The organism is Paenirhodobacter sp., from assembly GCF_041916475.1.
Taxonomy (GTDB): domain Bacteria; phylum Pseudomonadota; class Alphaproteobacteria; order Rhodobacterales; family Rhodobacteraceae; genus Rhodobacter.
In genome coordinates, this window is sequence record NZ_JAYRZN010000029.1 from 1 (window position 1) to 51276 (window position 51276).

The following is a 51276-nucleotide window of genomic DNA, read 5'->3' on the forward strand; positions in this document are numbered from 1 at the left end:
ACCCCCAATTTCATAAAAAATCCAAAATCTAAGCAGAGAAGAGCGTAATTCACTGAAAATAAAAGAAAACTATATCGCCCCAGCCGCAAGACGTCAGACTTCCAGCCCCAGAGCGCGCGCTTTGCGATAGAATGTGGCCCGGCCGATACCCAGATCTCGCGCCGCAGCCGAGACATTCCCGCCCGCCCGCGCGAGCGCGCGGGCCATCTCCGCCCGTTGCGCCGCCTCAAGCCCCCCTGCCCGGCGGCCGCGGTCGAAAAGGTCGTCTGCCGGCAGGCGCCCGATCTGCGCCTCCTCGATCCCGAGCTGCTTGCGCGCGGCCCGCGTGGCGCCGATCACCAGGTCATCGCGATCCAGCGCGAGAAGCATCACCCCCTGGGGCACACTGTCCTCGCCACCGGCCGCCAGGATCCGCGCGCCCTCAAAACTGGCCCGGAACAGATCGGCCTCGATCCGCTGCGCCGCATCCTGAACCGTCAGCGACACCAGCCGCGCATATCCCTCTGTCATATCGGAGCGCACCGAGCTCACGTCGATCACGCCCGCAAGCTCCCCCGCCGCCCCGAACACCGGCGAGCCCATGCAGACGAGCCCGGTATTGGTCGCGCGGAAATGCTGATCGCGCCAAACCGTCACCGCCCGCCCCTCGGCCAGGCAGGTTCCAATGCCATTCGTCCCCTCGATCCCCTCGGACCAGTCCGAACCGGGCGCCAGATTGGACGCGTGGAAATCCTTACGGTCGCCATCGCGCACGCGCTCATCCAGCACGGTGCCATCCGGATCCGACAACAGCACCGTACAGCCCGCCTCGCAGGCCGCCCGCGCCAGCCGGTCCAGCACCGGCGTCGCGATCCGCAACAAAAGCCCCGCCGCCTCGCGCCGCGCATGCATTTCGGGCGCCGAAATCCGTTCGATCGGACGCGGCTTCGATGGATCCAACTTATGATGAATAAGAGACCGCCGCCAGCTCGCGGCAAATCCGGCCCGCCCGACCGCGGTAGACGCGACGACGGACTGAACGATCTTCGCATGGTCGCGCGAGGCGCCAACAGGCAATGGCATGACGAAAAGCCTCCCCTCTTTCCGGTGCCGCACCAGGAAAGATAGCCCGAATGCCGCCAGTGTAAACAGGGCATCCGGGCAGGGGGATACGACTTAGGTCTCAGGGTCCTCCGAGACCCCGTCCTCGTGGCGTTTGCCACGGAACCCCGTCGCCACGACGAACTTCTCGGAGCTGTCCTTGCGCGAGGCCGGCGGCTTCACATTGACCACCTTGGAGAAATTCTTCTTCAGGATGGTCAGCAGCTCCTGCTCCGCGCCGCCCGCCAGAACCTTGGCGACGAAGGTGCCCCCCTCCTCCAGCACGTCGAAGGCGAAATAGGCCGCGTGTTCGCACAGGGTGATGATCCGCAGGTGGTCCACCTGCTGATTCCCCGAAGCCGAAGCCGCCATGTCGGACATGACCACATCGGCCTTGCCGCCGAGCCAGCCCTTCACCTTGTCGTCGGCATCATCCTCCAGGAAATCCAGCTGATGGATCTCCGCCCCGGCGATCGGCGCGACCTCCTGCAGGTCCACCCCAAGCACGGTGCCCACCTTCTTGCCGGACTTCTCGCCAAGCGCATTCACCCGTTGCACCGCCACCTGGCACCAGCCGCCTGGCGCACAGCCAAGGTCCACCACCCGCGCCCCGGGCACCAGAAACCGGTACTTGTCATCCAGCTCCAGGATCTTGAAGGCCGCCCGCCCGCGATAGCCCTCCTTCTTGGCCCGCAGCACATAGGGGTCGTTCAGCTGCCGCTCCAGCCAGAGGGTGGAGCTCAGCTTGCGGCCCTTGGCGGTCTTCACCCGCACCCGCAGCTCGCGCTGGCCCCGCCCCGACGTATTGCCGCCCGTGCTGCTTCCCGGTGTTTTCGCCATCAGATCGGTCCCATCTCTTCGAGCACGCCATCGGCGGCCATCTGTGCATATAGCAGGCCTTCGCGCAGCCCCCGGTCCGCCACCGACATCGCATCGGTCGGCCAGACCCGCATCAGCGCCTGCAGAATCGCCGCGCCGGACATGATAAGCGTGTGCCGGTCGCGCCCGATGCGCGGATCCGCACGCCGCCCCTCGGGCCCGAGCGACAGGAAGCTGCGGATCACCGTGTCGATCTGCGACGAAGACATCGTCAGCCCATCGACCCGGGTCCGGTCATAGCGGCGCAGCCCGAGGTGGCAGGCCGCCACCGTCGTCACCGTGCCCGAGGTGCCGATGATCTGGAACCCCTCGCGCGGCGCGCCGCAGCTGTAGGTGGAGAAATTCGCGAGCTTCTCCTCGAAGTACCACGACATCAGCGCGAACCGCGCGGCATCGTCCTCCACATCGGCGAAATGGTCCTTCAGCGTCGCGACGCCAAGCGGCACCGAGATCCAGTCCACCACCCGCGCGCCGGGCACCGTGCCTTCGGGCTGGCTCAGCCCCTCGGAGATGCGCATGATCGCCCGCGCGCGCTCGCAGGGCTCCACCCCGGCCACATCAATCCACACAAGCTCGGTGGATCCGCCGCCGATATCGACAATCAGCACCTGCTCCGCCTGCCGCGACACCAGCGGCGCACAGGAGATCACCGCCAGCCGCGCCTCCTCCTCCGCCGGGATGATCTCCAGCGGCAGGCCGGTTTCGCGCCGCACATAGCGGATGAAGTCGCGCGCATTGCCCGCCCTGCGGCAGGCCTCCGTCGCCACCAGCCGCATCCGCTTCACGCCATGGGTCTCGATCTTGCGCCGGCAGATCTGCAGCGCCTGCACCGTGCGCGCCATGGAGCTGCGCGACAGCCGACCCGAGGCCTCAAGCCCCTGCCCCAGCTGGACAGCCTTGGAGAAACTGTCCACGACCTGGAACTGATCGCCCTTGGGTCGGGCAATCAGCATCCGGCAACTGTTCGTGCCAAGGTCCAGCGCAGCATAAAGCTCGCCGGACTCGGCGGGTTTGGTCGCGGGGTGCTCTACCGCTTTCGGGAACGCGCCCGCAGACCGGGGACGCCTGGGCGCCATGATCACGCCCTCCGATTTCAAGTTACCTCCAACCTATCCATTCCCCCCCGCCCGTTCAAGACGGCATCGCTCGACACATGTGCGCGGGCGCGCTACTGCTGTGCCAAAGGGAGGTGTCGATGCTGATTATCGCAGGGGTTCTGGCGGGGGTGGTTCTGGGTGTGCGCCAGGCGCGCGCGCGCGGCGGGGACCGGCGCGACCAGGCGCAGCACGCGGCGGTCCAGGGGATCATCCTGGGCCTGTGTGGCCTGCTGCTGACCATCATCCTCAACAGGATGGGCTGAGGTGTTCCGGCCCTTCTTCGACGCCCTGCGCCGCGCTGGCGTGCCGGTTTCGCTGCGCGAATATCTGGGCTTCCTCGAAGGGCTGTCGAAGGGGCTCTGTACCTACGATACCGAGGGTTTCTATTATTTCGCCCGCGCCGCGATGGTGAAGGACGAGCGCCATCTGGACCGCTTCGACCGCGCCTTCGCCGAGTGCTTCGCGGGCGTGGACGCGATCCCGCCCGAAGCCGTTCTGGAGGCGCTGGAGCTGCCCGAGGACTGGCTGCGCAAGATGGCGGAGCGCCACCTCAGCGAGGAAGAAAAAGCCGCGATCGAGGCCCTGGGCGGCTTCGACAAGCTGATGGAAACCCTGCGCCAGCGGCTGGAGGAGCAGAAGGGGCGTCACCAGGGTGGAAACAAATGGATCGGCACGGCCGGTACATCGCCCTTCGGCGCCTATGGCTACAACCCCGAGGGCATCCGCATCGGCCAGGAGGAATCGCGCCACAAACGCGCGGTGAAGGTCTGGGACCGGCGCGACTTCCGCGACCTCGACGACAGCATCGAGCTCGGCACCCGCAACATCAAGGTCGCGCTGAAGCGGCTGCGGCAATGGGCGCGGCAAGGGGCCGAGGAAGAGCTCGACCTGCCTGGCACCATCCGCGCCTCCGCCGAGGCGGGCTATATCGACGTGAAAACCCGCCCCGAGCGGCACAATGCGGTGAAGGTGGTGCTGTTTCTCGATATCGGCGGCTCGATGGATGCCCATGTGAAGATGGTGGAGGAGCTGTTCTCCGCCGCCCGGGCCGAGTTCAAGCATCTGGAGCACTACTATTTCCACAACTGCCTCTACGAGGGGGTGTGGAAATCCGCACAGCGCCGGTGGGAGGAGGTCACCCCCACCTGGGAGGTGCTGCACCGCTTCGGGCCGGACTATAAATGCATCTTCGTCGGCGATGCGGCGATGTCGCCCTATGAGGTCACCCATCCGGGCGGCGCGAATGAGCATTGGAACCCCGAGCCCGGGTCGCTCTGGCTCGCGCGGGCGCGTGAGCAATGGCCCGCCAATGTCTGGCTGAACCCGGAGCCGGAATCGCGCTGGCCCTATACCCAGTCGATCGGGATCATCCGCGAGATCTTCGAGGACCGGATGTTCCCGCTGACCCTCGAGGGCATCACCCGGGCGATGAAGGCGCTCTAGCTTGACAGGGACCCCGCCCGCCCCCAGATCCAGCGCATGATCCTGCGCCTGCTCCCTCTGCTGCTCGCCATCGGCTACGGCCTCGTGCTGTGGAGCTTTTCCGCGCGCAACCTGAAGCGCCAGCTCGACAGCCGCTCGCGCCGCCTGCGCGACAGCCACCTGCAGCCCATTCTCGACCGTCTCGCCGCCGCGATGGGCGTGGCCGAAGTGCCCGTGCATGTCTACGAGGTCTCTCCGGTCAATGGCCTCGCCGCCCCCGATGGCCGCGTGTTCCTGACCGAAGGGTTCATGCGGCTCTACCGCGATGGCCGTGTCAGCGCCGAGGAAATCGCCTCGGTGGTGGCCCATGAGCTCGGCCATGTCGCCCATGGCCATGCCCGGCGCCGGATGATCGACTTCACCGGGCAGAACGCGCTGCGCGCGGTGCTGGTGCCTGTACTCGGGCGGCTCGTGCCCTTCGCCGGCGTTTGGCTCGCGGGCCTCATCTCCACCGCGCTCGCCGCCCGGCTCAGCCAGCGCGACGAATTCGAGGCCGATGAATTCGCCTCTGCGCTGCTGATCAAGGCAGGCTTCGGCACCGGGCCGCAGATCTCGCTGTTCGAAAAGCTCGACCGCCTCACCGGCAGCCCCGGCGCCGCGGCCCCCGCCTGGCTGCTCACCCATCCCGCGGCCGAGGCCCGCATCCGCGCCATCCGCAGCAACGAGGCCCGCTGGCGCTGAGCCCAGGGCCGGCACATCTTTACCACGATCGGGTTTCCTGCATAGGTTGTCGGAGCACCGAGGACAGGATGACCCCAGCACAGCCGCAATCCGTACGCCGCCGCCGGGTGTTCTACATTCCGGGCTACGATCCGTTCCACCCCCGCCGGTACCGCGAGCTCTACCGCAGGCAGGGCGCCCTTCAGGCCGAAATCTCGGGCTTTCGCCTCGCCCTGAGCCCGGGGCGCGGCGGGCGCAGCTGGACGGTGATCTCGACCCAGGACAACACCGAGACCCGGACCGAGTTCAAGGTCCTGGCCTGGTCCGATATCGACCGCGCGTCGATGGGCGGTACGATTCCCGCCACCTATGCGCAGATGGTCCATACCGCCTGGATCTATCTCAGCACCGGCGCCCTGTTCCGGCTGATGCAGCTGCGCAAGGGGCCGATTCTGGTCGCGCTCTATCCGGTCGTGGTCCTGCTGCTTCAGGCCGCGGCAGCCCTCGGGCTGGGCTGGCTGGGGATGCGGGCCGCCGCGGCCGCCCTGCCCGGCGCGCCCTCTGCGGCATGGCTGGCGCCGGGCCTCGGTGCCGCCGCCGCCGTCGCGCTCCTGCAGCTGTTTCGCCACAACGACCGCTGGTTCTTCGCCTATTACCTGATGCACGATTATGCCTTCAGCAGCCGCTGGCGGGGCGCCTATCCGCCGGAGCTGGACCGCCGGATCGCAGAATTCGGCAGCCGGATCGAGGCCGCCCTCACCGAGGACTGGGACGAGGTTCTGGTCGTGGGCCATTCCTCCGGGGCGCATCTGGCCGTCTCGCTCCTTGCCCGGCTGATTCGCGACGGCCGCGCCAATGGCCCCGCAGCGCTCGGCCTGCTCACCCTCGGCCAGGCGATGCCGATGATCAGCTTCCTGCCCGAAGCCCGCGCGCTGCGCGCCGATCTCGCGCTGATGGCGGGCCAGAGCCGCGCCTTCTGGCTCGATGTCTCCGCGCCCGGCGATGGCTGCGCCTTCGCGCTGTGCGATCCGGCCGCGGTCTCGGGCGTGGCGCCGCCCCATGCGCGCGGCCCGCTGATCCTCTCCGCGGCCTTCAGCAAGACCATCGCCCCCGAGCGCTGGCGCAAATTGCGCCGCCATGTCTTCCGCCTGCATTTCCAGTATCTCTGCGCCTTCGAGCACCCCGGCAGCTACGACTATTCCCGCATCACCGCCGGGCCGCTGCGGCTGGCCGACCGGTTCGCAGGCCAGGCTCCGTCGCGCAGCCGCATCACCCGTGTGGCCAGCCGCCACACCGCACGATGACCCCGCCCAAACCCGCCGCCCGCGCGGAGCGCGCGGGCTTTCTGCGCCGCGCCGCCCTGTTTCCCCGCGATATCCTCTCCGCCCTGCCCGCCCGGCTCTATCACGCCTGGATGGCCGAATACCGCACGCCGTTCTTCCCCTCCTTCCTGTGCAACGATCCGGATCTGGTGGAGCTCGTGCTGCGCCGCCGCCCCGAGGATTTCCCCAAATCCGGCCGCCTGCGCGCGGGTCTGGCGCCGCTCCTGCGCAACAGCGTTTTCGTCACCAATGGCGCCACCTGGGCGCGGCAGCGCCGGATCATCGACCCGGCCTTCGAAGGCGGCCGCCTGCCCCAGACCTTCCCGGCACTCTGGGCCGCGGGCGAGGCCTGCCTGAGCCGGCTGCATGCCTGCGCCGGGCCGGAGCCGGTGGACATGGAGCAAGAGACCGCCCATGCCGCGGCGGATGTCATCTTCCGCACCCTGTTCTCGGTCCCGATCGAGGATGGCACGGCGCAGGCGGTCTTCGCAGCCTTCCGCAGCCATCAGCGCGCGCAGCCCCTGCTCACGCCCGCGGCGCTGCTGCCGGGCTGGCTGCCGTGCTGGCGTGGCCGCACCACCCGGCGCACCGCGGCCAGCATCCGCGCCCTGATCGCCCGCCTGACCGAAGCCCGCGCGGCCGAAATTGCGGCCGGGACCGCCCCCGACGATCTCGCCACGAAGATCATGACCACCCCCGATCCAGTGACGGGGGAATGCTTTGGTACCGAGGAGATGATCGATCAGGTGGCGATCTTCTTCCTCGCCGGCCACGAGACATCGGCCTCCGCCCTCGCCTGGGCGCTCTATCTCGCTGCTACCCATCCGGAATGGCAGGAGCGCATCGCCGCCGAAGCCCAAAGCCTGCGCCCCGATATCGGCGCGCTGTCAGCCCTGCGCGATACCCGCGCCGTCTTTCGCGAAACCCTGCGCCTGTATCCACCCGTGCCGATGCTGGTGCGCGAGGCCGCCTGCCCTGAAACCTTCCGCGGCCGCCCCGTGCCCGCAGGCGCACAGATCGTCCTCAGCCCCTGGCACTTGCACCGCCACGACCGGCTCTGGCCGGAGCCGGATGCCTTCCGGCCCGAACGCTGGCACGCGCCCTGCCCCGCCGCGCGCGCGGCCTATATCCCGTTCTCGGCCGGGCCGCGCAGCTGCCCAGGGGCGGCCTTCGCCATGGCCGAAGGGCCGCTCCTGCTCGCCATGATCCTGCGCGATTTCCGCGTGGAGCCCGCGCCGGGGCGCGCGCCCGTCCCGGTCGCGCATCTGACGGTGCGCAGCCGCGACGGGATCTGGCTGCGGCTCACGCCCCGTCAGAGCCGATAGATCTCGGCGAATTTCGCCTCCAGGTAATCGAGCAGCGGCGCTTCGCTCGGCGCCGCGCCACAGGCCAGGGTGATCGTCTCCATCGGCCCGCGCAGCCCGCCATGCCGGTGCAGGTTCTCGCGCAGCCATTCCACCGCCGGCGCGGCGGAGCCTTCGGCCAGCGCCTCGGCGTGATCGGGCACCGCGGCCTCCAGCGCCTTGTGCAGGCAGCCCGCATAGACATTGCCGAGCGCATAGGTGGGGAAATAGCCAAACAGGCCCACCGGCCAGTGCACATCCTGCAAGAAGCCCTGCGAGGGGCGCGTGACCTGGACCCCGAAATCCTGCGCGAAGCGGGTATTCCAGGCCTCCTCAAGATCCTCGACCTCCAGCTTGCCCGCGATCAGCGCCCGCTCCAGATCGAAGCGCATCATGATGTGCAGGTTATAGTGCAGCTCATCGGCCTCGGTGCGGATGAAGCCCGGGCTCACCCGGTTCACGCAGGCATAGAACTCCTCGGCCGAAACCCCGAAATCGCCGAAGGCATCGACCATCCGGGTATGCAGCCAGCCGGTGAAAGCGCGCGACCGGCCAAGCTGGTTCTCGAAGATCCGGCTCTGGCTTTCGTGTACGCCCATCGACACGCCATGGCCCATCGGCGTGAACAGGTAGTCCGGGTCGATCCCGAGCTCATAGACCGCATGCCCGGTTTCGTGGATGGTGGAGTAAAGGCAGTTGAACGGATCGCTCTCCACCACCCGCGTGGTGATCCGCACATCGCGCCCGGAGCCCGAGGAGAACGGATGCACCGCCGTATCCATCCGCCCGTAGGTCCAGTCGTAGCCGAAGGCCAGCGCGCATTTCCGCGCCAGCCGCAGCTGCGCCGCCTCGGGGAATACATGATCGAGCACCGGCGGCGCATAGGCCGCGCCGAGCACCCGCTCGCGCAGCGCCACCAGCCGCGGCCGCATCCGGTCGAAAATATGGGCGATGGATTTCTGCGTCGCGCCCGGCTCGTAATCGTCGAGGAGCGCATCATAGCGGTCGCCCTCGGAGATGCAGGCCGCCTCCTCGCGCTTCAGCTTCACCACCTCGCGCAGGGTCGGCAGGAAGGCCGCTGCATTCTCCTCCGCGCGCGCCTCCGCCCAGATCCCCTGCGAGAGCGAGGTCAGCCGCGCGATCTCGGCGGCCAGCCGCGCCGGAACCCGGGTGTTGCGGTTGTAGGAGCGCCCGACGAGATCCAGGATCCGCGCCTCGGCCGGGGTATCGGCCTCCGCCCGCGCGAGCCAGTCCTCCAGCCGCGGATCGGTGCGCCGCGCATGCAGCACCCCCTCCAGCGCGCCGATTTCCTCCGCCCGCTGTTCGGCGGCGCCGCGCGGCATCACCGCCTCCTGGTCCCAGCCCAGCCGCTCGGCAACCGAAGACAGCGCCTCGGTTTCGCGTTGAAAGGCAATGAGGTCCTTGAGTGCCGTCATCTGCTCCCCCTGATCGACTGGACAACCGGATACCGCGCCAGAAAGCGCGCCCGTAGGATAAGGACGAAGGCCACCACCGCCCCCATCTGATGGATGAGCCCGAGATGCATCGGCGCGCCATGCACCAGCGTGACGATGCCAAGCCCGACCTGCACCAGAAGCCAGGTGCCCATCCAGGCGAAGGCCATGCGCGTGGCCGCCTGCGGCGAGCGCCGCCCGAGCACGGCCACCACCGCGCCGAAGACCAGCACGAGATAGCCCACCGCGCGGTGCATGAACTGCACGAGGCCCGGATCCTCGAAGAAATTGCGCCACAGCGGCGAGAGCGCGAACGGATCGGGCGGCAGCACCTGCCCGCCCATCAGCGGCCAGTCGGTGAAGCCGCGCCCGGCATCGATCCCCGCCACGAGCGCGCCCAACAGCACCTGCAGGAAAGCCAGATGCAGCACGCCGGTGGCCGTGCCGAAGAGCTTCGGCTCCGCCAGCCTGCGCGCCTGCAACAGCTCCGCCTGGCTGCGCCCGAGCTCCAGCACATACCAGGCGATGAAGCCGAGGATCAGGAAGGCGAGCCCGAGATGCACCGCGAGCCGGTAGGAGGCGACCGAGGTCATGTCGCCCACCAGCCCCGAGGAGACCATCCACCAGCCGATCGCGCCCTGCAGCCCGCCGAGCACGCCGATGCCCAAAAGCCGCGGCACCCAGCCCGGCGGGATCCGCCGCGTCGCCAGGAAGCCCAGGAAGCCCACCGCCCAGACGAGCCCGATGGTGCGCCCGAGCTGCCGATGGCCCCATTCCCACCAGTAAATGCCCTTGAACTCCGCGAGCGTCATGCCCCGGTTCATCAGCGCGAATTGCGGCGTCGCCTGATATTTGGCGAATTCACCCGCCCATGCGGCCTCGTCCATCGGCGGCAGCGCCCCGGTGACCGGCCGCCATTCGGTGATCGACAGCCCCGAATCCGTGAGCCGCGTGGCGCCGCCCACCCCGATCATCGCCACCACCAGCGCGAACAGGACGATCAGCCAGATCCGGATCGCCTGCCGCGCGCCCCTCGGGCGGGCGTCGATCAGGTTTCCCTTCGGCGTCGCGCGGGCGGCGGGGGCCTTGTTCCCGACCTCCTCGAAAATGCTGCGTTTCGGGCTCATGAAGGTCTCCGTCCTCTGCGCGGGAGAGTAGGCGCCGGGGCGCGGGGCGGCAAGGCCCTGCTCAGCCCCGGTTGCGGGTGATTTGACGCAGCATGCCGTGCAATGTCTGCACATCGGCCCGCGTCAGGCCGAAGCGCGACCACATGTTGCGCAGGTTGCGCTTCATCGGCGCGGCCTTGTCGGGCGGGAAGAAGAACCCGGCCGCCTCCAGCTTTTCCTCGTAATGATCGCCGAGCTTCTCGACCTCGATCGCGCTCGCAACCTCCGCGCCCGCCAGCCCCGGATCCACCGCCGGCGCCTGATGCACCCTGCGCGAGAATTCATAGGCCGTCAGCAGCACCGCCTGCGCCAGGTTCAGCGAGAAGAACCCCGGATTGACCGGCACGGTGATGATCGCATTCGCGCGGGCGATATCGTCGTTCTCGAGCCCGGTGCGCTCCGGCCCGAACAGCACCGCCACCTTCTGCCCGGCCTTGATGCGGGCATGGGTCTCGGCCATCGCGGCCTCGGGCGTATAGATCGGCTTCGTCAGCTCGCGCCCGCGCGCCGTGGTGGCAAAAACGAAATCGCAATCCTCCACCGCCCGCGCCGTATCCGGAAACACCCCCGCGAAGTCCAGTACCTGCGAGGCCGCCCCCGAGGCCATCGCCACCGCCTTCGGGTTCGGCCAGCCGTCGCGCGGATCCACCACCCGCATGCTCGTCAGGCTGAAGTTCAGCATCGCGCGCGCCGCCGCGCCGATGTTCTCGCCCATCTGCGGCCGGACGAGGACGAAGACGGGATTGCGGATCAGGTCGGTCATGGCACATCCTTTCCATGGCCCCTTAGCCCCCCTTGACGGCTCTGGCAAGGCGCGGGCGCCTGCGCTAGAAGGCCCGAAACGCCCCCGCGCCGCCCGGCGCCAGATATTCAGGAGCCGCCATGGCCGAGGACCGCCCGCAGATCTATCTGCTCACCCCGCCGAGCTTCGATCTGGACCTGTTTCCGGAAACGCTCGCGCGCGTGCTCTCGGCCCATGACATTGCCTGCATCCGCCTCGGGCTCGCCACGAAGGACGAGGATGCGGTGATGCGCGCGGCCGATGCGGTGCGCGTCGTGGCCCATGAATACGATGTGGCCCTGGTGATCGAGAACCACATCCACCTGGTCGAGCGGCACGGGCTCGATGGCGTGCACCTCACCGATGGCGCGCGCTCGGTGCGCGCGGCGCGCAAGGAGCTTGGCCAGGATGCGATCGTCGGCGCCTATTGCGGCGCCTCGCGCCATGACGGGATGAACGCGGGCGAGGCCGGGGCCGATTACGTCTGCTTCGGCCCGATCGGCGAGACCGGCCTTGGCACCGGCACCCGCGCCGAGCGCGACCTGTTCGCCTGGTGGAGCGAGATGATCGAGGTTCCGGTGGTGGCCGAAGGCGCGCTCTCCGAAGCGCTGGTTGCGGATTTCACCCCCGTCACCGATTTCTTCGCCATCGGCGAGGAAATCTGGCGCGACGCGGATCCGGCGGCGGCGATGGCGCGCCTCATCGCGGCCATGGAGGGCTGATGCGGGAAAACGCGGGCGACGAATTCTGGCTGGGCGATTCCAACGGGCCGATGGGCGACGTCGGCGCCTTCATGGACAGTGAGCTGCGGGTGGATCGCGCCGATCTTGCGGGGCATCTGCTGCAGCTGGAGGCGCCGCGCAACCTCATCGCCATCGTTGGCGCGCCCGGGGCGGGCAAATCGCGGCTGGCAGGCGAATTGGCCGAGGCGCTGAATGCGCGGGCGCCGAATTCCGCCGCGATCCTCGCGATGGACGGCTTCCATCTGGACAATGCCGTGCTGGAGGCGCGCTTCATGCGCCACATCAAGGGCGCCCCGGAAACCTTTGATATGGCCGGACTTCACGCCCAGATCCTGGCGCTGAAACACGCCGAGCACGACCTCCCCATACCGGTTTTCGACCGCGGCGCCGATACCGTGGTGCCGGCGGGCGCCGTCGTTCCGGGCCGGGCGCGGTTCGTGCTGGTCGAGGGCAATTACCTGCTGCTCGCCCGCCCGGGCTGGCGCGAGCTGGCGCCGCTGTTCGATCTCTCGGTCAGGATCGCGGTGCCGGAGGCGGAGCTGCGCCGCAGGCTGCGCGCGCGCTGGCAGGGCCTGCCGGAGGCCGAGGCCCTGCGCAGGATCGAGGAGAACGACCTGCCCAATGGCCGGATGCTGCGGCGCGAGAGCCGCGCCGCCGATCTCGTCATCACCGATTAGAGCGGCTCGATATCGCCGCCCGCCCGCTGGGCATGGAATTCCGCCACGAAAGCGGCCAGCCGCCCCGCGGCAATCGCGTCGCGCAGCCCCTGCATCAGCTGCTGATAATAATGCAGGTTGTGCCAGGTCAGCAGCATCGAGGAGATGATCTCCTGCGCCTTGAACACATGGTGCAGATAGGCGCGGCTGTAGCTGCGGCAGCAGGGGCAGGTGCAGGCCTCGTCCAGCGGCCGCGGGTCGTCCATGTGCCGGGCGTTCTTGATATTGACCTGCCCGCGCCGGGTCCAGGCCTGCCCGGTGCGCCCGGAGCGCGAGGGCAGCACGCAATCCATCATGTCGATGCCGCGCTCGACCGCACCCACAATGTCATCGGGCTTGCCCACGCCCATCAGGTAGCGCGGCTTGTCCTGCGGCAGCAGGCCCGGCGCATAGTCCAGCACGCCGAACATCGCCTCCTGCCCCTCGCCCACGGCAAGCCCGCCCACCGCATAGCCATCGAAGCCGATCGCGCTCAGCGCCGCAGCCGATTCCGCGCGCAGCTCCGGCGTGACGCCGCCTTGCATGATCCCGAACAAGGCATGCCCGGGCCGGTCTCCGAACGCATCGCGCGAGCGCTGCGCCCACCGCATGGACAGCCGCATGGATTTGGCCACCACATCCTCGGTCGCGGGCAGCGCCGGGCATTCATCGAAGCACATCACGATATCGGAGCCGAGCCGCCGCTGAATCTCCATGCTGCGCTCGGGGCTCAGCACGTGTTTGGAGCCGTCCACATGGCTGCGGAAGGTCACGCCCTCCTCCGTCAGCTTGCGCAGATCGGCGAGCGACATCACCTGGAAGCCGCCGGAATCGGTCAGGATCGGCTTGTCCCAGTTCATGAACCGGTGCAGCCCGCCCAGCCGGGCGATGCGCTCCGCGCTCGGGCGCAGCATCAGGTGATAGGTATTGCCGAGCAGGATATCCGCCCCGGTCGCCGCGACCGAGTCGGGCATCATCGCCTTCACGGTGGCCGCGGTGCCCACCGGCATGAACGCGGGCGTGCGGATCTCGCCGCGCGGCGTATGGATCACGCCGGTGCGGGCGCGGCCGTCGGTGGCCTTCAGGGTGAAGCTGAACTTGCTCATCTCGGTCTCCTTCCGCGCCGCATCGGCCGAACCGGGCCGCAATAGGCCGAAATGCCCCGCTTGAAAAGCCGCCCCTCACGCCGTTGTGAGGACCGGGCGCCGCATTCTCCCGTACCGTTTCCGGATCACGCGACCGTACAGGGAGGATCCGATGCTCCGCCTGCTTGCCCTTGCCGCGCTGACCCTCGGGCAGGCGGCGCCAGCCGCCGCCCAGACCCGCCCGATCTCGCATTGCATCGCGCTGGCGCAATCCGCGCCCGGGCTCGAGTACCTGCACAAGGCCGCGGTGAGCGACCCGGTCCCCCAGGATGCGGTGCGGCTGCGCTTCATCGATCATGCCATGGTGCTGCTGCAAAGCGCGGGCGGCACCTCCGTGATAACCGATTTCAACGGCCAGGTGCAGGGCTTCACCCCGGATGTGGTCACGATGAACCGCGCCCATTCCAGCCATTATACCGATACGCCCCCCGAAAGCGCATTGGTGCTGCGCGGCTGGTCCGACCAGTTCGGCATCGCGGCGAAGCATCACCGGCAGGTGGGCGATATCCTCATCCGCAATGTGCCCACCGCGATCCGCAGCTACGGCACCGTGGAGGAAAACGGCAATTCGATCTTCGTGTTCGAAACCGCGGGCCTGTGCATCGGCCACCTCGGCCATCTGCACCACACGCCCACGGAGGCGCAGTTCGCGGCCCTCGGGCGGCTCGATGTGGTGATGGCGGCGGTGGATGGCTCCATGACAATCAACCAGGGCGAGATGGTCGATATCCTGCGCCGGCTGCGCAGTTCGGTGGTGATCCCGGTGCACTGGTTCAACGAAGCGACGCTGCAGCGGTTCATGGCCGGCATGGCGGACAACTTCGCGGTGATCCGCCCCGGCAGCAGCGAAATCACCCTCACGCTGCGCGGCCTGCCGAAGCAGCCGACCGTCGTGGTGCTGGAGCCGGGCGGGATCGCCGATTAGCGCTCGGCCTTCTTTTCCCAGCGGCCGCCCTCTTCGGACCAGTATTGCGCCGCAGCCCCCGCGCCCGTGAGGTCGCGCCACTGGCCGCGGGCATGGTCCACCGCCATCGGGTCGCGCCCGTCGAACAGGATCCAGACCCGCTCCGCCGCGGCCACGTCCGCAGCCGTCACCGCCGCCCCCTCCACCGCCATCACCGCCTGGCGGCCCTCGGGATGCGGCACATGGGTAAGGAGCACCGGCTGCAGCGCATCCTGCGCCCCGCCCTGCAGCCCATGCGGCAGGAAGTCCTCCTCCGGGCCGAGCCAGAGCTTCTGGTCGTACCACTCCATCCGCTCCACGGTCTGGCCGCGCAGCTCCACCTTCCAGCCCTGCGCCAGCGCGCGGGAGAGTAGCGTGGAGACCACATCCTCCACCGCCGACTGGGTCACATGGTAGAACAGCGCGGGCATCAGGCCTCGAACCGGTCGCGGATCAGCCGGTCGAGCGTGAGCACACCCCAGCCCGTCGGCCCCTTGGGCGAGAGCGTGGTCTCTCCAGGCGGTAGCGTCACCCCGGCAATGTCGATATGGCACCAGGGCACATCGCCCACGAACCGCTTCAGGAAGGCCGCCGCCGCGACGGAGGCCGCATAGCGCCCGCCCGAATTCTTGATATCTGCCAGCCGCGAGGTGATCAGCGCGTCATAGGCCGGGTCCAGCGGCATCGGCCAGGCGCCCTCGCCTTCGGCTTTCGCGGCCGCCAGCACCTGATCGGAGAAGGCCTCGTCATTGGTGAACACGCCCGCGCGCTCATGCCCGAGCGCGACGATGATCGCCCCGGTCAGCGTCGCGAGGTCGATCACCGCGCGCGGCTTGAACCGCTCCTGCGCGTACCAGAGCACATCGGCCAGCACGAGCCGCCCCTCGGCATCGGTGTTCACGATCTCGATCGTGTCGCCCTTCATCGAGCGCACGATATCGCCCGGCCGCTGCGCGAGGCCATCGGGCATGTTCTCCACCAGCCCCACCAGCCCGACCACATTGGCCCGCGCCTTGCGCAGCGCCAGCGTGCGCAGCACCCCCGCCACCACGGCCGCGCCGCCCATGTCCATCGTCATCTCTTCCATCCCCGCGCCGGGTTTGAGGGAGATGCCGCCGGTATCGAACACGACACCCTTGCCCACCAGCGCGAGCGGCGCGCCTTCGCCGCCGTTCCAGCGCATCACCACCACCTTGGAGGGGCTCGCCGAGCCCTGCCCGACGCCCAGCAGTGCGCGCATGCCAAGCGCGCCGAGCTGCGCCTCCTCCAGGATCTCCACATCCACCCCGAGCTCCTGCATCGCCGCCAGCCGGGCCGCGAAATCGTCGGTGGTGAGGATATTGGCCGGCTCGTTCACCAGATCGCGGGTGAAGAAGATACCCTCCGCCAGCGCGGCATGGGGGGCGGCCGCGCGGGCCACGTCCTCTGGCTTCGCCACCATCAGCGTCACCGGCCCGAAGGCGGGCTTCGCCTCGGTGTGGTAATCGAAGCGGTAGGCCCGCAGCGCCAGCCCGAAGGCCATATCGGCCGCGCGCGGATGCCCCTCGGCCACGACCAGCGCGCCCAGCGGCCCGAGCCCGCGCGCAACCCGGGCGCCAGCCTTGCGCGCCGCGCCCTGATCCGCCTTGCGATCCAGCGCGACGAGATCCAGCGCCTCGCAGGCGAGGCCCGCCGGGAAGCCGATGCTCAGCGATTCGCCGGGCTTGACCTTACCCCAGGCCTCCGAGGCCATGGCCCGCGCCAGCGCCCCGCGCGTGAGCCGGTCTATCCGCCGCCCGAGCGGAGACAGCGCCGCCCCCACCACCAAGGCCACGCGCCCCGGGAAGGCCGCAATCGCCTCCGGGCTGGTTTCGGCAAAAGAGATGGCGACGGGATGGGTCATGAGCGGTATCCTGCGGGCGATTTCCCGCCGAGCCTAGCGGCGGGGCGGCAAAATGAAAAGCGCCGCCACCATCGCTCCCGGCCGGGGCTTTTCGCCGCGGGCGGCGCGGGTTAGACAGGCGGGAACAGAACTCCGATCCGGACAGGACAGTGACGCAGCTCGACCGATATCTTCTCTCCCGGCTGATGGCGCTGTTCGGCTTCTTCGCGCTGGTGCTGGTCTCGGTCTATTGGGTGAACCGGGCGGTCCTGCTGTTCGACAAGCTGATCGGCGATGGCCAGACCGCCTGGGTGGTGCTGGAATTCACCCTGCTCACTCTGCCCAACGTGATCCGCCTGGTGCTGCCGGTGGCGGGCTTCGCCGCGACCGTCTATGCGATCAACCGGCTCAGCGCCGATTCCGAATTCGTGGTGATGCAGGCCACCGGCGCCTCGCCCTGGCGGCTGGCGCGGCCGGTGGCGGTGTTCGGGCTGATTGTGGCGCTCCTGATGATGGTGCTGGTGCATGTGCTGGTGCCGGTCTCGCGCCACAAGCTGGCCGAGCGCCAGGCCGAGGTGGCCGAGAATGTCACCGCGCGGTTCCTGACCGAGGGCGCCTTCCAGCACCCGGCCGATGGCGTCACCATCTACATCCGCGAGATCTCGCCCAGGGGCGAATTGCTGGATCTGTTCCTGTCGGACGCGCGCTCCACGGTGGAGCGCACCACTTATACCGCCGAAAAGGCGCTGATCGTGCGCTCCGATACCGGGCCGAAGCTGATCATGCTCAACGGCATGGCCCAGACCCTGCGTCTCTCCGACGAAAGCCTCGCCGTGACCCGGTTCACCGACCTGACCTACGACATCGCGGCCCTGATCGGCACGCCCGCCGCCGCCACCGAGGGCTGGGACGAGCTCCCGAGCTGGCAGATCGTGATGCCCTCGGACGCGCTTCTGGCCCGGCTCGGCGCCGATGCGGGCGAGCCGATGCGCGTGCTCAACGACCGGATCGCGCAGCCGCTTCTGGCCCCGGCCGCGGTGCTTATAGGCTTTGCCGCGCTCATGCTCGGCGGCTTTTCCCGCTTCGGCATGTGGTGGCAGATCCTGATCGCGGTGCTCGGGCTGATCGTGCTGCAGTTCCTGTCGAATGCCGCCGAAAGCGCGATGCAGCGCCAGGTTGCGCTCTGGCCGCTGGCCTACCTGCCGGCGCTGGCCGGGGTTGCGGCGGCGGCCCTGATCCTGTGGTGGTCGGCGCGGCCGCGCCGGGTCCGCGAGGTGGCGGCATGACGCTGTCGTTCTACATCGCGCGGCGGTTCTTCCGCGCCTTCCTGATGGTGCTGTTCACCTTCTGGGGCATCCTGTTCCTGATCGAGATGGTGGAGAAGGTCCGCGCCTTCAGCGGCAGCCAGATCAACCTCGGCCAGGCGGCGCGGCTCTCGCTGCTGGCGGTGCCGGAATCGATCTATGCGATCTTGCCGATCCTGATGGTGCTGGCGGCGGTCGTGCTGTTCATCGGGCTGGCGCGCTCGTCCGAGCTGGTGGTGATCCGGGCCGCGGGGCAGCCCGCGCTGCGGATGCTGGCCGCGCCGGTGGGCGTGGCGCTGATGATCGGCATTGTTGCCGTGGCAGCCGGGAACCCGATCGTCTCGGCCACGCAGAAGCGCTACGAGGAGCTCGCTGGGCGCTACCGCAGCAGCGGGCTGGAGACCGTCTCGATCGGCAGCGAGGGCGTGTGGATGCGGCAGGGCATGAACGATGGCAGCGGCAACCAGGCGGTGATCCGCGCTGCGCGCGCGAGCCTCGATGCCACCCGGCTGAGCAGCGTGACCTTCATGATCTTCGCCCCCGACCATGGCGCCGTGCGCCGGATCGAGGCCGAGACGGCCGATCTGCGCGATGGCGCGTGGCAATTGTCGAGGGTGAAGGACTGGCCGCTCGGCGCCTCCACGAACCCCGAGCGCGACGCCAAGGTGCTCGATACGCTGACGCTCGCCTCGGATCTCACGGCCGAGCGTATCCGCGACAGCTTCGGCACCCCCTCCTCCATCCCGATCTGGCAATTGCCGGGCTTTATCAAGGGCATGGAGGGCGCAGGCTTCTCCGCGCGACGCCACCTTCTGTGGTTCCAGATGGAGCTCGCGCTGCCGCTGATGCTGGCGGCGATGGTGCTCATCGCGGCCGGGTTCAACATGGCCCATGTCCGCTTCGGCCAGAGCGGGGTGATGGTGCTGCTCACGCTGGGGGCGGGCCTCGCGGCCTTCTTCCTGCGCAATATCGCGCAGGTCCTGGGCGACAACGGGCAGATCCCGATTGCGCTTGCGGCCTGGGCGCCGCCGCTGATCGCGCTGATGCTGGCGCTGGCGCTCGTACTGTCTCGGGAGGACGGCTGATGGCACGGAACTGGCTGCTGGCGGCCCTGCTGACGACGGCGCTCTGCCCGCCGGCCCTGGCCCAGGAGGGCGCGCCCGCGGGCTATACCGCCGATCAGGCCGACGAGGCCGCGACCCTGCTCGCGGACCGGATCATGGTCAGCGGGCGCGACACGCTCGTGGCCGAAGGCTCGATCGAGGTCTGGTGGAAGCAGAACCACCTGACCGCGCGGCGGGTCACCTATGACAAGGCCGCCGATCTGCTGACGATCGAGGGCCCGCTCCGGCTCGAACAGCCAGGGCAAACCGGTTCCGTCGTGATCGCCGAGCAGGCCCAGCTCTCGCGCGACATGCAGAACGGCGTGTTGACCGGCGCGCGCATGGTGATGGCCCGCGAGATGCAGCTCGCCGCCACCCGGATCGAGCGGCACGACGGCGTGACCACGACGCTCGACAATGTCGTCGCCTCCTCCTGCCAGGTCTGCGCCAGCGACCCGACGCCGCTGTGGGAAATCCGCGCCCGCCGCATCACCCATGACACCCTCACCCGGCAGATGCATTTCGAGGGCGCCCAGTTCCGCTTCATGGGCCTGCCGCTGATGTGGCTGCCGTCGCTGCGCCTGCCCGACCCGACGGTGGAGCGGATGTCCGGGGTGCTCCGGCCCGAATTCCGCACCACCACCAGCCTCGGCCCGGGCGTGAAGATCCCGTATTTCTTCGCCCTCGGCTCTTCGGCGGACCTGACGCTCACGCCCTATATTTCCAGCGACTGGACCCGCACAATGGGCGTGCGCTACCGGCAGGCGCTGCTCAGCGGCAGCTATACGATGGAGGGCGCGCTGACGAACGACAGCATCCGCGAGGGCGATACCCGCGGCTATCTGTTCGCCAACGGCACCTTCGCCATGCCCGACGATTTCACCCTGGGCGTGCAGCTGCGGCTGACCTCGGATGGCGGCTACCTGACCGATTACGACATCACCGACGACGACCGGCTGTGGTCGGGGATCACGCTCGAAAAGGTGCAGCGCCAGGAGCTGATCTGGATGCGGCTGGGCAACACCCATTCGATCCGCGAGGGCGAGAGCAACTCGACCCAGCCGATGGCTTCGGGCGATTTCACCTGGACGCGGGTGTTCCGGCCGGACCGGATCGGCGGCGAAATGTCGGTGGACTGGGGCATCCACATGCACCGGCGCGCCTCGACGCTGGATTACGATACTGCGGTGGACCCGGATCTGGTCTCCGACGGGCGCGACGTGCTGCGCACCTCGCTCGAGGCGGACTGGCGGCGGCAATGGCTGCTGCCGGGCGGCATCCTCGCCGCGACGCTCGGCAACCTCGCGGCCGACGTGATCTCGGTGCAGCAGGATGCGGACTGGCACGCCACCACCTTCCGCGCCCTGCCCACCATCGGCGCGGAAATCCGCTGGCCCTGGATCGCCACCTCGGGCCGCGCGGCGCATGTGATCGAGCCCATCGCCCAGGTGTTCTGGAGCCCCAACACCATCAAGCGCGTGCCGAACGAGGACAGCCTGCTGACCGAATTCGACGAGGGCAACCTGTTCTCGATCTCGCGCTTCCCCGGCGCCGATGCGCGCGAACAGGGGCTGCGCGCCAATCTGGGTGTCAGCTGGACCCGGATGGACGCCTCCGGCTGGTCGCTCGGCATGACGGCGGGGCGGGTGATCCGCGCGAAGGACCTGCAGCAGTTCCCCGAGGGCTCCGGCCTTTCGGGCAAGCAGTCGGACTGGCTGCTGGGCACCACGCTGACCGCCGCCAATGGCTTCACCGTGGCCAACCGCGCCCTGTTCGACGACCGTTTCGGCTTCTCGCGCGAGGAGCTCCGGGTGGGCTATCTCGACGACGATTATCAGGTCGCACTCGGCTATCTGTGGATGCGCGCCGACGAGACCGAGGAGCGCCCCGAGCCCACCAGCGAGCTGCTGCTGGAGGCCGGATGGAACTGGACGCAGGGCTGGCGCAGCCTGATCAACACCCGCTACGATTTCACCAACGAGCGCGCGGCGCGGGCGGCGATCGGGCTGGAATACGTCAACGAGTGCATGAGCGTCGATCTTTCCCTCTCGCGTCGGTTCACGTCCTCCTCTAGTGTGATCCCCGAAACGAGCGTGGGCATCTCGGTGCAGCTGGCTGGCTTCGGCGGCGGCGCCACGGCGGGTGCCTCACAGCAGGTTTGTCGGCGCTGAGCCCCGGCCGGGGCGCGGCGCGCGGAATGAAGAACGGACGACGAATGACGAAGATGGTGCGATTTTCCCCGCTGCTGGCCGCCGCGCTGGCCATCGGCATGTCTGCGGCACCGATGGCGCAGGCGCAATCCGGGCTCTTCGCCCCCGTGGTGACCGTGAACGGCATGGGCATCTCGCGCTACGAGATGGATCAGCGCGTGCGTTTCATGGGGCTACTGCGGCAGACGGGCGATCTGCAGAAACAGGCCGAAGAGGGCCTGATCGACGACCGCCTGCGCCAGTGGCAGGCCAAGCGCGAAGGTGTGAGCATCACCGAGGCGCAGATCACCCAGGGCATGGAGGAATTCGCCGGCCGCGCCAACCTCTCGCGCGAGCAGTTCGTGGCGGAGCTGTCCAAGGCCGGGGTATCGGAACAGACCTTCCGCGATTTCGTCTCGGCCGGCATGGTCTGGCGCGAGGTGGTGCGGGCGCGCTATGCGGGCCGGGTCCGGATCACCGATGCCGATGTCGCGCGCGCGATGCTGGTCGAATCCGAGCGCGGGCGCAGCACCCGGGTGCTGATGTCGGAAATCATCATCCCCGCCCCGGCGGAATATGCGGCGGAGGCGCGGCAGCTGGCCGAGCAGGTCTCGCATATCCGCGGCGAGGGCGAATTCGGCAATGCCGCGCGGCAGGTCTCGGCCTCGGCCTCGCGCGACAATGGCGGCCGGCTGGACTGGGTGCCGCTGCAAAACCTGCCGCCCGCGCTGCGCCCGGTGATCCTGGCGCTGAAGCCCGGCGAAGCGACCCAGCCGCTGGAGCTCGGCGGGGCCTGGGGCATCTTCATGCTGCGCGCGCTCGATGCGGGCAGCGCCGTCGGCACGCAGCCGCAAAAGCTCGGCTATGCCGTGCTGGCGCTCGGGGCGCCCGGCTCGGAGCAGGCGGCAGATCTCGCCGCACGCGTGGCGAGCCAGGCGAAGCGCTGCGACGATCTGTACACCATCGCGAAGGACGCCCCGGCGAGCGCCCTGAACCGGGCCGAACCCGCGCCGCAGGACGCCATTCCGCAAGACATCGCGGTCGCGCTCTCGCATCTGGATATCGGGGAGACCACCACGCTCCAGCGCGGCGGCCAGCAGGACCTGATCATGCTGTGCTCGCGCGAGGCCGCGGTGGACGAGGCCAAGGGCCAGAAAGCGCCCGACAAGGACGCGGTGCGCAACAGTCTGATGAACGCGCGGATGAACACCTATTCGGAAAACCTGCTGGCGGATCTGCGGTCCAATGCGGTGATCACCCGGCCATGAGCGGCGCGGCAGGCACCGACCTTCCGGTCATCCTGAGCTGCGGCGACCCTTCGGGCATCGGCCCCGAGATCGCCGCCAAGGCCTGGGAGGTGCTCGGCGCCGCCCTGCCCTTCGTCTGGGTCGGCGATCCGGCGCATCTGCCGCGCGGCACCCGGGTGCGCGAGCTTTCGAGCCCCGCCGAGGCGATGCTCCATGCGGGGGCGGGCCTGCCGGTGCTGCCCCATGCCTTCCCCGCCGCGGCCATTCCCGGCCAGCCCGCCCCCGAGAACGCGGCTGCGGTGATTTCGGCGATCGAGCGCGCGGTGAAGATCGTGCAGGCGGGCGAGGGCCTCGCGCTCACCACCGCGCCGATCCACAAGAAGGCGCTGAAAGATGGCGCGGGCTTCGCCTTCCCGGGGCACACCGAATTCCTGGCGCATCTGGCCGGAGGCGCCGAGGTGGTGATGATGCTGGCCGCCGAGGCGCCGGTCCCGCCGCTGCGGGTGGTGCCCGCGACGATCCATATCGCGCTGAGCGAGGTGCCGCGCGCCCTCACGCCCGAGCTGCTGCGCACGACCATCCGCCTGACGGTGGAGGGCCTGCGCCGCGACTTCGCGATCGAAAACCCGCGCATCGCCGTGGCCGGGCTGAACCCGCATGCGGGCGAAGGCGGCGCCATGGGGCACGAGGAGCGCGACTGGATGCGCGATGTGCTGGAGGGCCTGCGGGCCGAGGGCTTTGCCGTGGCCGGGCCCCTGCCCGCGGATACGATGTTCCATCCGGCGGCGCGGGCGGGCTATGATGCCGCCGTCTGCGCCTATCACGACCAGGCCCTGATCCCGATCAAGACGCTGGATTTCGATGGCGGCGTCAATGTTACACTGGGTCTGCCCTTCGTGCGCACCTCGCCCGATCACGGCACGGCCTACGACATTGCGGGCACGGGGCGCGCCAATCCGGCCAGCCTGATCGCGGCGCTGCGGATGGCCGCGCGCATGGGCGCGGCGAGGCGGCGCTGAGATGGCGGCGATCGACGGCCTGCCGCCGCTGCGCGACGTGATCCGCGACCACGAGCTGGTGGCGAAGAAGAGCCTTGGCCAGAACTTCCTGCTGGACCTGAACCTCACCGCGAAAATCGCGCGGGCGGCGGGCGATCTGCGGCATTGCGATGTGCTGGAGGTCGGGCCCGGCCCCGGCGGGCTCACCCGCGGCTTGCTGGCCGAGGGCGCGCGCCGGGTGCTGGCGGTGGAGAAGGACAGCCGCTGCCTGCCCGCGCTGGCCGAGATCGCGGCGCATTATCCGGAGCGGCTCGAGGTCATCAACGGCGACGCGCTGGAGGTGGATGTGCGCGCGCATCTGACCCCGCCGATCCGGATCGCGGCCAACCTGCCCTATAACGTCGGGACGGAGCTGCTGGTGCGCTGGCTGACCCCGCCGGAGTGGCCGCCCTTCTGGGACAGCCTGACGCTGATGTTCCAGAAGGAAGTGGCGGAGCGGATCGTGGCGAAGCCCGGCACGAACCACTACGGACGCCTTGCGCTGCTGGCGCAATGGCGCTGCGAGGCGCGGATCGTCATGGTGCTGCCGCCCGAAGCCTTCACCCCGGCGCCGAAGGTGCATTCGGCGGTGGTGCATCTGAAAGCCCTGCCCGAGCCGCGCTATCCGGCCAGTCCGAAGCTTCTGGAGCGGGTGGTTGCAGCCGGGTTCAACCAGCGGCGCAAGATGCTGCGGGCCTCGCTGAAGGGGCTGCATCCGCAGATCGAATCGCTGCTGGAGGAGGCGGGCATCCCGCCCACCGAACGGGCCGAGCGGGTGACGCTGGAGCAGTTCTGTCACCTCGCGCGGCTGCTCGCCCGCTGAAACGAAAAGGCCGCGCTCCGGGCGCGGCCTTGTCATTTCGTGGGTCCGTGGCTCACTCGCCCGCGGCGTCGCTCTGCGCTTCCACCGCGGCGTCCTCGCCCTTCGGCGCGCGCGGCTTGCGCGGGCCGCGGCGGGTGCGCGGGCGCGGCGCCTTCTCGGCGGCGGGCTCCGGCGTGCCTTCGGCCTCATCCGTGGTCTCGATGGCTTCGGGCAGGCCCTGCGGCGCTTCCGCCACCGGCGCCTCGATCGCCGGCGCCACATCCGGGGCGGGCTCCGAATTCATTTCCGGCGTCTCGACCAGACCGGGCCCCTCATCCTCGACCGACATCGGCTCCGGCATCGGCGCCACGTCGTCATAGCGGGCCTCGGCCTCGCGCTCACCGCGCTCCTGCCGCTCGCGGCCGGTATTCTGGTTGTTTTGCTGATAGTTGCGCTGCCGCTCTTCCTGCTCGCGCGCAACTTCGCGCTGCGCCTCGCCCAGCATCCGGGTGTAATGCTCGGCGTGCTGAAGGAAGTTCTGTTCGGCCACGCGGTCGTTGCCGAGCTGCGCGTCCCGCGCCAGCGCGAGGTATTTGTCGATGATCTGCTGCGGCGTGCCGCGCACCTTCCCCTCGGGTCCGGAGCTATCGAACACGCGGTTGATGATGTTGCCGATCGAGCGCTGACGGTTCGACTTGTTGCGCGAACGGGATTTGGAAGATCTCATGGGCCTTCGTCGGTTGTGCCCTTCCGGGCGCTGAGTTCGGGTCGGAAACGACCCGCCATATGGGCAGGGACTGCGCTGCGGACTTCGTCCGCCGAGACCCCGTGACCCGCAGTGTGAGCTGAGCCGTGCGGTGGAACCAACTTCCTTCCGCACAGGGATGACTAAGCATTTCATTCCGCCCCATGCAAGGAGGAAATACGCTCAATCCTCAATTATCCGTGGTTTTCGGGGCTTTCCGGGCTTTCGCAGCCATCGCCGCCGGGCTTGCGCGCCAGCACGGTGCGCGGGCGGCCATCCAGATCCTGCCGGATCTCGATCTGCGCAAAACCTTCCGCCGCAAGCATCTGCGACACTTCGCCACCCTGAGTCGGGCCGATTTCCAGCACGATCCGCCCCCCCGGCATCAGCCGCGCCCCCGCCCCCCGCGCAATCGCGCGGTAGGCATCCAGCCCGTCGCCCCCGGGAGTGAGCGCGAGATGCGGCTCCCAGTCGTGCACCTCGGGCGCGAGAGCCGCCATTTCGGCGGCGGTGATATAGGGCGGATTGGACACGATCAGATCGAAGCGCCCCTGCACCGCGGCAAACCAGTCGGATGCAAGAAACCGTGCCCGCGAGGCGACGCCGAGCCGCGCGGCATTGTCGCGCGCGACCTCCAGCGCCTGCTCCGAGAGATCCACCCCGGTGCCCGCGGCGAAGGGCATGCCCTTCAGCAGGCTGATCAGGATGCAGCCGGTGCCGGTGCCAAGGTCCAGAATCTTGGCGAAGGGCTCCTCCAGCGCCGTGGCGACCAGGATCTCGGTCTCGGGCCGCGGGTCCAGGGTGGCACGCGTGACCCGGAATTCCAGCCCCCAGAACCGCCGCAGCCCGGTGATCTGCGCCACCGGCTGGCGCGCGAGCCGCGCCTGCAGGGCGGCCTCGAACACCGCCGCCTGCGCCTCCGGCAGCGGGTCCTGCAGCGCCAGCGTCAACCTCTCGGGCGCCAGCCCCATCGCATGGGCAAGAAGCCTGCGCGCATCGGTCGGGGCGCCGTCGATGCCGGCCTCGGCCAGCCGCCGCGTGCCCAGCACCAGCGCCGCCTGCGCCTTCACCCTTCCATCTCCGCAAGCTTCCGCGCCTGATCGTCGGCCACCAGCGCGTCGATCACCTCGGTCAGATCGCCGTTCATGATCTGCGCCAGGGCATAAAGCGTGAGGTTGATCCGGTGATCGGTCATCCGGCCCTGCGGGAAATTGTAGGTCCGGATCCGCTCGGAGCGATCCCCGGAGCCGACCTGGCTCTTGCGGTCGGCGGCGCGCGCAGTGTCCAGCCGCTCCCGCTCCAGCTCGTACAGCCGGGCGCGCAGGACCGCCATGGCATTGGCGCGGTTCTGGTGCTGGCTCTTCTCCGAAGAGGTCACCACGATGCCGGTCGGCAGGTGGGTGATGCGCACCGCGGAATCGGTCGTGTTCACATGCTGGCCGCCCGCCCCTGAAGAGCGCATCGTGTCGATGCGGATATCGGCGGCCGGAATGTCGATATCGACCTCCTCCGCCTCGGGCAGCACGGCCACGGTGGCCGCGGAAGTATGGATCCGCCCGCCCGCCTCTGTCTCCGGCACGCGCTGCACGCGGTGCACACCGGATTCGTATTTCATCCGGGCGAAAACCCCCTCGCCCTCGATCCGCGCCGTCGCTTCCTTCACCCCACCCAGCTCGGAGGGTGTCATATCCATCAGCTCGAAGCGCCAGCCCTGTGCTTCGGCATGGCGCTGATACATGCGCAGCAAATCCGCCGCAAACAGCGCCGCCTCGTCGCCCCCGGTGCCGGGGCGGATTTCCAGGATCGCCGGCCGCGCATCGGCCGCATCCTTCGGCAGGAGCGCGAGCCGCAGCGCCTGCTCCATCTCGGGGATGCGCGCGCGCAGCCGCGGCAGCTCCTCCTCGGCCAGCGCCTTCATCTCCGGATCGGCGAGCCAGCCCTCGGCCTCGGCCACGTCCTCGAGCGCCTGGCGATAGGCGGCGATCTCATCCACCACCGGCTTCAGCTCGGAATATTCGCGCGACAGCGCGGCGATTTCGGCCGGGGCTGCGGTCGCGTTCAGCTTCGCTGCGACGAAGTCGAAGCGCTGCACGATCTGGGCGAGTTTGTCCATCGGAACCATGCCGATCCCTGTGGCGCTTTCGCGCGCGCCGGTCAAGGCCCGCCTGCGCCCGCCCGTGCGGCACCGCACAGCCCGGGGCACTGCGGGGCACAGGCGCGGGCTTTACCTGCACCCCGGATATTCCTATATAAACGCTCATCTTTGCCGGAGCGACACCATGTCCACCGAATCCGAACAGCCCGCCGAAGGCACCCCGCTGATCAGGCCCTCCACCACTGAGCATCCGCTCTATGATGCCGTGGCCGATGCCTGCCGGACGGTCTTCGACCCGGAAATTCCGGTCAATATCTATGACCTCGGCCTGATCTACACGATCACGATCAACGACGAGGACGATGTCGATATCGTCATGACGCTCACCGCGCCGGGCTGCCCGGTGGCGGGCGAAATGCCCGAATGGGTGCAGAATGCCGTCGAGGCGATTCCCGGCATCCGCTCGGTCAACGTCACCATGACCTTCGATCCGCAATGGGGCATGGACATGATGTCCGACGAGGCCCGGCTGGAGCTCGGCTTCATGTAATTTCGCGCAGGGGCCTGTGCGAGAGGGCCCTTGCCACGACGCCGCCGCGCCCCAAATCTGCCGGGGCGGCACCTCCCGCCGCCATCAGCGACAAGGGAACCACATGTCGGACACGCTGTTTTCACCGGGGCGCCTCGGCCGGATCGAGATCGCCAACCGTATCATCATGGCTCCGCTGACCCGCAACCGGGCTTTCGAGCTGGTGCCGACGGATCTGATGGTCGAATATTACCGCCAGCGCGCCTCCGCGGGGCTGATCGTCACCGAGGGCACGCAGATTTCGCCGATGGGCCAGGGCTATGCTTGGACGCCCGGCATCCACACCCCCGAGCAGGTCAAGGGCTGGCGCAAGATCACCGAGGCGGTCCATGCCGCTGGCGGCAAGATCGTGGCTCAGCTCTGGCATGTAGGGCGGATTTCGCATCCCTCGCTGCTCAATGGCGCACAGCCGGTAGCACCTTCGGCGATTTCGGCCGAAGCGAAGACCTTCGATGGCAAGGGGTTCGTGGAGACCGTGGAGCCGCGCGCCCTGCGCGAGAACGAGATCCCCGGCATCATGGCCGATTATGCCCATGCCGCGCGCTGCGCCGATGAGGCGGGCTTCGACGGGGTCGAGATCCATGCCGCCAATGGCTACCTGATCGACCAGTTCCTGCGCGATACCGCGAACACCCGTACGGATGATTACGGCGGCACGATTGCGAACCGCGTGCGGTTCCTGCGCGAAGTTCTGGCCGCCGTCACCGGCGCCATCGGCGCGGACCGCACCGGGATCCGCCTCTCGCCCTGGTCGAACGCCAATAACGTCGGCATCGACAGCGATACCCCGGCGCTGTTTGCGGCGGTGGCCGAGGCGCTCAATGCCCATGACCTCGCCTTCGTCCATGTGGTGGAGGGCCAGACCGGCGGCCCGCGCGACTGGCCCGCAGGCGGCATCGAGGCATTCCGCGCGGCGCTGAAGGCGCCCTATATCGCCAACAACGGCTATACCCGCGACACGGCGGTTTCGGCCGTGGCCACGGGTGCGGCCTATGCGGTGGCCTTCGGCAAGGCCTTCATCGCCAATCCGGACCTGCCCGCGCGGCTGAAGGCGGATGCGCCGCTCAATCCGCCGCGGCAGGCACTGTTCTACGGTGGCGGCGCCGAGGGCTATACCGATTATCCCACCCTCTGAGCCACCGGGCGGGTTGCGGCACCGGCCGCCCCGCCCTATCTTGTGCGGATCGAAGGAGAGATCCATGTTCGCCATCCCCGGCAAGCCCCCCGTGACCCTGACCCCCGCCGCCATCAGCCAGATTGCGGCCCTGATGGCGCGCGAAAGCGCCGCGGGCTTCCGCATCGGCGTGAAGAAGGGCGGATGCGCCGGGATGGAATACACGATGGAAGTCGCCCGCGAGGCCGGCCCGATGGACCTGGTGGTCGAGGAGGGGCCGGCGCGCGTGCTCATCGCGCCGATGGCGCAGATGTACATGATCGGCACGGAGATCGACTACGAGGTCGGGCTCCTGGAAGCCGGGTTCAAGTTCCGCAACCCCAATGTCGTCGAGAGCTGCGGCTGCGGCGAGTCGGTCAAGTTCCGCGACGAGACCGCCTGATCGCGCGATAACGTTATCATCGGCTTGCGCCGCGCTTTGCCCTTTGCGGCGGAGCGCGGCTTCGCCTAATCTGCCCCCGAACCATGGAGGGGCGGATGCGCAAGAAACTCGCGGCGGGCAACTGGAAGATGAACGGGCTGAAGGCGAGCCTGACCGAGGTCGAGGCGCTGATCGCGGCCCATCCGGCCCCGGCCTGCGAGGTGCTGCTCTGCCCCCCCGCGACACTGGTCTCTGCCATGGCGGCGCTGGCGGCCGGGCGCATCGCCGTCGGCGGGCAGGACTGCCACCCGAAGGCCTCGGGCGCGCATACCGGCGATATTTCCGCGGCCATGCTGAAGGACGCGGGCGCGAGCCATGTGATCCTCGGCCATTCCGAGCGCCGCGCGGACCATGCCGAAACCGATGCGCTGGTCTGTGCCAAATCCGAAGCGGCGCTGGCCGAGGGGCTCACTGCGGTGATCTGCGTGGGCGAAACGGAGGCCGAGCGCGATGCGGGCGCGACGCTCGCCGTGGTCGGGCGGCAGCTGGCGGGCTCGGTGCCCGCGCAGGCCACGGCGGCCACGGTGGTGATCGCCTATGAGCCGGTCTGGGCAATCGGCACCGGCCGCACGCCGACGCTCGAACAGATCGCCGAGGTGCACGATTTCATCCGCGCCGAGCTGGTCGGCCGCTTCGGCGCCGAGGGCGATGGCGTCCGGCTGCTCTATGGCGGCTCGGTCAAACCGGCGAACGCGGCCGAGATCTTCGCCGTCTCCAATGTCGACGGGGCGCTGGTGGGCGGCGCAAGCCTGAAGGCCGCCGATTTCGGCGCGATCGTCGCCGCGCTCTAGAGCGGCAGGAGCGTGGTGGACTTGATCTCCTCCATCGACAGCAGCGCCGTGACGTTGTGGATCTTCACCTCGGAGATCAGCGCCTGATAGAACTGATCATAGGCGCGGGCGTTGCGCACCCGCACCTTCAGGATATAGTCGATATCGCCCGCCAGGCGATGCGCCTCCAGAACTTCCGGCCGCGCCCGCAGCGTGGCCAGGAACTTGCGCTGCCAGTCGGCTTCGTGTTCAGAGGTGCGGATGAGAACGAAGAAGCACGCCTCCAGCCCGAGCGCATCGGGATCGAGCAGAACCGTCTGCCGGCCGATCACGCCCTGCTCCTTCATCCGTCGAATCCGGTTCCACACCGGGGTCTTTGACGACCCCACCTTGCGCGCGATTTCGTCGAGCGACTGGCTCGCGTCCTCCTGCAGTTGCGAGAGAATTTTCCGGTCGAGGTCGTCGAGGCGGACAGTCATTCGCTTTTCCTCCGATGCACGGGAAATTCGCACCACAGGCGCAGAAATACGGAACATTGCGCCTTATTTTCAAGGGGGAATGGCAATTACCGGGAATAATTTCCTATATTGCCACCTCAAATGAAGCACGCCGAATCCCGGAGGGAAAGATGGCCCGCAAATTCACGCCCAAAGTCCTGACCGCCAATGACCTGCGGCTGGGGGATGTGGTCTATATGACCGCAGCCGGGACCTGGACGCGATGCCATACTGAGGCGGAGCTTCTGGAGGAAGAGGCGGATGCCGAGCTGCGCCTGCTGAAAGCGCAGGGGCAGGCACATATCGTCGTCGGGCCCTATCTGGCCGATGCCAAGGCCGGCCCGAACGGCCCCGAGCCCGTCCACTTCCGCGAGGCCTTCCGCACCCGGGGCCCGTCGAACTATTTCCACGGCAAGCAAGAGACCAGCAAGCAGGAGCCCGCGCATGTATGAGTATTCGGACTTCGACGAAGACTTCGTGCGCGCGCGGGCGGCCCAGTTCCGCCAGCAGGTCGAACGCCGCCTGGACGGCAGCCTGACCGAAGACGAATTCCGCCCGCTGCGCCTCATGAACGGGCTCTATCTGCAGCTGCATGCCTATATGCTGCGGATCTGCATCCCCTATGGCACGATCAACCCGGTGCAGATGCGCCAGCTCGCGCATATCGCCGAGCGGTGGGACCGCGGCTACGGCCATTTCACCACCCGCCAGAACATCCAGTTCAACTGGCCGAAGCTGGTGGATGTGCCCGATATCATCGACGCTCTGGCCGATGTGCAGATGCATGCGATCCAGACCTCGGGCAATACCATCCGCAACACCACGACCGACGTGTTCGCCGGCGCCGCGGCGGACGAGATCGAGGACCCCCGCCCCATCGCCGAGCTGATCCGGCAATGGTCGACCGACCATGCCGAATTCCAGTTCCTGCCGCGCAAATTCAAGATCGCGATCACCGGCGCCGCCGAAGACCGCGCCGTGATCCGCGCCCATGACGTCGGCCTGCAACTGGTGAAGCGCGGCGACGAGGTCGGGCTCAGGGTGCTGGTGGGCGGCGGCCTCGGCCGGACGCCGATGCTCGGCCAGGTCATCCGCGACTTCCTGCCGAAGGCGGACCTGCTGCCCTATCTGGAGGCGATCGTCTCCACCTGGAACCTGATCGGCCGGCGCGACAACAAGTACAAGGCGCGGATCAAGATCACCGTCTTCGAGCACGGGCTGGAGAATTTCAAGGCCGAGGTCGAGGAGGAATTCGCCCGCATCCGCCAAGGCTTCACCGGCGTCGATCAGGAAATCCTGAAAGACATCGCCGCGCAATTCGCGCCGCCCGCCTTCAAGAACGCCCCCGTAGACTTCCACGAGAAGACCCTGGCGGTAGACCCGGTCTATCGCCGCTGGGTGGAGCGCAACGTGGCCGCGCACAAGGTGCCGAACCACGGCATCGTGACGATCTCGCTCAAGGAGCATGGCGCGACGCCGGGCGATGCCTCGGCCGAACAGATGCGGCTGATGGCGGATCTCGCGGAGCGCTATGGCTATGGCGAGCTGCGCATCAGCCACGAGCAGAACGTGGTGATCCCGCATGTGGCGCTGGCCGACCTGCCCGCGGTGCATGCCGAATTGCTCCGCGCGGGGCTGGCCACGGCCAATGCCGGGCTCCTGTCCGATATCATCGCCTGCCCGGGGATGGATTACTGCGCGCTGGCAACGGCCCGCTCGATCCCGATCGCGCAGCAGCTGGCGGTGCATTTCCGCGAGATCGGCCTCGAGGACGAGATCGGCAATCTGAAGATCAAGATCTCGGGCTGCATCAACGCCTGCGGCCACCACCATGTCGGCCATATCGGCATTCTGGGGCTGGACCGCGCGGGCGTGGAAAACTACCAGATCACGCTCGGCGGCGACGCCGGCAATGCCGCCGCCATCGGCGACAAGACCGGCCCCGGCTTCGCCTATGACGACGTCGTTCCGGCGATCGAGCGCATCCTGCGCGCCTATCTCGACCTCCGCGCCCCCGGCGAGGATTTCATCGACAGCTTCCGCCGCCTGGGCGCCCAGCCCTTCAAGGAGGCGCTTTATGGCGAGACCCGTGATGCAGCATGAGACGATCCCCGGGCCGACGGATATCGGCGCCCGCGTCGCAGCCCTGAACGCGCGCTACAAGCACCACGCCGCCTTCACCGTGATGGAGAAGGCGCTGCGCGACCCCGATGTGGGCAACGTTGCGCTGGTGAGCTCCTTCGGGGCGGAATCGGTCGTGCTGCTGCATATGGTCTCGGTGATCGCGCCGGGCACGCCGGTGCTGTTCGTGGATACGCTGATGCTGTTCCAGGAAACGCTGGACTATCAGCGCGATGTCTCGGCGAAGCTCGGCCTCACCGATGTGCGCACCATCACCGCCGAACAGGCTGCGCTCGATCTGGAAGACCCGGACGGGACGCTGAACCTGTTCAACACCGATGCCTGCTGCTCCCTGCGCAAGACTGTGCCGCTCGAAAAGGCACTCTCGGGCTTCGATGCCTGGATCACCGGGCGCAAGCGGTTCCAGGCCTCCACGCGCGCCGCGCTCGATTTCTTCGAGGTCGAGACGCCGACGCGGATGAAGATCAACCCGCTCGCCCACTGGGGCCGCGAGGATCTGGAAGAATATATGGTGGAAAACCGCCTGCCCCGGCATCCGCTGGTGGCCAAGGGCTATCCGTCGATCGGCTGCGCGCCCTGCACCTCGCCGGTGAAGCCGGGCGAGGACCCGCGGGCGGGGCGCTGGCGCGGCCAGCAGAAGACCGAATGCGGCATCCACTTCATCGGTGGCAAGCCGGTGCGCGTGAACAAGGAGACTGCGGCATGAGCGTGATCGTACGCGACGACGGCTTCCACGCCGAGGACTTCACCGGCACGGCGGTCGAGATCGCCCCCGAGACGAACACCGAGGAAGTCCTGCAGCTCGCCTCCGGCGCCGATCTGGTGCGGATCGTGTTCCCCTCGTTTTCGGACGGGCGCGGCTTCACCCATGCGCGGCGGCTGCGCGATGCGGGCTACAAGGGCCGCATCCGCGCCGTGGGCCCGGTGATCGCCGATCAATATGCGATGGCGCGCCGCTCGGGCATCGACGAGGTCGAGATCCCCGATGCGCTCGCCGCCCGCCAGCCGGCCGAGCAGTGGGTTTTTCGCGCAGACTGGCGCGCGCATGACTATCGCGCCCGGCTGAAGGGCTGATTTCCGGTTCCCCGAAACGCCGTTTGCGCGTATGAAGGCCGCAGCCAGAGCCAATTGAGCCAGATCAACGACCCCGCCTGACGGCAGCGCTATGCCGGGCCCGCCTCCCCCGGCCCGCCTCAGGCCCCAGACCAGAGTTCGCCCGTGACCCAGACCGCTACCGCATCCGTCCCCGCGCCCAAACACCTGCCCGATGCCCAGACCGTGACCACGGTCCGGCACTGGACCGACCGGCTGTTCTCCTTCCGCGTCTCGCGGCCGCAGAGCCTGCGCTTCCGCTCGGGCGAATTCGTGATGATCGGCCTCCTGGGCGACAACGGCAAGCCGCTCTTGCGCGCCTATTCGATCGCCTCTCCCGCCTGGGACGAGGAGCTGGAATTCTATTCGATCAAGGTGCCGGACGGCCCGCTCACCTCGCGGCTGCAGCACATCCAGCCCGGCGACGAAATCATCCTGCGCCCGAAGCCGGTGGGCACGCTGGTGCATGATGCACTGCTGCCCGGCAAGCGGGTGTGGTTCCTCGCCACCGGCACCGGCATCGCGCCCTTCGCGAGCCTGATGCGCGAGCCCGAGACCTACGAGAAATTCGACGAAGTCATCATGATGCATACCTGCCGCACGGTGGACGAGCTGGAATACGGCCGCCAGCTGGTGGAGAGCCTGAAGGACGACCCGCTGATCGGCGAGCTGGTCGGCGACAAGCTGAAATACTACCCGACCACGACCCGCGAGGACTTCCACCACATGGGCCGGATCACCGACAACCTGTCCTCGGGCAAGGTCTTCGCCGATCTGGGCATCGCGCCGATGAACGCCACCGACGACCGCGCCATGGTCTGCGGCTCGCTCGCCTTCAACAAGGACGTGATGGAGGTGCTGGAGAGCTTCGGCCTGCGCGAAGGCGCGAATTCCGAGCCGAAGGAATATGTGGTCGAGAAAGCCTTCGTCGGCGACGGCATCTGAGCCACGGCCAGAACGCCAGCAATTCCGCCCCCGGTCCACAATGGCCGGGGGTTTTCCATGCGCCCCACGCACCTGCGGAGCCCCGCAGCCGGCTTCGCGGCGCAGGCGCCCGGGCGGCTACCAGTTGCGGGTATCGACCGGATAGGCGGTGGTGAATTTCATCCGCTCCATCGCGAAATGCGAGGTCACGTTCTTGAGCGGCACGGTATCGGTCAGCTGCTTGTAGAGCCGGTCATAGGCCGGCATATCCGCGACCGACACCCGCAGCAGATAGTCCATCTCCCCGGCCATGCGGTACACCTCCATGATCTCGGGGATCGCCGAAATCGCCGCGAAGAAGGCGTCGCGCCAGTCGCCGGAATGGTCGGCCGCCTCGATGCCCACGAACACGGTGAGGGTGAAGCCCACCTTCGCCGGATCGGCGAGCGCCACCCGCGCGGTGAGGATGCCGCTCGCCTCCAGCTTCTGGATCCGCTTCCAGCAGGGCGTCTGCGACAGGCCGACCTTGTCGGCGATCTGTGCGACCGGCTGGGTCGCATCCCGCATCAGCTCCGCCACGATCTTGCGATCAATCAGATCTAGCTCCACCATCGCCCCCTCCCCCTGCTGCACGGCCCCATCAGACGCCGTTGCGACAATTTTGTAAACGCCTGACCGGGCTGGAAAAAGCCTTGCCCGAAGCCTGCGCCTGCGGCACTCACGCAGGAGTGAGTGACAGAACCGCCGCGGCCGGCCGTTTCACCTCGGACAGGGCGTGACCAAAGGGCATGCCAGGACGTATCAAACAAGCGATCGAACAGACAGCGGGGGACGGGATGATGCGGAACGGGTGGGGAATGGCGTTTCTGGCGGCGCTGACGGCAACGCCCGTTCTGGCCCAGCAGGCATCCCCGGCGGTGGAGGTCGGCGTCCTGAGCATGCAGCGCCAGGAGGTGCCACAGGGGTTCGACCTCCCTGGCCGCGCCGTGGCCTATGAGCAGGTGGCGATCCGGCCGCGCGTGGGCGGGATCGTGACGCAGATCCTCTATACCCCTGGCAAGGAAGTCCGGGCGGGCGACCCGCTCTTTCAGCTCGACGATGCCACCTATCAGGCGGCGGTCGCGAATGACCGGGCAGCTCTGGTCACGGCGGAGGCGAACCTGCCGGTGAAGCAGGCCGCCTTCGACCGGGCGCAGCGGCTGCTGAACCAGGGCGCGACGCGCGTCGATCTGGAAACCGCGCAATACGATCTGGCTGCGGCCAAGGCCACGCTGGAGGCGGCGCGGGCGGCGCTCGATTTCGCTCAAACGCAGCTCTCCTGGACGACGGTGCGCGCGCCGATCGAGGGCATCCCCGAGGTGCAGGAGGTATCGGTGGGCGATCTCGTCACCGCCGGGCAGACCACGGCGATGACCACGCTCACCCGCCTCGACCCGATCTATGTGGACATGCTGGAGCCCTCCACCCGGCTTCTGGAGATCCGCCGCCGGATCGAGGACGGCACCATGACCGCAAACCGGACCATGGATGCGACGCTCGTGCTCGAGGATGGCGAGATCTATACCGGCAAGGGCACGCTGGTCACGCCCTCGGCCGTGGTCTCCGCCACCACCGGCACGGTCGCCGTGCGCTTCGCCTTCGAGAACCCGGGCCACAAGATCCTGCCCGGCATGTTCCTGCGCGGCACCGTCACCCAGGGCACGACCCGCGCCTGGCTGGTGCCGCAGCGGGCCGCGGCGCGCTCGGCGATGGGCGATCTGACCGCTTTCATCATCGCGGAGGGCAAGGCGAAGCGCGTCACCCTGACCCCAAGCGGCACCTGGCAGAACAACTGGGTGGTCACGGCGGGCCTCTCGGATGGCGATCAGCTGATCGTCGACGGGCTGAAATCCATGACGCCGGGCAAGGCGGTGACGGGCGTGCCCGCCACCATCGACGCCGCGGGCCTCGTGCAGGACGCACCGAAGGCGGAGTGAGACATGGCCAGTTTTTTCATCCACCGCCCCGTCTTCGCCTGGGTTCTGGCGATCATCGTCATGCTTGCGGGCTGGTTCGGGCTGAGCGCGCTGCCGGTCTCGCAATATCCGCAGATCGCACCGACCACGATCCGGGTCTCGGCCACCTATACCGGCGCCACCGCCACCACGGTGCAGAATTCGGTCACCACCGTGATCGAGGACGGCATGACCGGCCTCGACGGGCTGATGTACATGACCTCCTCTTCCTCGCAGGGGCGCTCCAGCATCACGCTGGTATTCGACGACAGCGTGGACCCCGACATCGCCCAGGTGCAGGTGCAAAACAAGCTGCAGCTGGTGCAGGGCAACGTGCCGCAGGCGGTCACCGCGCGCGGCGTCTCGGTGACGCGCTCGACCTCCTCGATCCTGATGATCGGCGCGCTGACCACGGCCGATGGCTCGATGAGCCAGGCCGAGCTCGGCGACCTGCTGGACCGCACCGTGAAGGACCCGATCCAGCGCACCGAGGGCGTGGGCTCCATCAACCAGTTCTCCTCGCCCTATGCGATGCGGATCTGGCTCGACCCGGCAAAGCTCTACAAATACGCCCTCACCCCGAATGATGTGACCGCCGCCGTCTCGGCACAGAACTCGAACGTCACCGTCGGCAATCTCGGCTCTTTGCCCGCGGTGCCCGGCCAGCAGGTCACCGTACCGCTGAATGCGCAGGCGCAGCTGTCCAGCGTGGCGGAATTCGAGAAGATCGCCCTCACCACCGCCGAGGATGGCTCGACCGTCTATCTGGGCGATGTGGCCCGGATCGAGATCGACTCGCAGGACCTGTCCACCGCTGCGCGTTTCGACGGGCGCCCGGCCGCGGGCTTCGGCGTGAACCTCGCCAATGGCGCCAATGCGGTGCAAACGGCCGAGAACGTCCGCGCCACGATCGCCATGCTGCAATCCTCGCTGCCCGAAGGGGTGCAGGTGGTCTATCCCTACGATACTTCGCCCTTCGTCGAGCAGTCGATCGAGCGCGTCTACCATACCCTCGGCGAGGCGGTGGTACTGGTGTTCCTGGTGATCCTCGTGTTCCTGCAGAGCTGGCGCGCGACGCTGATCCCGACGATCGCGGTCCCGATCGTGCTGCTGGGCACCTTCGGCGTGCTCTCCGCCTTCGATATGTCCATCAACACGCTGTCGATGTTCGCGCTGGTGCTGGCGATCGGGCTTCTGGTCGATGATGCCATCGTGGTGGTGGAGAATGTCGAGCGGGTGATGGAGGAAGAGGGCCTCGGCCCGGTGGAGGCCACCGAGCGCAGCATGGGCGAGATTTCGGGCGCGCTCGTCGGCATCGTGATGGTGCTCTCGGCCGTGTTCCTGCCGATGGCGTTCATGTCGGGCTCCACCGGCGTGATCTACCGCCAGTTCTCCGTCACCATCATCTCGGCCATGGTGTTGTCGCTGTTCGTCGCGCTGATCCTGACGCCCGCGATGTGCGCCTCGCTGCTGCGCCCCGCGCATGAGACCCGCTTCGCCCCGGCGCGCGCCTTCAACCGCGGCATCGAGCGGCTGACCGGCGGCTATTCCGGCGCGGTCGGCCGGCTGATCCGGCGCCCGTTCCGGATGATCGTGGTGCTGGCGGCCATCGCGGGCGGAATCTGGTGGGTCTACTGCGACCTGCCGAGCTCCTTCGTGCCGCCCGAAGACCGCGGCGTGATGATGGTGCAGGTCTCGATGCCCGACAATGCCATGCGCGACCAGACCGAACAGGCGGTGAAGGCGGTGGAAAGCTACCTGCTCGATGCGCAGAAGGACAATGTCGCCTCCGTCTTCGCCGCGGTGGGCTTCAGCTTCGGCGGCACCGGCCAGAGCCGGGCGATGATGTTCGTGCGGCTGAAGGACTATGACGACCGGCCGCTCTCCGCGAGCCAGATCGTGCAGGCGGCCAATGCGCATTTCCGCAACAACCGGATGGGCCAGATCGTCTTCCTGCAGCCGCCCGCGATCCAGGGCATGGGCTCGTCCTCGGGCTTCGACATGTATCTGATCGACGCAGCCGGCAATGGCAACGCGGCGCTGCACGATGCTGCCGATACGCTGGTCGAGCAGGCGCGCGCCTCGGGCATGATCACCGGCCTGCGCGGCAATGACGCGGCGACGACGAGCTCGCTTCAGCTCAACATCGACCTGCAGAAGGCGCAGGCCTTCGGCCTGACGCTTTCCACGCTGAACAGCATGCTCTCCACCATCTTCGCCGGGACCTATGTGAACGACTTCACCCTCAGCGAGAAGCTGCGCGAGGTGATCGTGCAGGCCGATGCCCCCTACCGGATGCAGCCCGAGGATGTGGGCAAATGGTATGCGCGCAATGCCTCCTCGGAGATGGTGCCGCTGGAAGCGGTGATGAGCCAGACCTGGAAGGACATTTCCTCCACGCTCTACCGCTATGGCGGCTCCAGCGCGATCGAGATCACCGGGGATGCGGTGGAGGGCTATTCCACCGGTGATGCCATGGCCAAGATGGAGGAGCTGGCCCATGCCCTGCCCGGCAATTATTCGGTGGCCTGGGTCGGGCTGTCGCTGCAGGAGCGGATGGCGGGGAACCAGGAGCCGCTCTTGTATGCGCTCTCGGCGCTGGTTGTGTTCCTGTGCCTCGCGGCGCTCTACGAAAGCTGGACGGTGCCGTTCTCGGTGATGCTGTCGGTGCCGGTGGGGGTGCTGGGCGCGATGATCGCGGCCATGGTTTTCGGGCAGTCGAACGACGTCTATTTCAAGGTCGGCATGCTCACCACCATCGGCCTCGCGGCGCGCAACGCGATCCTGATCGTGGAATTCGCTGAGACCCTGCGCAAGGAGGGCATGAGCCTCGCCGAGGCGACCCTGACCGCCGCCCGCCAGCGCCTGCGCCCGATCCTGATGACCACCTTCGCCTTCGCCCTCGGCATCCTGCCGCTCGCCATCGCCACAGGAGCGGGCGCTGCGGCGCAGCACTCGATCGGGATCGGCATGCTGGGCGGGATCGCCTTCACCGCGCTGTTTGGCATCGTCATGGTGCCGGTGCTCTATGTGGCGGTGATGCGCGCGGTGGCCCGCCTGCGCGGCAGGCAGGCCTGAGCGCGCCCTCAGGCGCCGAAGGGCAGCCAGACGGTCTTGACCTGGGTCGCGCGCTCCAGGAAGGCCGCGCCCTGCCCCTGCGGCCCGGCCCAGTCGCGCGCCGCGCCATCCTCGGCCCAGGTCTGCTTCAGGTTCCCCGCCGAAGCCTCCTCGACCATGCGGATGCCCTCTGCGGCGCCGAAATACCACATCGCGTCCACATCGTCGTGCTCGGCCAGCGTGCGGGCCAGCGCGTCGCGCGCGCCGGTGACGATATTGACGACGCCGCCGGGCAGGTCCGAGGTGTCGAACACCTGATACAGATCCGTCGCCGCCAGCGGATGCAGCTGCGAGGGCAGCGCCACCACCCGATTCCCGGCCGCAATCAGCGGAAGCACCGCCGAAACGAAGCCCAGAAGCGGCGCGGCCAGCGGGCAGGCCACCCCCACCACCCCCAGCGGCTCGCGCAGCGCCAGCGTCAGATGCCCGGATATCGTCTGCGGCACCCGGCCCGAGATCTTGTCGGCCTGCGCCGCATACCAGAAGATCCGCCGGATCGCGGCCTCCACCTCGGCGCGCGCGGCCCCCGCCCCGGCGCCAAAGCCGCGCAGCCGCTCCGTGAACTCCCCGGCCCGGGCCGAGAGGTTCTCGGCGATGTAATACAGCACCTGCGCCCGCGCATGGCCCGTCTGCCCGGCCCAGGCCGCGGCCTTCTGCGCGGCCTCCACCGCGTTGCGGATGTCCTTGCGGCTGCCGAGGGCGGCAAGGCCCACCGGCCCGTTCGCCCCGGCCACGGCATAGGAATAGCCGCCGTCCGGGCGGGCCTGCTTGCCGCCGATATAGAGCTTCGCCGTACGGTCGATGCCCACCTCGGGCAGGCCCTCCACCGGCAGCGCATCGGGCGCGGGCGGCACGGCCTCCGGGCGCCGGGCGCGCGGGGCCGCCAGGCCCAGGTAGCCCGCCATCCCCTCCTGCCCGCCCTCGCGGCCAAAGCCGCTCTCGCGCAGGCCGCCGAAGGGCGCCGCCGCATCGAAGACATTGGCCGAATTCACCCAGACGACCCCGGCCCGCACCTGCGTGGCGATATCCAGCGCGAGGCTCACATTCTCCGTCCAGATCGCCGCGGCGAGCCCGTAGCGGGTGTTGTTCGCAAGCTCCACCGCCTCGGCGGGCGTGCGGAAGGGCGTGAGCGTCGCCACCGGGCCGAAGACCTCCTCGGTGAACAGGCCTGAGGCGGGCTCAACCCCGGTCGCCAGCGTCGGCGGATAGAAGCAGCCCGCGGGCGCCGCGCCCTGATGCAGCACCGCCCCCTCGGCCACGCCGCGCGCGACCAGCGCCCGGATCCGCTCCAGCTGCACCGGATGCACGATCGCGCCGATATCGGTGGATTTCTCCAGCGGGTCGCCCACCGTCAGCCGCGCCATCCGCCGCCGCAGCGCCGCCTCGAAGGGCGCGGCCACCGCCTCCGCCACTAGGATCCGCGCGCCCGCGCAGCAGACCTCGCCCTGATTGAACCAGATCGAGTCGACCACGCCCTCCACCGCGGCATCCAGATCGGCATCGGCAAAGACGATGAAGGGAGACTTGCCACCCAGCTCCAGCGTCAGCCCCTTGCCCGAGCCCGCCGTCTGCCGCCGGATCGCGCGGCCGACCTCGGTCGAGCCGGTGAAGGCCACCTTGTCGATCCCTGGATGGCCGGTGAGCGCCGCGCCCGTATTCCCGTCGCCGGTCACGATGTTCAGCACGCCCTTCGGCAGCCCGGCCTCGCGCGCGATCTCGGCGAAGGCCAGCGCCGTCAGCGGGGTGTATTCCGCAGGCTTCAGCACCACGGTATTGCCCGCAGCCAGCGCCGGCGCCACCTTCCAGGCCAGCATCAGCAGCGGGAAGTTCCACGGGATCACCTGGCCGCAGACCCCGGCGGGCACCGCCCCCGGGAAGGCCTCCGCCGCCACTTCGGCCCAGCCCGCATGATGATAGACATGCCGGATCACCAGCGGCAGGTCCACATCGCGGCTCTCGCGCAGCGGCTTGCCGTTGTTCAGCGTCTCCAGCACGGCGAGCAGGCGCGCATGCTGCTGCAGGTGCCGCGCCAGCGCATAGAGGTGCCGCGCCCGGTCATGGCCCGGCAGCGCCGCCCATTTCGGCTGCGCGGCGCGTGCCGCGCGCACGGCCGCCTCTACATCCTCCGCCCCGCCCTGCGACACATGCGCGAGGATTTCGCCCGTGGCCGGGTTGCTGACCGGGAAGGTATCGGCCGGGGCTGTGAAGCGGCCCTTGATGAAATGGCCGAAGCCGCCCGCATGCCGCGCAAGCCAGTCGCGCGCGATGCCGGTATCTTCGGGGGCGGAGCCGTAGTCCATGCTGCTCAGGATCTCGGTGATGCGGGTCATGGTGCTTCCTCAGGCGATGGACAGGCGCGACGCGGCGGCATAGCGGCCGGTCACATGATGTTCGAGCTGGCGTTCGATATCGCCCAGCATGGACGACGCGCCGAGGCGGAACAGCGCGGGCGAGAGCCAGTCCCGGCCCAGCTCCTCCTTCATCAGCACCTGCCAGTTCAGCGCGTCCTTGGCGGAGCGCATGCCGCCCGCAGGCTTGAAGCCCACCCGGTGGCCGGTGGCCGCGCCGTAATCGCGCAGCGCCCGCACCATCACCAGGCTCACCGGCAGGGTCGCGTTCACCCCTTCCTTGCCGGTGGAGGTCTTGATGAAATCCGCCCCCGCCTGCATCGCCACCATGGAGGCGGCATAGACATTGCCGAACGTCTGCAGATCGCCCGTGGCGAGGATCGCCTTCAGATGCGCTGCGCCGCAGGCCGCGCGCATCTGCGCCACCTCATCATGCAGCGCCTGCCAGTTCCCGGTGAGCACATGCTCGCGGGTGATGACGATGTCGATCTCGTCTGCGCCCTCGGCCACGGCATAGCGGATTTCCTCCAGCCGCAGCCGCAGCGGCATCAGCCCGGCCGGAAACCCCGTCGCGACCGAAGCCACCGGGACGCCCGAGCCCGCCAGCGCCGCCACCGCATGCGGCACCATCGTCGGATAGACGCAGACGGCGCCGGTGGTCAGGCGCAGATCCCCGATCCCCAGCCCCTCGACGATATGCTCCGCAAGCGGGCGCCGCGCCTTGGCGCAGAGCCGGTGCACCCGGGCCGCGTTATCGTCTCCGGCGAGCGTGGTCAGGTCGATGCAGCGGATCGCATTCACCAGCCAGGCGGCCTGATGATCCTTCTTCACCCCGCGGCGCGCCACGAGGGCCGCGGCGCAGCGCTCGGTTGCACGCCGGTTCACCTGATGGCCCTCGAACATCGCGGTATCGAGCGCGATGCCCGGGTTGCGCAGATCGTTCGCCGGAGCGGCCTGCACGGCGGATCGGGGGGTGTCAACGGTCATGCGCCTGCTCCTGAACCTGCCTCCGGGGGGGCGTACGCACGGCATCCGGGCGCCGCCCCCTTCCCGACAATGCTTAGCGCGAAGCGGCCCTCGGCGCCAGTATCGGCCCGGGCTCAGCCGACGAGCCCGCGCAGGCCGGTCAGCACGGCGAAAACCGCGAGCACCGCCAGCGCCATCGCCCGGTACTGCCCGGAGCGCATCCGGCGAAACAGCTGCGCACCCGCCCAGCTGCCCAGCATGAGCGCAGGAAGGGCGCTGGCCGCGAGCAGCAGGCCATGCCAGCCGATGCCCCCCGAGACCGCAAGCCCCGGCGCGGCCATCAGCGCCACGCCGAATGGCGTCCCCAGAAGCGCCCCTGCCCCCAGCCGGAGCACCGCGCCCCGGTCATAGCTGCCGCGCAGCGCCATCACGTCTCGCAACCCGACGGCCAGCTGCAACAGCACGGCGATGGTCACCGCCTCGACCGGCGGCACCGCGGCCAACGCAAAGCCGAAGCCGGTCAGCCCGCGCAGGAAGGCCGCCGCCAGCACCGCCCCGATGACCAGAAGTTCCGTTTGCACAAAGCCCCCCAGAGCGCAGATCCGCCGCGCAGCGTTAGCCCCCGGCGCGCGCGGGATCCAGCGTTCCGGCTGCTCCGGCGGCAGAAACCCGAGGGCGCAGCGGGATCCGGGCGCAACAGGCGGCGCGCATCCGGGGGTGGATCTCTGCCGCGATCCCTGCCAATCCTGAATCTCCCTGCACCGGAGGCCAGCATGAACCCGCATATTTTCCTGACTGCGCTGTTCGCGGCCGCGGTGGCCGCAGCCCAGCCCGAACAGATCATCCCGCGGTTCCTGCCGGCGCCGCCGCGCGGGCGTACCGTGGTGATTGGCGCGGGCAAGGGCGCGGCGCAGCTTGCCCGTGCGCTGGAGGCACACTGGCCGCATCCGCTGCAGGGCGCGGTGGTGACCCGCTATGGCTATGGCGCGCGCTGCGAACGGATCGAGGTGCTGGAGGCCGCGCATCCGGTGCCGGATGCGGCCGGGCTGCGGGCCACGGCGCGGATGCGGGAGCTGGTCTCGGGGCTCAGCGCCGATGATCTGGTGATCGCGCTCGTTTGCGGTGGCGGATCGGCGCTGCTGCCGGGCGCGCCCGAGGGCTTCGGGCTGGAGGAGGAAGCGGCGCTGAACCGGCTCCTGCTCGCCTCCGGTGCGCCGATCTCGGCGATGAACGCGATCCGCAAGCAGTTCTCCACGATCAAGGGAGGGCGGCTGGCCGCCGCCGCATGGCCCGCGCGGGTGGTGACACTGGTCGTCTCCGATATCCCGGGGGATGATCCGGCGCTGGTGGCCTCCGGCCCCACGATCCCGGATCCGGCCACGCCGGAGATGGCGCTCGCGCTGGCGGAGCGCTACCGCATCGCCCTGCCTGAGCCGATCCGCGCCCATATTGCGCAGAGCGATGGCGCGCCGCACCCCGGTGACCCGCGCTTCGCCCGTAACAGCGTGCATCTGATCGCCTCTGCGCGGCAATCGCTGGAGGCGGCGGCGGCGCTGGCCGAGGCGCGCGGCATTCCGGCCGCAATCCTGAGCGATGCGCTTGAAGGAGAGGCCGCGGAGGCAGGCGCCTTCCATGCCGCGCTCGCGCTTGAAATCGCGCGGCACGACCGGCCCTTCCCGCGCCCGGTGGTGCTGCTTTCGGGCGGCGAAACCACCGTGACCCTGCGCGGCAAGGGCAAGGGCGGGCGCAACAGCGAATTCCTGCTCTCTTTCGCCAATCGGATCGCCGGGGCCAGCGGCATCCACGCGCTGGCCGCCGATACCGACGGGATCGACGGCAGCGAGAGCAATGCGGGCGCCTTCGCCGATGGCACCAGCTTCGAGCGCCTTCTGGCCGCGGGCCAGGACCCGCACCGGCTGCTGGCCACGAACGATGCCTGGACCGCCTTCTCCGCCATAGGCGACCTGTTCGAACCCGGCCCGACCGGCACCAATGTCAACGATTTCCGCGCGATCCTGATCCGCTAGCCATCCTCGCGCGGCACCGGAGCATGCGCCTTCTCGCGCGCCTCGGCCGAGAAATTGCGGTAGATCAGCGCATCGGTTCCGGCCGCGGATTCCGCCTGCGCCAGATCGAAGATCGCCCTGTGATGGGGCGATTTCGCGCAGGCCGGATCCGTCGCCGAGGCATCCTGCGCCAGCGCGAAGGCCTGGCACCGGCAGCCGCCGAAATCGACCTCCTTGAATTCGCAGGAGCGGCAGGGCTCGGGCATCCAATCCGTGCCGCGATAGCAGTTCATCGCCTCGGAATTGTGCCAGATCCACTCCAGCGTCTGTTCGCGCAGGCTGTCGAAGCGCAGATGGGTGATGGTCTCGGCCGCATGGCAGGGCAGCACATGGCCCGAGGGCGAGATGTTGAAGAACTGCCGCCCCCAGCCGCCCATGCATTGCTTCGGCCGCTGCGCATAATAATCCGGGATCACATAATCGATGGAGATGATCCCCTTCAGCCGCTCCCGCGCCGCCTCGACGAAGGCCGTGGTCTGGCGCAGCTGCGCCTGCGTCGGCATCAGCGCCTGCCGGTTTTTCAGCGCCCAGCCGTAATATTGCACATTCGCGACCTCGATCCGCTCGGCGCGCATTTCCACCGCCAGATCGAGGATCTCCGGCAGCTCATCGAGGTTCTGGCGGTGCATCACCGCATTGATGGTGAGCGCGAGGCCCGCCTCCTTTACCCAGCCTGCGCAGGCCAGCTTCTTCGGCAGGCCATCGCGGAAATTCCCGATCCGGTCCGATGTCCCGGCCCGCGCGCCCTGCACCGAGACCTGCACATGCGCGAGCCCGAGATCCGCGAGCCGCAGCATCCGCTCGCGCGTCATCATCACGCCCGAGGTGATCAGATTGGCATAGAGGCCGACCTTCGTGGCATGGGCGACCAGCTCCTCCAGATCCTTGCGGATACAGGGCTCGCCGCCGGAAAAATGGATTTGCAGCACGCCCAGATCCGCCATCTGGTCCATCGCCCGGCACCATTCCGCCGTCGTCATCTCGCGCGAGGCGCGCTCGAGGTCGATCGGGTTGGAGCAATAGGGGCATTGCAGTGGGCAGCGATGCGTGAGCTCCGCCAGCACCGCCAGCGGCAGGCCATAGGGCCGGCCCTGCGCCGCCCCGCCCAGAAGCGCGAACTGGCTTTTCGCTTCGGCCATCAGACGACCTCCAGATAGCCCTTGTCGGTGAAATCCTGCAGCATGGCGGTGACATCCTGCGCGATCGTCTCGCGCGGGGCGGCGAAGCGCGCGGCGAAATCGTCGATGATCGCGCCGAGGGCGCGGCCATCGAGCGCCTCGAGGATCATCACCGAGGTCTCGTTCAGCACCACCACCCGCTCCGGCGCGAGCAGCGTGTGGATCTCGCGCGCTTTGTCATAGCGCAGCCGCGATGCCCGCTTCAGCCGCGCGACGCTGGCCTCGCCCAGGATCACCCGTTCGGTCATGGCAGGTCCTCGGGGCGGAAGGCGCCGGGCGGGATCATGCCGCCGACATAGGCATGATGGAGCGCATCCAGCTGCACCCAGAGCACGTTGGTCTTGAAGATCAGCGCCTCCACGACCCGCTGCCGGGTCTCGGGCGTGGTGGCATGGGTCTTCACATAATCCAGCGCCCAATCGGCATCCTTGGTGGCCTGGCTCACCCGGCGGGTGAAATAGGCCATCACCCCGGGATTGACGAAATCGTAATGCTCCAGCATCCCGGCGATCCGCTCGCGGTGGATCTGCGGCGCGAACATTTCCGTCAGCGCCGAGGCCACGGCCTCCAGCGGCGTCTTCTCGCGCACGAAATTGATATAGGCGTCCACGGCGAAGCGCGTGGCGGGCAGGATGCCGCGGGTGGAGGTCACATAATCGCGCCCAAGGCCGAGCGCATCGGTCAGCACCAGCCAGCGCTCGATGCCGCCCTCCTCGCCATGGGTATTGCCGTCATGGTCCTCGATCCGGTTGCGCCATTCGAGCCGCACCGCATGGTCGCGGAACCGCGACAGCACCACCGCATCCTTGATCGGGATCGAGCTCTGGTAATAGTAGCGGTTGAGCGCCCAGGCCGCGACCTGCCCCTTGTTCAGCGCGCCACCGTGCAGCAGGTGATGAAACGGGTGCTTGTCGTGGTAGCGCTCCGCGCCGATCTCGCGCAGGCGGCGCTCCAGGTCTTCCGCGCTGTTCAGTTCCCGCGGTGCGGGATCGAGGGTGAGGTCGTACATAGCGTGTACCGCGCTCCCTTCTGGCCGATCTCCCAGCCCGCCGCCTCGGCTTCGCGCCGCTCAGGGCTGTCGGGCAGCAGGATCGGATTGGAATTGTTGATATGGACGAAGACCTTCTGGCCGATGCCGAAGCCCTCCAGCCGTGCGATCGCGCCTTCCGGCCCCGAGACCGAGACATGGCCCATGCTGGCGCCCGTCTTTTGCGCGAGGCCCGCGCGGATCATCTCGTCGTCGCGCCACAAAGTGCCGTCGAAAAACACGAGATCCGCGCCGCGGATGCGGGCGCGGATCGCCTCGGTGATCTCGGCGCAGGCGGTGAATACATAGGCGCGCCGCCCGCCCGCCTCGATCTCCAGCGCGAGCGTATCGCCCTCCTCTGCGGCCTTCACCTCCTCCACATACCAGGCAGGCTTGCCCGGCACGGCGAAGGGGCGGATCGTCAGGCCGATCTCGCGGCCATCGGGCAGCCGCGGCACGAAGACCTCTTCGGGCACCAGAACCCGCCGCGGCACCCGCTCGGGCTTCAGCACGTTGAAGATGCTGTTCGTGGCCAGCGTTCCGTGCACCGCATCGGTGGCCCAGAGCTCGAAGGCCGCGCCCTCGCGCAGCGACAGCAGCCCCGCCACCGCATCGATCTCGCCATTGGTGAGGATCACGCCCCGGAGCGGCGTTTCGCGCAGGCCGCGCGGATGCAGCTCGGGCGTGTCGGCGATCTGCGAGAGGATATCGGGCGAGGCATTGACCAGCACCCAGTTCTCGCCATCGGCACTGAGCGCGAGGGACACCTGACCGGAGCGCGGAGCATCGCCCCGCCGCGCCGCCCGGCATCCCGCGCAGCCACAGTTCCATTGCGGAAAGCCGCCCCCGGCCGCCGCGCCCAGAAGCAGCACATGCAAAGCCGCAGTGCCGTTCCAGCTGTCCGACGGCCGGTCAGCAGTCATTTTTCTTCCGCGCAGGCGTACATGTTGATTTCCATGCCAACCGGCGTGTCGAAGTATTTCGGCGAAATCCAGGCCATGTCTCTCTCCCTAGTCGATATCCGGGGCGCAGGCACCCGGCGTTGCAGGTTCATCCCGGGAACGAGTCGCCCCCGGAGCCCTGAATCTACTGTTGCCCATGGCCGCAGCAATAGACGAATTCGTGCGCATACGACTAATGGGCTAGAGCCTGGCGCACAATCGCACGCGCCTCAGCCCCGCCGCGCCAGCGCCGCCGCCCGCATCGCCGAGAGGCTCTGGCGCGGGGTGAGCGCCTCCGCCGCAACCGCCAGATCCAGCACCGCGCCGGTGCCCGAGGCCAGCGCCCGCGCGAAAGCCGGAGCGAAGCCCGCCGTAGTCTCCACCCGTTCGGCATGGAAGCCATAGGCCCGGGCGAGCGCCACGAAATCCGGGTTCTGCAGTGTCGTACCCGAGACCCACTCCGGGTAGTGGCGCTCCTGATGCGCGCGGATGGTGCCATAGGTGCCGTTGTTCACGATCAGCACGATCGGCTGCGCGCCCGCCTGCATCGCGGCGCCGAGTTCGGGCAGGTTCATCTGGAAGTCCCCATCGCCCGCGAAGCACACCACCGTGCGCTCCGGATGCGCCACCTTGGCCGCAATGGCTGCGGGCAGGCCGTAGCCCATCGCCCACGATTGCGGCGCGAGCAGCCGCGCCTGCGGCCCGAAGGCGAAGAACTTGTTGGGCCAGACGGTGAAATTGCCCGCGCCATTGGTCAGGATCGCATCCGCGGGCAGCACCGCGCGCAGATGCGCACTCACCTCCCCCATATCCACCGGCGAGGGCTGCGGCGGCAGCGTGAGGCTCTCCTCCCAGGCCCGCCGGGCACGGGTGCGCCAGGCGCCCCAGGCCCCGCGCACCGGGCGCAGCGCGGCGGCAAAGGCATTCGGCCCGGCAGGAATGCCGAGCGCGGGCACATAGACCTTGCCGATCTCCGCCACGGAGGCATGCACATGGATGATCTTCTGCCGCGGTTCGGGCACGGCGAAAAGCGTATAGCCCTCCGTCGTCGTCTCGCCGAAGCGGGTGTTGATGGCGAGAACCACATCGGCGTCGCGCAGCGTGGTGCGGATGCCTTCGGTGACGCCCAGTCCCATATCGCCCCCGTAGCAGGGCGAATGGTTGTCGAACATGTCCTGGCAGCGCAGCGCCGCGATCACCGGAATGTCGGAGGCTTCGGCAAAGGCCTGCAGCGCGGCGCGCCCCGCCGCGCTCCAGTTGCAGCCGCCGATCAGGAGCGCCGGGCGCTCCGCCCCTTCGAGCAGCGCCAGCGCCTCTTGCAGCGTGGCGGGCTCCGGCGCGGCTTCGGCGATGCGCGGGGCGGCGGCAAGCGGCGCGGCATCGCTCCGCGCCGTCAGCACATCCTCGGGCAGCGCCACCACCACCGGCCCGGGGCGCCCCGTCAGGGCCACGGTCCAGGCGCGGGCGATCAGCTCCGGGATCCGCTCCACCCGGTCGATCTCCACCACCCATTTCGCCAGCGTGCCGAACATGGCGCGGTAGTCCACCTCCTGAAACGCCTCGCGGCCCTTCATTCCGGTGCCGACCTGCCCCACGAACAGGATCATCGGCGCGCTGTCCTGCATCGCCGTATGCACCCCGATCGAGGCATTGGTCGCGCCGGGGCCGCGGGTGACCATGCAGATCCCCGGCGTGCCGGTCAGCTTGCCCCAGGCCGCGGCCATGAAGGCGGCCCCGCCCTCGTTGCGGCACAGCACGAAATCCAGCCGCCCCGCGGTATCGTGCAGCGCATCGAGCACCGCCAGATAGCTCTCCCCCGGCACCCCGAAGGCCTTGCGCGCCCCAAGCCCCACCAGGCTCCGGACCAGAACCTCTCCGCCGCTGTGCATGCCCTTCTCCCCCGGGATCTGCCATTCGCCCGCCACGAAATCAGGAAACGCGCCCGCGCGCAAACCGTCAGTAGACCTCCGCATAGGCGGCGAAGCGGCTCTCGGGCGGGAGGGCTTCGACATGGGCGATCTCGCCGCGCTTGTGCGCCAGATAGACTTCGGCAAAGCCCGGCGGGAACCAGCCGCGCACGGTGGCATCGGCCTCGAACAGCGCCAGCGCCTCGGGCAGGCTGCGCGGAAGCGCAGCGATGCCGCGCGCGGCCAGCGCCTCCGGGGACGAAAGCGTGAGGTCCTCCTCGGTGATCTCGGGCGCCGCCCAGCCGGCCTCGATCCCGGCCGCGCCCGCATGCACCAGCGCCGCCAGCGCCAGATAGGGCGAGGCCGCCGCATCGGCCGCGCGGAACTCCACGTTGAACCCGCCGGGCGTGACGCCGGGGCAGATCCGCACCGCGGCCTCGCGGTCGCGCAGCCCGAGATTGTTGAACGCCGCGCTCCAGCGGTGCGGCGTGAGCCGGTCGTAAGAGATCACCGAAGGCGCCGTCAGCGCCACGATCGCCCCCGCATGGCGCAGGATCCCGGCCACGAAAGCCGCCATCGGCCCCGACATGCCGCCCAGGCCCTCCGGGTCCCAGCTCGCCGTGCGGCCCGCGGCATCGACGAGGCTGAGATGCACATGCACGCCATTGCCCACCCCGGCGGGATCGAGGATCGGGGTGAAGCTCGCCCGCTCGCCACAGCGCCGCGCGGTCGCCCGCACCAGCTCGCGCAGGAGCACCGCCGCATCGGCGATGCGGATCCCGTCCTCCGGGTCGATCGTCACCTCGAACTGATGCGCGCCATAGTCCTTCATGATCGTGTCGGGCCCGAGCCCCGCACGCCCGAGCGCCGCCATCAGCGCGCCGCAAAACCCGGCCCGCTCCCGGAACGCGGCCGCCGCATAGGCCTGCCCGGGCGCCGCAACGCTGCCT

At 68.7% G+C, this 51276-nt stretch carries 50 protein-coding genes; 26 read left to right on the forward strand and 24 right to left on the reverse strand.

Going from position 1 to position 51276, the window contains the following annotated elements:
* Positions 1-93 precede the first annotated feature (93 nt).
* From ACOMG5_RS12555 to ACOMG5_RS12565, 3 genes are all read right to left on the reverse strand, one after another.
* The gene (locus ACOMG5_RS12555) at positions 94-891 is read right to left on the reverse strand and encodes a GAF domain-containing protein (protein WP_420344148.1); all 798 of its coding nucleotides are present in this window, start codon (positions 889-891) and stop codon (positions 94-96) included.
* A gap of 264 nt (positions 892-1155) precedes the next feature.
* A complete protein-coding gene (locus ACOMG5_RS12560; RefSeq protein ID WP_420344149.1) occupies positions 1156-1920 on the reverse strand; it encodes an RlmE family RNA methyltransferase in 765 nt (254 codons plus the stop codon).
* Positions 1920-3035, reverse strand: coding sequence for a Ppx/GppA phosphatase family protein (locus tag ACOMG5_RS12565; RefSeq protein WP_420344150.1), 1116 nt, complete (start codon positions 3033-3035; stop codon positions 1920-1922). Before ACOMG5_RS12565 ends, ACOMG5_RS12560 begins: the two co-directional genes overlap by 1 nt.
* 119 nt (positions 3036-3154) lie before the next feature.
* Between ACOMG5_RS12565 and ACOMG5_RS12570 the strand changes: the two genes are divergently transcribed.
* The 5 genes from ACOMG5_RS12570 (at position 3155) to ACOMG5_RS12590 (ending at position 7845) form a co-directional block, all read left to right on the forward strand.
* Positions 3155-3319 (forward strand): hypothetical protein, encoded by a 165-nt coding sequence (locus ACOMG5_RS12570; RefSeq protein ID WP_420344151.1) that lies wholly within the window; start codon positions 3155-3157, stop codon positions 3317-3319.
* A gap of 1 nt (position 3320) precedes the next feature.
* The gene (locus tag ACOMG5_RS12575) at positions 3321-4499 is read left to right on the forward strand and encodes a vWA domain-containing protein (protein WP_420344152.1); all 1179 of its coding nucleotides are present in this window, start codon (positions 3321-3323) and stop codon (positions 4497-4499) included.
* A 39-nt stretch (positions 4500-4538) separates the two neighbouring features.
* Positions 4539-5219, forward strand: coding sequence for a M48 family metallopeptidase (locus tag ACOMG5_RS12580; RefSeq protein ID WP_420344197.1), 681 nt, complete (start codon positions 4539-4541; stop codon positions 5217-5219).
* 68 nt (positions 5220-5287) lie between these two features.
* Positions 5288-6502, forward strand: a complete 1215-nt coding sequence (locus tag ACOMG5_RS12585; protein ID WP_420344153.1) for a hypothetical protein — start codon at positions 5288-5290, stop codon at positions 6500-6502.
* Positions 6499-7845 (forward strand): cytochrome P450, encoded by a 1347-nt coding sequence (locus tag ACOMG5_RS12590; protein ID WP_420344154.1) that lies wholly within the window; start codon positions 6499-6501, stop codon positions 7843-7845. The genes ACOMG5_RS12585 and ACOMG5_RS12590 overlap by 4 nt, the downstream gene beginning before the upstream one ends.
* Here the strand turns inward: ACOMG5_RS12590 and ACOMG5_RS12595 are convergent.
* The 3 genes from ACOMG5_RS12595 to ACOMG5_RS12605 form a co-directional block, all read right to left on the reverse strand.
* The gene (locus ACOMG5_RS12595) at positions 7833-9299 is read right to left on the reverse strand and encodes a carboxypeptidase M32 (RefSeq protein WP_420344155.1); all 1467 of its coding nucleotides are present in this window, start codon (positions 9297-9299) and stop codon (positions 7833-7835) included. The genes ACOMG5_RS12590 and ACOMG5_RS12595 overlap by 13 nt on opposite strands.
* Positions 9296-10444 (reverse strand): heme A synthase, encoded by a 1149-nt coding sequence (gene ctaA, locus ACOMG5_RS12600; RefSeq protein ID WP_420344156.1) that lies wholly within the window; start codon positions 10442-10444, stop codon positions 9296-9298. Before ctaA ends, ACOMG5_RS12595 begins: the two co-directional genes overlap by 4 nt.
* 61 nt (positions 10445-10505) lie before the next feature.
* Positions 10506-11246, reverse strand: a complete 741-nt coding sequence (locus tag ACOMG5_RS12605; protein ID WP_420344157.1) for an RNA methyltransferase — start codon at positions 11244-11246, stop codon at positions 10506-10508.
* A 119-nt stretch (positions 11247-11365) separates the two neighbouring features.
* Here ACOMG5_RS12605 and ACOMG5_RS12610 point away from each other — a divergent pair, with 119 nt between their 5' ends.
* Together ACOMG5_RS12610 and ACOMG5_RS12615 are read left to right on the forward strand one after the other, a co-directional pair.
* The gene (locus ACOMG5_RS12610) at positions 11366-11986 is read left to right on the forward strand and encodes a thiamine phosphate synthase (RefSeq protein WP_420344158.1); all 621 of its coding nucleotides are present in this window, start codon (positions 11366-11368) and stop codon (positions 11984-11986) included.
* Entirely contained in the window at positions 11986-12684 is a 699-nt protein-coding gene (locus ACOMG5_RS12615) for a hypothetical protein (protein WP_420344159.1), read from the forward strand. Before ACOMG5_RS12610 ends, ACOMG5_RS12615 begins: the two co-directional genes overlap by 1 nt.
* Here ACOMG5_RS12615 and tgt read toward each other — a convergent pair.
* Complete coding sequence (tgt, locus tag ACOMG5_RS12620) at positions 12681-13808, reverse strand: tRNA guanosine(34) transglycosylase Tgt (protein ID WP_420344160.1); 1128 nt, start codon at positions 13806-13808, stop codon at positions 12681-12683. The two genes, ACOMG5_RS12615 and tgt, sit on opposite strands and share 4 nt — an antisense overlap.
* Before the next feature lie 151 nt (positions 13809-13959).
* Here tgt and ACOMG5_RS12625 point away from each other — a divergent pair, with 151 nt between their 5' ends.
* On the forward strand, positions 13960-14772 hold the full coding sequence (locus tag ACOMG5_RS12625; protein WP_420344161.1) for an MBL fold metallo-hydrolase: 813 nt from the start codon (positions 13960-13962) through the stop codon (positions 14770-14772).
* On the opposite strand, the gene ACOMG5_RS12630 is transcribed toward ACOMG5_RS12625, so the two are convergent.
* A complete protein-coding gene (locus ACOMG5_RS12630) occupies positions 14769-15221 on the reverse strand; it encodes a DNA polymerase III subunit chi (RefSeq protein ID WP_420344162.1) in 453 nt (150 codons plus the stop codon). The genes ACOMG5_RS12625 and ACOMG5_RS12630 overlap by 4 nt on opposite strands.
* Positions 15221-16672: a leucyl aminopeptidase gene (locus ACOMG5_RS12635; protein ID WP_420344163.1), complete on the reverse strand. Its 1452-nt coding sequence runs from the start codon at positions 16670-16672 to the stop codon at positions 15221-15223. The genes ACOMG5_RS12630 and ACOMG5_RS12635 overlap by 1 nt, the downstream gene beginning before the upstream one ends.
* Positions 16673-16821: 149 nt before the next feature.
* Here ACOMG5_RS12635 and lptF point away from each other — a divergent pair, with 149 nt between their 5' ends.
* Genes lptF through rsmA form a run of 6 tightly spaced genes read left to right on the forward strand, consistent with a single transcriptional unit; the run spans position 16822 to position 24354 of the window.
* Positions 16822-17937: an LPS export ABC transporter permease LptF gene (gene lptF, locus ACOMG5_RS12640; RefSeq protein WP_420344164.1), complete on the forward strand. Its 1116-nt coding sequence runs from the start codon at positions 16822-16824 to the stop codon at positions 17935-17937.
* Positions 17934-19040, forward strand: coding sequence for an LPS export ABC transporter permease LptG (gene lptG, locus ACOMG5_RS12645; RefSeq protein WP_420344165.1), 1107 nt, complete (start codon positions 17934-17936; stop codon positions 19038-19040). The genes lptF and lptG overlap by 4 nt, the downstream gene beginning before the upstream one ends.
* The gene (locus tag ACOMG5_RS12650; RefSeq protein WP_420344166.1) at positions 19040-21229 is read left to right on the forward strand and encodes an LPS-assembly protein LptD; all 2190 of its coding nucleotides are present in this window, start codon (positions 19040-19042) and stop codon (positions 21227-21229) included. Before lptG ends, ACOMG5_RS12650 begins: the two co-directional genes overlap by 1 nt.
* Before the next feature lie 44 nt (positions 21230-21273).
* The gene (locus tag ACOMG5_RS12655; protein WP_420344167.1) at positions 21274-22515 is read left to right on the forward strand and encodes a peptidylprolyl isomerase; all 1242 of its coding nucleotides are present in this window, start codon (positions 21274-21276) and stop codon (positions 22513-22515) included.
* Positions 22512-23513, forward strand: coding sequence for a 4-hydroxythreonine-4-phosphate dehydrogenase PdxA (gene pdxA, locus ACOMG5_RS12660; RefSeq protein ID WP_420344168.1), 1002 nt, complete (start codon positions 22512-22514; stop codon positions 23511-23513). The genes ACOMG5_RS12655 and pdxA overlap by 4 nt, the downstream gene beginning before the upstream one ends.
* A 1-nt stretch (position 23514) precedes the next feature.
* Positions 23515-24354, forward strand: a complete 840-nt coding sequence (rsmA, locus tag ACOMG5_RS12665; protein ID WP_420344169.1) for a 16S rRNA (adenine(1518)-N(6)/adenine(1519)-N(6))-dimethyltransferase RsmA — start codon at positions 23515-23517, stop codon at positions 24352-24354.
* A 52-nt stretch (positions 24355-24406) separates the two neighbouring features.
* Here the strand turns inward: rsmA and ACOMG5_RS12670 are convergent, their stop codons facing one another.
* From ACOMG5_RS12670 to prfA, 3 genes are all read right to left on the reverse strand, one after another.
* Positions 24407-25060, reverse strand: coding sequence for a DUF4167 domain-containing protein (locus tag ACOMG5_RS12670; protein WP_420344170.1), 654 nt, complete (start codon positions 25058-25060; stop codon positions 24407-24409).
* A gap of 212 nt (positions 25061-25272) precedes the next feature.
* Positions 25273-26148 (reverse strand): peptide chain release factor N(5)-glutamine methyltransferase, encoded by an 876-nt coding sequence (gene prmC, locus ACOMG5_RS12675; RefSeq protein ID WP_420344171.1) that lies wholly within the window; start codon positions 26146-26148, stop codon positions 25273-25275.
* Positions 26145-27200, reverse strand: a complete 1056-nt coding sequence (gene prfA, locus ACOMG5_RS12680; protein WP_420344172.1) for a peptide chain release factor 1 — start codon at positions 27198-27200, stop codon at positions 26145-26147. Before prfA ends, prmC begins: the two co-directional genes overlap by 4 nt.
* Before the next feature lie 157 nt (positions 27201-27357).
* On the opposite strand from prfA, the gene ACOMG5_RS12685 reads away from it, so the two are divergent.
* The 4 genes from ACOMG5_RS12685 (at position 27358) to tpiA (ending at position 30148) form a co-directional block, all read left to right on the forward strand.
* A complete protein-coding gene (locus ACOMG5_RS12685) occupies positions 27358-27723 on the forward strand; it encodes an SUF system Fe-S cluster assembly protein (RefSeq protein WP_420344173.1) in 366 nt (121 codons plus the stop codon).
* 103 nt (positions 27724-27826) lie between these two features.
* Positions 27827-28897, forward strand: coding sequence for an alkene reductase (locus tag ACOMG5_RS12690; RefSeq protein WP_420344174.1), 1071 nt, complete (start codon positions 27827-27829; stop codon positions 28895-28897).
* Between the two features lie 64 nt (positions 28898-28961).
* On the forward strand, positions 28962-29318 hold the full coding sequence (locus ACOMG5_RS12695; protein ID WP_420344175.1) for a HesB/IscA family protein: 357 nt from the start codon (positions 28962-28964) through the stop codon (positions 29316-29318).
* A gap of 95 nt (positions 29319-29413) precedes the next feature.
* Positions 29414-30148: a triose-phosphate isomerase gene (gene tpiA / locus ACOMG5_RS12700; protein WP_420344176.1), complete on the forward strand. Its 735-nt coding sequence runs from the start codon at positions 29414-29416 to the stop codon at positions 30146-30148.
* Here the strand turns inward: tpiA and ACOMG5_RS12705 are convergent.
* Positions 30145-30606, reverse strand: a complete 462-nt coding sequence (locus ACOMG5_RS12705) for an Lrp/AsnC family transcriptional regulator (protein ID WP_420344177.1) — start codon at positions 30604-30606, stop codon at positions 30145-30147. The two genes, tpiA and ACOMG5_RS12705, sit on opposite strands and share 4 nt — an antisense overlap.
* Positions 30607-30755: 149 nt before the next feature.
* On the opposite strand from ACOMG5_RS12705, the gene ACOMG5_RS12710 reads away from it, so the two are divergent.
* From ACOMG5_RS12710 to ACOMG5_RS12730, 5 genes are all read left to right on the forward strand, one after another.
* Complete coding sequence (locus tag ACOMG5_RS12710) at positions 30756-31076, forward strand: DUF2849 domain-containing protein (protein ID WP_420344178.1); 321 nt, start codon at positions 30756-30758, stop codon at positions 31074-31076.
* Positions 31069-32727, forward strand: coding sequence for a nitrite/sulfite reductase (locus ACOMG5_RS12715; RefSeq protein WP_420344179.1), 1659 nt, complete (start codon positions 31069-31071; stop codon positions 32725-32727). Before ACOMG5_RS12710 ends, ACOMG5_RS12715 begins: the two co-directional genes overlap by 8 nt.
* Positions 32702-33472 carry a phosphoadenylyl-sulfate reductase gene (locus ACOMG5_RS12720; RefSeq protein WP_420344180.1) on the forward strand — a complete coding sequence of 257 codons (771 nt, stop codon included), beginning with the start codon at positions 32702-32704 and terminating at the stop codon, positions 33470-33472. Before ACOMG5_RS12715 ends, ACOMG5_RS12720 begins: the two co-directional genes overlap by 26 nt.
* Positions 33469-33840 carry a DUF934 domain-containing protein gene (locus tag ACOMG5_RS12725; protein ID WP_420344181.1) on the forward strand — a complete coding sequence of 124 codons (372 nt, stop codon included), beginning with the start codon at positions 33469-33471 and terminating at the stop codon, positions 33838-33840. Before ACOMG5_RS12720 ends, ACOMG5_RS12725 begins: the two co-directional genes overlap by 4 nt.
* A gap of 144 nt (positions 33841-33984) precedes the next feature.
* Positions 33985-34803, forward strand: a complete 819-nt coding sequence (locus ACOMG5_RS12730; RefSeq protein WP_420344182.1) for a ferredoxin--NADP reductase — start codon at positions 33985-33987, stop codon at positions 34801-34803.
* Between the two features lie 117 nt (positions 34804-34920).
* On the opposite strand, the gene ACOMG5_RS12735 is transcribed toward ACOMG5_RS12730, so the two are convergent.
* Positions 34921-35394 carry an Lrp/AsnC family transcriptional regulator gene (locus ACOMG5_RS12735; RefSeq protein ID WP_420344183.1) on the reverse strand — a complete coding sequence of 158 codons (474 nt, stop codon included), beginning with the start codon at positions 35392-35394 and terminating at the stop codon, positions 34921-34923.
* 245 nt (positions 35395-35639) lie between these two features.
* Between ACOMG5_RS12735 and ACOMG5_RS12740 the strand changes: the two genes are divergently transcribed.
* The gene (locus ACOMG5_RS12740) at positions 35640-36758 is read left to right on the forward strand and encodes an efflux RND transporter periplasmic adaptor subunit (RefSeq protein ID WP_420344184.1); all 1119 of its coding nucleotides are present in this window, start codon (positions 35640-35642) and stop codon (positions 36756-36758) included.
* 3 nt (positions 36759-36761) lie between these two features.
* The gene (locus ACOMG5_RS12745; RefSeq protein WP_420344185.1) at positions 36762-39854 is read left to right on the forward strand and encodes an efflux RND transporter permease subunit; all 3093 of its coding nucleotides are present in this window, start codon (positions 36762-36764) and stop codon (positions 39852-39854) included.
* An 8-nt stretch (positions 39855-39862) separates the two neighbouring features.
* Here the strand turns inward: ACOMG5_RS12745 and ACOMG5_RS12750 are convergent, their stop codons facing one another.
* The 3 genes from ACOMG5_RS12750 to ACOMG5_RS12760 form a co-directional block, all read right to left on the reverse strand.
* The gene (locus ACOMG5_RS12750) at positions 39863-42223 is read right to left on the reverse strand and encodes an aldehyde dehydrogenase family protein (protein ID WP_420344186.1); all 2361 of its coding nucleotides are present in this window, start codon (positions 42221-42223) and stop codon (positions 39863-39865) included.
* 9 nt (positions 42224-42232) lie between these two features.
* A complete protein-coding gene (gene deoC, locus ACOMG5_RS12755) occupies positions 42233-43228 on the reverse strand; it encodes a deoxyribose-phosphate aldolase (RefSeq protein ID WP_420344187.1) in 996 nt (331 codons plus the stop codon).
* A 113-nt stretch (positions 43229-43341) separates the two neighbouring features.
* Positions 43342-43788, reverse strand: coding sequence for a hypothetical protein (locus tag ACOMG5_RS12760; protein WP_420344188.1), 447 nt, complete (start codon positions 43786-43788; stop codon positions 43342-43344).
* A 192-nt stretch (positions 43789-43980) separates the two neighbouring features.
* Here ACOMG5_RS12760 and ACOMG5_RS12765 point away from each other — a divergent pair, with 192 nt between their 5' ends.
* A complete protein-coding gene (locus tag ACOMG5_RS12765; RefSeq protein WP_420344189.1) occupies positions 43981-45234 on the forward strand; it encodes a glycerate kinase type-2 family protein in 1254 nt (417 codons plus the stop codon).
* Here the strand turns inward: ACOMG5_RS12765 and pqqE are convergent.
* The 7 genes from pqqE to ACOMG5_RS12800 form a co-directional block, all read right to left on the reverse strand.
* Positions 45231-46412: a pyrroloquinoline quinone biosynthesis protein PqqE gene (gene pqqE, locus ACOMG5_RS12770; RefSeq protein ID WP_420344190.1), complete on the reverse strand. Its 1182-nt coding sequence runs from the start codon at positions 46410-46412 to the stop codon at positions 45231-45233. The genes ACOMG5_RS12765 and pqqE overlap by 4 nt on opposite strands.
* Positions 46412-46699, reverse strand: coding sequence for a pyrroloquinoline quinone biosynthesis peptide chaperone PqqD (gene pqqD, locus ACOMG5_RS12775; protein ID WP_420344191.1), 288 nt, complete (start codon positions 46697-46699; stop codon positions 46412-46414). The genes pqqE and pqqD overlap by 1 nt, the downstream gene beginning before the upstream one ends.
* The gene (gene pqqC / locus ACOMG5_RS12780; RefSeq protein WP_420344192.1) at positions 46696-47460 is read right to left on the reverse strand and encodes a pyrroloquinoline-quinone synthase PqqC; all 765 of its coding nucleotides are present in this window, start codon (positions 47458-47460) and stop codon (positions 46696-46698) included. The genes pqqD and pqqC overlap by 4 nt, the downstream gene beginning before the upstream one ends.
* On the reverse strand, positions 47421-48401 hold the full coding sequence (gene pqqB, locus ACOMG5_RS12785) for a pyrroloquinoline quinone biosynthesis protein PqqB (RefSeq protein ID WP_420344193.1): 981 nt from the start codon (positions 48399-48401) through the stop codon (positions 47421-47423). The genes pqqC and pqqB overlap by 40 nt, the downstream gene beginning before the upstream one ends.
* Positions 48398-48532 (reverse strand): pyrroloquinoline quinone precursor peptide PqqA, encoded by a 135-nt coding sequence (gene pqqA, locus ACOMG5_RS12790; RefSeq protein WP_420344194.1) that lies wholly within the window; start codon positions 48530-48532, stop codon positions 48398-48400. Before pqqA ends, pqqB begins: the two co-directional genes overlap by 4 nt.
* 117 nt (positions 48533-48649) lie before the next feature.
* Positions 48650-50308 (reverse strand): thiamine pyrophosphate-dependent enzyme, encoded by a 1659-nt coding sequence (locus ACOMG5_RS12795; protein WP_420344195.1) that lies wholly within the window; start codon positions 50306-50308, stop codon positions 48650-48652.
* Between the two features lie 67 nt (positions 50309-50375).
* The coding region (locus ACOMG5_RS12800; RefSeq protein ID WP_420344196.1) for a glutamine synthetase at positions 50376-51276 on the reverse strand (901 nt) is incomplete at its 5' end.

Bases quoted from the DNA above. Each gene is read 5' to 3' on its own strand.
- ACOMG5_RS12555 (WP_420344148.1), bottom strand. From the start codon at position 891: ATGCATGCGCGGCGCGAGGCGGCGGGGCTTTTGTTGCGGATCGCGACG.
- ACOMG5_RS12560 (WP_420344149.1), bottom strand. From the start codon at position 1,920: ATGGCGAAAACACCGGGAAGCAGCACGGGCGGCAATACGTCGGGGCGG.
- ACOMG5_RS12565 (WP_420344150.1), bottom strand. From the start codon at position 3,035: ATGGCGCCCAGGCGTCCCCGGTCTGCGGGCGCGTTCCCGAAAGCGGTA.
- ACOMG5_RS12570 (WP_420344151.1), top strand. From the start codon at position 3,155: ATGCTGATTATCGCAGGGGTTCTGGCGGGGGTGGTTCTGGGTGTGCGC.
- ACOMG5_RS12585 (WP_420344153.1), top strand. From the start codon at position 5,288: ATGACCCCAGCACAGCCGCAATCCGTACGCCGCCGCCGGGTGTTCTAC.
- ACOMG5_RS12590 (WP_420344154.1), top strand. From the start codon at position 6,499: ATGACCCCGCCCAAACCCGCCGCCCGCGCGGAGCGCGCGGGCTTTCTG.
- ACOMG5_RS12595 (WP_420344155.1), bottom strand. From the start codon at position 9,299: ATGACGGCACTCAAGGACCTCATTGCCTTTCAACGCGAAACCGAGGCG.
- ctaA (WP_420344156.1), bottom strand. From the start codon at position 10,444: ATGAGCCCGAAACGCAGCATTTTCGAGGAGGTCGGGAACAAGGCCCCC.
- ACOMG5_RS12605 (WP_420344157.1), bottom strand. From the start codon at position 11,246: ATGACCGACCTGATCCGCAATCCCGTCTTCGTCCTCGTCCGGCCGCAG.
- ACOMG5_RS12610 (WP_420344158.1), top strand. From the start codon at position 11,366: ATGGCCGAGGACCGCCCGCAGATCTATCTGCTCACCCCGCCGAGCTTC.
- ACOMG5_RS12615 (WP_420344159.1), top strand. From the start codon at position 11,986: ATGCGGGAAAACGCGGGCGACGAATTCTGGCTGGGCGATTCCAACGGG.
- tgt (WP_420344160.1), bottom strand. From the start codon at position 13,808: ATGAGCAAGTTCAGCTTCACCCTGAAGGCCACCGACGGCCGCGCCCGC.
- ACOMG5_RS12625 (WP_420344161.1), top strand. From the start codon at position 13,960: ATGCTCCGCCTGCTTGCCCTTGCCGCGCTGACCCTCGGGCAGGCGGCG.
- ACOMG5_RS12630 (WP_420344162.1), bottom strand. From the start codon at position 15,221: ATGCCCGCGCTGTTCTACCATGTGACCCAGTCGGCGGTGGAGGATGTG.
- ACOMG5_RS12635 (WP_420344163.1), bottom strand. From the start codon at position 16,672: ATGACCCATCCCGTCGCCATCTCTTTTGCCGAAACCAGCCCGGAGGCG.
- lptG (WP_420344165.1), top strand. From the start codon at position 17,934: ATGACGCTGTCGTTCTACATCGCGCGGCGGTTCTTCCGCGCCTTCCTG.
- ACOMG5_RS12650 (WP_420344166.1), top strand. From the start codon at position 19,040: ATGGCACGGAACTGGCTGCTGGCGGCCCTGCTGACGACGGCGCTCTGC.
- ACOMG5_RS12655 (WP_420344167.1), top strand. From the start codon at position 21,274: ATGACGAAGATGGTGCGATTTTCCCCGCTGCTGGCCGCCGCGCTGGCC.
- pdxA (WP_420344168.1), top strand. From the start codon at position 22,512: ATGAGCGGCGCGGCAGGCACCGACCTTCCGGTCATCCTGAGCTGCGGC.
- rsmA (WP_420344169.1), top strand. From the start codon at position 23,515: ATGGCGGCGATCGACGGCCTGCCGCCGCTGCGCGACGTGATCCGCGAC.
- ACOMG5_RS12670 (WP_420344170.1), bottom strand. From the start codon at position 25,060: ATGAGATCTTCCAAATCCCGTTCGCGCAACAAGTCGAACCGTCAGCGC.
- prfA (WP_420344172.1), bottom strand. From the start codon at position 27,200: ATGGTTCCGATGGACAAACTCGCCCAGATCGTGCAGCGCTTCGACTTC.
- ACOMG5_RS12685 (WP_420344173.1), top strand. From the start codon at position 27,358: ATGTCCACCGAATCCGAACAGCCCGCCGAAGGCACCCCGCTGATCAGG.
- ACOMG5_RS12690 (WP_420344174.1), top strand. From the start codon at position 27,827: ATGTCGGACACGCTGTTTTCACCGGGGCGCCTCGGCCGGATCGAGATC.
- ACOMG5_RS12695 (WP_420344175.1), top strand. From the start codon at position 28,962: ATGTTCGCCATCCCCGGCAAGCCCCCCGTGACCCTGACCCCCGCCGCC.
- tpiA (WP_420344176.1), top strand. From the start codon at position 29,414: ATGCGCAAGAAACTCGCGGCGGGCAACTGGAAGATGAACGGGCTGAAG.
- ACOMG5_RS12705 (WP_420344177.1), bottom strand. From the start codon at position 30,606: ATGACTGTCCGCCTCGACGACCTCGACCGGAAAATTCTCTCGCAACTG.
- ACOMG5_RS12710 (WP_420344178.1), top strand. From the start codon at position 30,756: ATGGCCCGCAAATTCACGCCCAAAGTCCTGACCGCCAATGACCTGCGG.
- ACOMG5_RS12715 (WP_420344179.1), top strand. From the start codon at position 31,069: ATGTATGAGTATTCGGACTTCGACGAAGACTTCGTGCGCGCGCGGGCG.
- ACOMG5_RS12720 (WP_420344180.1), top strand. From the start codon at position 32,702: ATGGCGAGACCCGTGATGCAGCATGAGACGATCCCCGGGCCGACGGAT.
- ACOMG5_RS12725 (WP_420344181.1), top strand. From the start codon at position 33,469: ATGAGCGTGATCGTACGCGACGACGGCTTCCACGCCGAGGACTTCACC.
- ACOMG5_RS12735 (WP_420344183.1), bottom strand. From the start codon at position 35,394: ATGGTGGAGCTAGATCTGATTGATCGCAAGATCGTGGCGGAGCTGATG.
- ACOMG5_RS12740 (WP_420344184.1), top strand. From the start codon at position 35,640: ATGGCGTTTCTGGCGGCGCTGACGGCAACGCCCGTTCTGGCCCAGCAG.
- ACOMG5_RS12745 (WP_420344185.1), top strand. From the start codon at position 36,762: ATGGCCAGTTTTTTCATCCACCGCCCCGTCTTCGCCTGGGTTCTGGCG.
- ACOMG5_RS12750 (WP_420344186.1), bottom strand. From the start codon at position 42,223: ATGACCCGCATCACCGAGATCCTGAGCAGCATGGACTACGGCTCCGCC.
- deoC (WP_420344187.1), bottom strand. From the start codon at position 43,228: ATGACCGTTGACACCCCCCGATCCGCCGTGCAGGCCGCTCCGGCGAAC.
- ACOMG5_RS12765 (WP_420344189.1), top strand. From the start codon at position 43,981: ATGAACCCGCATATTTTCCTGACTGCGCTGTTCGCGGCCGCGGTGGCC.
- pqqE (WP_420344190.1), bottom strand. From the start codon at position 46,412: ATGGCCGAAGCGAAAAGCCAGTTCGCGCTTCTGGGCGGGGCGGCGCAG.
- pqqD (WP_420344191.1), bottom strand. From the start codon at position 46,699: ATGACCGAACGGGTGATCCTGGGCGAGGCCAGCGTCGCGCGGCTGAAG.
- pqqC (WP_420344192.1), bottom strand. From the start codon at position 47,460: ATGTACGACCTCACCCTCGATCCCGCACCGCGGGAACTGAACAGCGCG.
- pqqB (WP_420344193.1), bottom strand. From the start codon at position 48,401: ATGACTGCTGACCGGCCGTCGGACAGCTGGAACGGCACTGCGGCTTTG.
- pqqA (WP_420344194.1), bottom strand. From the start codon at position 48,532: ATGAACCTGCAACGCCGGGTGCCTGCGCCCCGGATATCGACTAGGGAG.
- ACOMG5_RS12795 (WP_420344195.1), bottom strand. From the start codon at position 50,308: ATGCACAGCGGCGGAGAGGTTCTGGTCCGGAGCCTGGTGGGGCTTGGG.